58 protein-coding genes, 1 tRNA gene and 1 riboswitch (1 of these 60 running past the window's edge) are annotated in these 54,451 nt (G+C 72.2%); of the genes, 24 read left to right on the top strand and 35 right to left on the bottom strand.

Features of this window, described 5'->3' with window-relative positions; translation table 11 throughout:
* Window positions 1–181 precede the first annotated feature (181 nt).
* Genes cysK (AB3M83_RS11680) through epsC form a run of 3 tightly spaced genes read left to right on the top strand, consistent with a single transcriptional unit; the run spans window position 182 to window position 2,675 of the window.
* Window positions 182–1,117, top strand: coding sequence for a cysteine synthase A (cysK, locus tag AB3M83_RS11680; protein WP_412948263.1), 936 nt, complete (start codon window positions 182–184; stop codon window positions 1,115–1,117).
* Window positions 1,118–1,152: 35 nt separating this feature from the next.
* Complete coding sequence (cysK, locus tag AB3M83_RS11675) at window positions 1,153–2,100, top strand: cysteine synthase A (protein ID WP_412948261.1); 948 nt, start codon at window positions 1,153–1,155, stop codon at window positions 2,098–2,100.
* Complete coding sequence (gene epsC, locus AB3M83_RS11670; RefSeq protein ID WP_412948259.1) at window positions 2,097–2,675, top strand: serine O-acetyltransferase EpsC; 579 nt, start codon at window positions 2,097–2,099, stop codon at window positions 2,673–2,675. Before cysK (AB3M83_RS11675) ends, epsC begins: the two co-directional genes overlap by 4 nt.
* Before the next feature lie 15 nt (window positions 2,676–2,690).
* Here the strand turns inward: epsC and prfA are convergent, their stop codons facing one another.
* From prfA to AB3M83_RS11620, 10 genes are all read right to left on the bottom strand, one after another.
* Complete coding sequence (gene prfA / locus AB3M83_RS11665; protein ID WP_412948257.1) at window positions 2,691–3,767, bottom strand: peptide chain release factor 1; 1,077 nt, start codon at window positions 3,765–3,767, stop codon at window positions 2,691–2,693.
* A gap of 9 nt (window positions 3,768–3,776) precedes the next feature.
* The gene (rho, locus tag AB3M83_RS11660) at window positions 3,777–5,855 is read right to left on the bottom strand and encodes a transcription termination factor Rho (protein ID WP_412948255.1); all 2,079 of its coding nucleotides are present in this window, start codon (window positions 5,853–5,855) and stop codon (window positions 3,777–3,779) included.
* Window positions 5,856–6,019: 164 nt separating this feature from the next.
* Window positions 6,020–6,949, bottom strand: a complete 930-nt coding sequence (thrB, locus tag AB3M83_RS11655) for a homoserine kinase (protein ID WP_412948253.1) — start codon at window positions 6,947–6,949, stop codon at window positions 6,020–6,022.
* Window positions 6,946–8,028, bottom strand: a complete 1,083-nt coding sequence (gene thrC / locus AB3M83_RS11650) for a threonine synthase (RefSeq protein WP_412948251.1) — start codon at window positions 8,026–8,028, stop codon at window positions 6,946–6,948. Before thrC ends, thrB begins: the two co-directional genes overlap by 4 nt.
* Before the next feature lie 20 nt (window positions 8,029–8,048).
* Window positions 8,049–9,386, bottom strand: coding sequence for a homoserine dehydrogenase (locus AB3M83_RS11645; protein ID WP_412948249.1), 1,338 nt, complete (start codon window positions 9,384–9,386; stop codon window positions 8,049–8,051).
* Window positions 9,383–10,801 (bottom strand): diaminopimelate decarboxylase, encoded by a 1,419-nt coding sequence (gene lysA, locus AB3M83_RS11640; protein ID WP_412948247.1) that lies wholly within the window; start codon window positions 10,799–10,801, stop codon window positions 9,383–9,385. Before lysA ends, AB3M83_RS11645 begins: the two co-directional genes overlap by 4 nt.
* 113 nt (window positions 10,802–10,914) lie before the next feature.
* Complete coding sequence (locus AB3M83_RS11635) at window positions 10,915–11,694, bottom strand: LmeA family phospholipid-binding protein (protein ID WP_412948245.1); 780 nt, start codon at window positions 11,692–11,694, stop codon at window positions 10,915–10,917.
* A 1-nt stretch (window position 11,695) separates the two neighbouring features.
* Window positions 11,696–13,363, bottom strand: coding sequence for an arginine--tRNA ligase (gene argS / locus AB3M83_RS11630; protein ID WP_412948244.1), 1,668 nt, complete (start codon window positions 13,361–13,363; stop codon window positions 11,696–11,698).
* Between the two features lie 48 nt (window positions 13,364–13,411).
* Window positions 13,412–14,581: a sensor histidine kinase gene (locus AB3M83_RS11625; protein WP_412948243.1), complete on the bottom strand. Its 1,170-nt coding sequence runs from the start codon at window positions 14,579–14,581 to the stop codon at window positions 13,412–13,414.
* Between the two features lie 61 nt (window positions 14,582–14,642).
* Window positions 14,643–15,467 carry a transglutaminase-like domain-containing protein gene (locus AB3M83_RS11620; RefSeq protein WP_412948241.1) on the bottom strand — a complete coding sequence of 275 codons (825 nt, stop codon included), beginning with the start codon at window positions 15,465–15,467 and terminating at the stop codon, window positions 14,643–14,645.
* A 68-nt stretch (window positions 15,468–15,535) separates the two neighbouring features.
* Between AB3M83_RS11620 and AB3M83_RS11615 the strand changes: the two genes are divergently transcribed.
* Complete coding sequence (locus tag AB3M83_RS11615) at window positions 15,536–16,318, top strand: SGNH/GDSL hydrolase family protein (protein WP_412948239.1); 783 nt, start codon at window positions 15,536–15,538, stop codon at window positions 16,316–16,318.
* Window positions 16,319–16,330: 12 nt separating this feature from the next.
* Here the strand turns inward: AB3M83_RS11615 and AB3M83_RS11610 are convergent, their stop codons facing one another.
* Window positions 16,331–16,975 (bottom strand): NAD(P)H-binding protein, encoded by a 645-nt coding sequence (locus AB3M83_RS11610; protein WP_412948238.1) that lies wholly within the window; start codon window positions 16,973–16,975, stop codon window positions 16,331–16,333.
* A gap of 114 nt (window positions 16,976–17,089) precedes the next feature.
* Here AB3M83_RS11610 and AB3M83_RS11605 point away from each other — a divergent pair, with 114 nt between their 5' ends.
* A complete protein-coding gene (locus tag AB3M83_RS11605; protein WP_412948236.1) occupies window positions 17,090–17,437 on the top strand; it encodes a hypothetical protein in 348 nt (115 codons plus the stop codon).
* Between the two features lie 7 nt (window positions 17,438–17,444).
* Here the strand turns inward: AB3M83_RS11605 and AB3M83_RS11600 are convergent, their stop codons facing one another.
* Window positions 17,445–18,170, bottom strand: coding sequence for an NUDIX hydrolase (locus tag AB3M83_RS11600; RefSeq protein WP_412948234.1), 726 nt, complete (start codon window positions 18,168–18,170; stop codon window positions 17,445–17,447).
* 78 nt (window positions 18,171–18,248) lie between these two features.
* Here AB3M83_RS11600 and AB3M83_RS11595 point away from each other — a divergent pair.
* Window positions 18,249–18,321: transfer RNA gene (locus AB3M83_RS11595), tRNA-Arg, on the top strand.
* A 65-nt stretch (window positions 18,322–18,386) separates the two neighbouring features.
* Here the strand turns inward: AB3M83_RS11595 and AB3M83_RS11590 are convergent.
* Window positions 18,387–18,596, bottom strand: coding sequence for a hypothetical protein (locus AB3M83_RS11590; RefSeq protein ID WP_412948233.1), 210 nt, complete (start codon window positions 18,594–18,596; stop codon window positions 18,387–18,389).
* Between the two features lie 248 nt (window positions 18,597–18,844).
* Between AB3M83_RS11590 and AB3M83_RS11585 the strand changes: the two genes are divergently transcribed.
* A complete protein-coding gene (locus AB3M83_RS11585; protein WP_412948231.1) occupies window positions 18,845–19,462 on the top strand; it encodes a flavodoxin family protein in 618 nt (205 codons plus the stop codon).
* Window positions 19,463–19,475: 13 nt separating this feature from the next.
* Here the strand turns inward: AB3M83_RS11585 and AB3M83_RS11580 are convergent, their stop codons facing one another.
* Complete coding sequence (locus tag AB3M83_RS11580; RefSeq protein ID WP_412948515.1) at window positions 19,476–19,793, bottom strand: DMT family transporter; 318 nt, start codon at window positions 19,791–19,793, stop codon at window positions 19,476–19,478.
* Window positions 19,794–19,804: 11 nt separating this feature from the next.
* A riboswitch (guanidine-III (ykkC-III) riboswitch) is annotated at window positions 19,805–19,868 on the bottom strand.
* Window positions 19,869–19,977: 109 nt separating this feature from the next.
* Here AB3M83_RS11580 and AB3M83_RS11575 point away from each other — a divergent pair.
* Window positions 19,978–20,181, top strand: a complete 204-nt coding sequence (locus tag AB3M83_RS11575; RefSeq protein WP_412948229.1) for a hypothetical protein — start codon at window positions 19,978–19,980, stop codon at window positions 20,179–20,181.
* 46 nt (window positions 20,182–20,227) lie between these two features.
* Here AB3M83_RS11575 and AB3M83_RS11570 read toward each other — a convergent pair whose 3' ends face one another.
* The 5 genes from AB3M83_RS11570 to AB3M83_RS11550 all read right to left on the bottom strand — a co-directional run bounded on the left by AB3M83_RS11570 (window position 20,228) and on the right by AB3M83_RS11550 (window position 23,597).
* Complete coding sequence (locus tag AB3M83_RS11570; protein ID WP_412948228.1) at window positions 20,228–20,710, bottom strand: pyridoxamine 5'-phosphate oxidase family protein; 483 nt, start codon at window positions 20,708–20,710, stop codon at window positions 20,228–20,230.
* 146 nt (window positions 20,711–20,856) lie between these two features.
* The gene (locus AB3M83_RS11565) at window positions 20,857–21,006 is read right to left on the bottom strand and encodes a hypothetical protein (protein WP_412948226.1); all 150 of its coding nucleotides are present in this window, start codon (window positions 21,004–21,006) and stop codon (window positions 20,857–20,859) included.
* A gap of 97 nt (window positions 21,007–21,103) precedes the next feature.
* Window positions 21,104–21,955 carry a CPBP family intramembrane glutamic endopeptidase gene (locus tag AB3M83_RS11560; RefSeq protein WP_412948224.1) on the bottom strand — a complete coding sequence of 284 codons (852 nt, stop codon included), beginning with the start codon at window positions 21,953–21,955 and terminating at the stop codon, window positions 21,104–21,106.
* The gene (gene trmB, locus AB3M83_RS11555; protein ID WP_412948222.1) at window positions 21,955–22,695 is read right to left on the bottom strand and encodes a tRNA (guanosine(46)-N7)-methyltransferase TrmB; all 741 of its coding nucleotides are present in this window, start codon (window positions 22,693–22,695) and stop codon (window positions 21,955–21,957) included. Before trmB ends, AB3M83_RS11560 begins: the two co-directional genes overlap by 1 nt.
* A gap of 68 nt (window positions 22,696–22,763) precedes the next feature.
* Complete coding sequence (locus AB3M83_RS11550; RefSeq protein WP_412948220.1) at window positions 22,764–23,597, bottom strand: DUF3097 domain-containing protein; 834 nt, start codon at window positions 23,595–23,597, stop codon at window positions 22,764–22,766.
* Window positions 23,598–23,742: 145 nt separating this feature from the next.
* Here AB3M83_RS11550 and AB3M83_RS11545 point away from each other — a divergent pair, with 145 nt between their 5' ends.
* The 4 genes from AB3M83_RS11545 to AB3M83_RS11530 all read left to right on the top strand — a co-directional run bounded on the left by AB3M83_RS11545 (window position 23,743) and on the right by AB3M83_RS11530 (window position 27,763).
* Entirely contained in the window at window positions 23,743–25,701 is a 1,959-nt protein-coding gene (locus AB3M83_RS11545; RefSeq protein ID WP_412948219.1) for a TPM domain-containing protein, read from the top strand.
* 68 nt (window positions 25,702–25,769) lie between these two features.
* A complete protein-coding gene (locus AB3M83_RS11540; RefSeq protein WP_412948217.1) occupies window positions 25,770–26,504 on the top strand; it encodes a PspA/IM30 family protein in 735 nt (244 codons plus the stop codon).
* 63 nt (window positions 26,505–26,567) lie between these two features.
* Window positions 26,568–27,380: an arginase family protein gene (locus AB3M83_RS11535; protein ID WP_412948216.1), complete on the top strand. Its 813-nt coding sequence runs from the start codon at window positions 26,568–26,570 to the stop codon at window positions 27,378–27,380.
* Window positions 27,377–27,763, top strand: a complete 387-nt coding sequence (locus AB3M83_RS11530) for a Fe-S oxidoreductase (protein WP_412948214.1) — start codon at window positions 27,377–27,379, stop codon at window positions 27,761–27,763. Before AB3M83_RS11535 ends, AB3M83_RS11530 begins: the two co-directional genes overlap by 4 nt.
* Here the strand turns inward: AB3M83_RS11530 and AB3M83_RS11525 are convergent.
* Window positions 27,748–28,470, bottom strand: coding sequence for a tyrosine-protein phosphatase (locus AB3M83_RS11525; protein WP_412948212.1), 723 nt, complete (start codon window positions 28,468–28,470; stop codon window positions 27,748–27,750). The genes AB3M83_RS11530 and AB3M83_RS11525 overlap by 16 nt on opposite strands.
* A complete protein-coding gene (locus AB3M83_RS11520) occupies window positions 28,467–28,949 on the bottom strand; it encodes a carboxymuconolactone decarboxylase family protein (RefSeq protein ID WP_412948210.1) in 483 nt (160 codons plus the stop codon). The genes AB3M83_RS11525 and AB3M83_RS11520 overlap by 4 nt, the downstream gene beginning before the upstream one ends.
* A 70-nt stretch (window positions 28,950–29,019) precedes the next feature.
* Between AB3M83_RS11520 and AB3M83_RS11515 the strand changes: the two genes are divergently transcribed.
* From AB3M83_RS11515 to AB3M83_RS11480, 8 genes are all read left to right on the top strand, one after another.
* The gene (locus tag AB3M83_RS11515) at window positions 29,020–30,012 is read left to right on the top strand and encodes an alpha/beta hydrolase (protein WP_412948209.1); all 993 of its coding nucleotides are present in this window, start codon (window positions 29,020–29,022) and stop codon (window positions 30,010–30,012) included.
* An 81-nt stretch (window positions 30,013–30,093) separates the two neighbouring features.
* Window positions 30,094–31,602, top strand: a complete 1,509-nt coding sequence (locus AB3M83_RS11510) for an ABC transporter substrate-binding protein (protein ID WP_412948207.1) — start codon at window positions 30,094–30,096, stop codon at window positions 31,600–31,602.
* On the top strand, window positions 31,599–32,549 hold the full coding sequence (locus AB3M83_RS11505; RefSeq protein ID WP_412948205.1) for an ABC transporter permease: 951 nt from the start codon (window positions 31,599–31,601) through the stop codon (window positions 32,547–32,549). The genes AB3M83_RS11510 and AB3M83_RS11505 overlap by 4 nt, the downstream gene beginning before the upstream one ends.
* The gene (locus AB3M83_RS11500; RefSeq protein WP_412948204.1) at window positions 32,549–33,433 is read left to right on the top strand and encodes an ABC transporter permease; all 885 of its coding nucleotides are present in this window, start codon (window positions 32,549–32,551) and stop codon (window positions 33,431–33,433) included. Before AB3M83_RS11505 ends, AB3M83_RS11500 begins: the two co-directional genes overlap by 1 nt.
* Complete coding sequence (locus tag AB3M83_RS11495) at window positions 33,430–34,221, top strand: ATP-binding cassette domain-containing protein (RefSeq protein ID WP_412948203.1); 792 nt, start codon at window positions 33,430–33,432, stop codon at window positions 34,219–34,221. The genes AB3M83_RS11500 and AB3M83_RS11495 overlap by 4 nt, the downstream gene beginning before the upstream one ends.
* Window positions 34,218–35,012 carry an ABC transporter ATP-binding protein gene (locus tag AB3M83_RS11490; RefSeq protein ID WP_412948202.1) on the top strand — a complete coding sequence of 265 codons (795 nt, stop codon included), beginning with the start codon at window positions 34,218–34,220 and terminating at the stop codon, window positions 35,010–35,012. The genes AB3M83_RS11495 and AB3M83_RS11490 overlap by 4 nt, the downstream gene beginning before the upstream one ends.
* A 38-nt stretch (window positions 35,013–35,050) precedes the next feature.
* Window positions 35,051–36,109 carry a M4 family metallopeptidase gene (locus tag AB3M83_RS11485; RefSeq protein WP_412948201.1) on the top strand — a complete coding sequence of 353 codons (1,059 nt, stop codon included), beginning with the start codon at window positions 35,051–35,053 and terminating at the stop codon, window positions 36,107–36,109.
* Window positions 36,093–36,467, top strand: coding sequence for a protealysin inhibitor emfourin (locus AB3M83_RS11480; RefSeq protein WP_412948199.1), 375 nt, complete (start codon window positions 36,093–36,095; stop codon window positions 36,465–36,467). Before AB3M83_RS11485 ends, AB3M83_RS11480 begins: the two co-directional genes overlap by 17 nt.
* A gap of 12 nt (window positions 36,468–36,479) precedes the next feature.
* Here AB3M83_RS11480 and AB3M83_RS11475 read toward each other — a convergent pair whose 3' ends face one another.
* Entirely contained in the window at window positions 36,480–37,103 is a 624-nt protein-coding gene (locus AB3M83_RS11475; protein WP_412948197.1) for a GNAT family N-acetyltransferase, read from the bottom strand.
* A gap of 17 nt (window positions 37,104–37,120) precedes the next feature.
* Window positions 37,121–37,813, bottom strand: a complete 693-nt coding sequence (locus tag AB3M83_RS11470) for a uracil-DNA glycosylase (protein ID WP_412948195.1) — start codon at window positions 37,811–37,813, stop codon at window positions 37,121–37,123.
* Window positions 37,814–37,867: 54 nt separating this feature from the next.
* Between AB3M83_RS11470 and AB3M83_RS11465 the strand changes: the two genes are divergently transcribed.
* Window positions 37,868–39,322: an MFS transporter gene (locus AB3M83_RS11465; RefSeq protein WP_412948193.1), complete on the top strand. Its 1,455-nt coding sequence runs from the start codon at window positions 37,868–37,870 to the stop codon at window positions 39,320–39,322.
* Window positions 39,323–39,334: 12 nt separating this feature from the next.
* Here the strand turns inward: AB3M83_RS11465 and AB3M83_RS11460 are convergent, their stop codons facing one another.
* A complete protein-coding gene (locus tag AB3M83_RS11460) occupies window positions 39,335–40,120 on the bottom strand; it encodes an SDR family oxidoreductase (RefSeq protein WP_412948191.1) in 786 nt (261 codons plus the stop codon).
* A gap of 157 nt (window positions 40,121–40,277) precedes the next feature.
* Between AB3M83_RS11460 and AB3M83_RS11455 the strand changes: the two genes are divergently transcribed.
* Window positions 40,278–41,600, top strand: coding sequence for a bifunctional o-acetylhomoserine/o-acetylserine sulfhydrylase (locus AB3M83_RS11455; RefSeq protein ID WP_412948189.1), 1,323 nt, complete (start codon window positions 40,278–40,280; stop codon window positions 41,598–41,600).
* Between the two features lie 24 nt (window positions 41,601–41,624).
* On the opposite strand, the gene AB3M83_RS11450 is transcribed toward AB3M83_RS11455, so the two are convergent.
* Complete coding sequence (locus AB3M83_RS11450; protein WP_412948187.1) at window positions 41,625–42,650, bottom strand: hypothetical protein; 1,026 nt, start codon at window positions 42,648–42,650, stop codon at window positions 41,625–41,627.
* Window positions 42,651–42,751: 101 nt separating this feature from the next.
* Here AB3M83_RS11450 and metX point away from each other — a divergent pair, with 101 nt between their 5' ends.
* Window positions 42,752–43,954, top strand: coding sequence for a homoserine O-acetyltransferase MetX (metX, locus tag AB3M83_RS11445; RefSeq protein ID WP_412948185.1), 1,203 nt, complete (start codon window positions 42,752–42,754; stop codon window positions 43,952–43,954).
* Window positions 43,955–43,967: 13 nt separating this feature from the next.
* On the opposite strand, the gene AB3M83_RS11440 is transcribed toward metX, so the two are convergent.
* The 8 genes from AB3M83_RS11440 to AB3M83_RS11405 all read right to left on the bottom strand — a co-directional run bounded on the left by AB3M83_RS11440 (window position 43,968) and on the right by AB3M83_RS11405 (window position 51,761).
* Entirely contained in the window at window positions 43,968–44,909 is a 942-nt protein-coding gene (locus tag AB3M83_RS11440) for a carbohydrate ABC transporter permease (protein WP_412948183.1), read from the bottom strand.
* Entirely contained in the window at window positions 44,906–45,853 is a 948-nt protein-coding gene (locus tag AB3M83_RS11435; RefSeq protein WP_412948181.1) for a carbohydrate ABC transporter permease, read from the bottom strand. Before AB3M83_RS11435 ends, AB3M83_RS11440 begins: the two co-directional genes overlap by 4 nt.
* A 1-nt stretch (window position 45,854) precedes the next feature.
* Window positions 45,855–47,237, bottom strand: a complete 1,383-nt coding sequence (locus AB3M83_RS11430; RefSeq protein WP_412948179.1) for an extracellular solute-binding protein — start codon at window positions 47,235–47,237, stop codon at window positions 45,855–45,857.
* A 120-nt stretch (window positions 47,238–47,357) separates the two neighbouring features.
* Window positions 47,358–48,803 (bottom strand): phytoene desaturase family protein, encoded by a 1,446-nt coding sequence (locus AB3M83_RS11425; protein ID WP_412948513.1) that lies wholly within the window; start codon window positions 48,801–48,803, stop codon window positions 47,358–47,360.
* Window positions 48,804–48,805: 2 nt separating this feature from the next.
* Window positions 48,806–49,300: an SRPBCC family protein gene (locus AB3M83_RS11420; RefSeq protein ID WP_412948177.1), complete on the bottom strand. Its 495-nt coding sequence runs from the start codon at window positions 49,298–49,300 to the stop codon at window positions 48,806–48,808.
* Window positions 49,301–49,363: 63 nt separating this feature from the next.
* On the bottom strand, window positions 49,364–49,693 hold the full coding sequence (locus tag AB3M83_RS11415; RefSeq protein ID WP_412948175.1) for a thiamine-binding protein: 330 nt from the start codon (window positions 49,691–49,693) through the stop codon (window positions 49,364–49,366).
* A gap of 18 nt (window positions 49,694–49,711) precedes the next feature.
* Window positions 49,712–50,923, bottom strand: a complete 1,212-nt coding sequence (locus AB3M83_RS11410) for a glycosyltransferase 87 family protein (protein WP_412948173.1) — start codon at window positions 50,921–50,923, stop codon at window positions 49,712–49,714.
* A 25-nt stretch (window positions 50,924–50,948) separates the two neighbouring features.
* Complete coding sequence (locus AB3M83_RS11405; RefSeq protein WP_412948171.1) at window positions 50,949–51,761, bottom strand: ADP-dependent NAD(P)H-hydrate dehydratase; 813 nt, start codon at window positions 51,759–51,761, stop codon at window positions 50,949–50,951.
* A 29-nt stretch (window positions 51,762–51,790) separates the two neighbouring features.
* Here AB3M83_RS11405 and AB3M83_RS11400 point away from each other — a divergent pair, with 29 nt between their 5' ends.
* Window positions 51,791–52,867, top strand: coding sequence for an NADH:flavin oxidoreductase/NADH oxidase (locus tag AB3M83_RS11400; RefSeq protein WP_412948169.1), 1,077 nt, complete (start codon window positions 51,791–51,793; stop codon window positions 52,865–52,867).
* A 26-nt stretch (window positions 52,868–52,893) separates the two neighbouring features.
* On the opposite strand, the gene AB3M83_RS11395 is transcribed toward AB3M83_RS11400, so the two are convergent.
* Both AB3M83_RS11395 and AB3M83_RS11390 read right to left on the bottom strand, forming a co-directional pair.
* On the bottom strand, window positions 52,894–53,946 hold the full coding sequence (locus tag AB3M83_RS11395; protein WP_412948167.1) for a hemolysin family protein: 1,053 nt from the start codon (window positions 53,944–53,946) through the stop codon (window positions 52,894–52,896).
* Window positions 53,943–54,451, bottom strand: partial view of a hemolysin family protein gene (locus tag AB3M83_RS11390; protein ID WP_412948165.1) — the end only. It continues 820 nt past the right edge of the window; the window shows 509 of its 1,329 coding nt (coding positions 821–1,329); its start codon lies off the right edge, out of view — the gene reads right to left on this strand; it ends in the stop codon at window positions 53,943–53,945. The genes AB3M83_RS11395 and AB3M83_RS11390 overlap by 4 nt, the downstream gene beginning before the upstream one ends.

Raw genomic sequence — 54,451 nt, 5'->3', positions numbered from 1 at the left:
ACCGCGGGATGCCGCGGGCCGAGCAGCGTCCCGGTGGCGTCCCGGTGGCGCTCCACCCCGGCGTCCCGCCCCGTGGCGCTCCACCCCGGCGTCCCGTCACACGCGGTCCCCCGTGCCCGCTGACGCGTAGGCTTGTCGGGCGCCTGACCCCGCCTGAACCGACCCGTACGAAAGGCCCCCCATGCCCGGCATCCACTCCGACATCACGAGCGCATTCGGCAACACGCCCCTCGTCCGCCTGAACCGGGTGACCGAAGGCCTCCCCGGCACCGTGCTGGCGAAGCTCGAGTTCTACAACCCCGCCTCGTCCGTCAAGGACCGGATCGGCATCGCCATCGTCGACGCCGCGGAGGCGGCCGGTGCGCTCAAGCCGGGCGGCACGATCGTCGAGGGCACGAGCGGGAACACCGGCATCGCGCTGGCGATGGTCGGCGCGGCGCGCGGCTACAAGGTCGTCCTGACCATGCCGTCGTCGATGTCGACCGAGCGGCGCACGCTCCTCAAGGCCTACGGCGCCGAGCTGGTGCTGACCGAGCCCGCCCAGGGTATGAAGGGCGCGGTCGCGAAGGCCGAGGAGATCGCGGCATCGACGCCCGGCGCGATCCTCGCCAAGCAGTTCGCGAACGAGGCGAACGTGCAGGTCCACCGCGCCACGACCGCCGAGGAGATCCTCCGCGACACCGACGGCGAGATCGGCTACTTCGTCGCGGGCATCGGCACCGGCGGCACCATCACCGGCGTCGGCCAGGTGCTGAAGGAGCGCGTCCCCGAGGCGAAGGTCGTGGCCGTGGAGCCCGCCGACTCGCCCCTCCTGACCACCGGCACCCCCGGTCCGCACAAGATCCAGGGCATCGGACCCAACTTCATCCCCCCGATCCTCGACCAGGGCGTCATCGACGAGGTCCAGGACGTGGCCTTCGACGACGCCATCGCGACCGCCCGCGAGGTCGCGGCGAAGGAGGGCATCCTCATCGGCATCTCCTCCGGTGCCGCCGTCTGGGCAGCCCTCCAGGTCGCCGCGCGGCCCGAGGCCGAGGGCAAGAACATCGTCGTGGTCATCCCGTCGTACGGCGAGCGGTACCTGTCCACGGCGCTGTACGAGCACCTGCGCGACTGACGCCCGTCCCGCGACCGACCGACCGAGAGCGAACCGTGCCCGGCATCCTTCCCGACATCACCCATGCCTTCGGCGACACCCCCCTCGTGCGGCTCAACGCGCTCACGGCGGGACTGCACGCCGAGGTGCTCGCGAAGCTGGACTTCTACAACCCCGGCGCGAGCGTGAAGGACCGGCTCGGCTTCGCCCTCGTCGAGGCGGCTGAGGCCGCGGGCGAGCTCGCGCCCGGCGGCACGATCGTCGAGTCCACGAGCGGCAACACCGGCATCTCGCTCGCCCTCATCGGAGCCGCGCGCGGCTACCGGGTGATCCTCACGATGCCGGCATCCATGTCGAAGGAGCGACGCACGCTGCTGAAGGCGTACGGGGCCGAGCTGATCCTCACCGATCCCCACAAGGGCATGACCGAGGCGGTCGAGACCGCGAAGCGCATCGTCGCCGAGACGCCCGGGGCGATCCTGGCCCGCCAGTTCGAGCATGAGGCGAATCCCGCCATCCACCGCCGCACGACGGCGGCGGAGATCTGGCGCGACACCGAGGGCCAGGTCGACTGGTTCGTCGCCGGGTCGGGCACAGGAGGCACCGTGACCGGTGTCGGCCAGGCGCTGAAGGCGGAGGATGCCGCCGTGCGCGTCGCGCTCGTCGAGCCGAAGGACTCCCTCGTGATCAGCGAGGGGCGCGCCGGCGGCCACCGCATCCAGGGCATCGGCCCGAACTTCGTGCCGCACGTCCTCGACCGCTCCGTGGTCGACGAGATCCTCACCGCCGACGTCGACGACGCGATCCGCGTCGCGCGCGCCCTCGCCACCGACGAGGGGATCCTGGCGGGGATGTCCGCCGGCGCCGCGGTCTGGGCCGCTCTGGAGATCGCGAAGCGGCCGGAGTCCGCCGGCCGGCGCATCGTCGTGATGATCCCGGACGGCGGCGAGCGCTACCTGTCCACGGCGCTCTACGAGCACCTCCGCGAGGAGGAGACGGCGTGAGCGCCGGCGACGTGCTGCGCTCGGTGCGCGAGGACATCGCGGCCGCGAAGCTCCGCGACCCGGCGGCGCGCGGCGGCCTCGAGATCGCCGTGCTCTACCCGGGCCTTCACGCGGTGTGGAGCCACCGCGTCGCGCACGCCCTGTGGACGCGCGGCCTCCGCTTCCCGGCGAGGGCGGTCTCGCAGGTCACCCGCTGGCTCACCGGCATCGAGATCCACCCGGGCGCGACGATCGGCCGCCGGTTCTTCATCGACCACGGCATGGGCATCGTGATCGGCGAGACGGCCGAGGTCGGCGACGACGTCATGCTGTACCACGGCGTCACCCTCGGCGGTCGCACGCGCGATGGCGGCAAACGGCATCCGACCCTTCACGACGGCGTCGCCGTCGGCGCTGGAGCGAAGATCCTCGGCCCCATCGTCATCGGGGCGCACTCGGTCGTCGGCGCCAACGCCGTCGTCACGAAGGACGCGCCGGCCGACTCGGTGCTCGTCGGCGTCCCGGCCCGTGCCCGCCGCCGGACGACCAGCGAGGACACCCGGGCGCTCCTGACCGCGCCGGAGTACCACATCTGACCCGGATCCTCGGGGTCAGTCGCCGCCGAGCGCAGCGAGCCGTGCTTCCTCGTCGGCCGCGATCGCGGAGTCGACGAGCGGCGTCAGCGCGCCGTCCATGACCTGGTCGAGGTTGTACGCCTTGTAGCCGGTGCGGTGATCGGCGATGCGGTTCTCGGGGAAGTTGTACGTGCGGATCCGCTCGGAGCGATCCATACCGCGGATCTGCGAGCGGCGGGCATCGGATGCCGCGGCATCCCGCTCCTCCTGCTGCTTCGCGAGCAGCCGCGCGCGCAGCACGCGCATGCCGGCCTCGCGGTTCTGCAGCTGGCTCTTCTCGTTCTGCATCGACACGACGATGCCCGAGGGCAGGTGGGTGATCCGGACGGCCGAGTCGGTCGTGTTGACCGACTGCCCGCCGGGACCCGAGGACCGGAACACGTCGATCTTGAGGTCGTTGGCGTCGATTTGGACCTCTTCGGGCTCGTCCACCTCGGGGAACACCAGCACGCCGGTGGTCGAGGTGTGGATCCGTCCCTGCGACTCGGTGGCCGGCACCCGCTGGACCCGGTGCACGCCGCCCTCGTACTTGAGGTGCGCCCAGACTCCCTGCGCGGGATCCGTCGACGTCCCCTTGATGGCGACCTGGACATCCTTGTACCCGCCGAGGTCCGACTCGTTGCGCTCGAGCAGCTCGGTCTTCCAGCCCTTCGACGCGGCGTACTGCAGGTACATCCGCAGCAGGTCGGCCGCGAACAGCGCCGACTCGGCGCCGCCCTCCCCCGCCTTGATCTCCATGATCACGTCGCGGGCGTCGTCGGGGTCGCGCGGGATCAGGAGGCGCCGAAGGCGCTCCTGCGCCGTCGCCAGGCCCTCCTCGAGAGCGGGAATCTCATCGGCGAAGGCCGAGTCCTCCCGAGCCAGCTCGCGGGCGGCCTCGAGGTCGTCGGATGCCGCGACCCAGGACTCGTGCGCCGCGACGATGCGCGAGAGCTCGGCGTAGCGCCGGTTCACGCGCCTGGCGCGCGCCGCATCGGCGTGCACCGCGGGGTCGGAGAGTTCCTCCTGCACCGCGCGGTGCTCGTCGATGAGCGTCTGGACGGACTCGAACACGAACGGGGCTCAGCGGATGCTGTTGTCGTGCCCGCTGCTGTGACCGCCGGCGCCGGGAGCCGGGATCGACTTCTGCATCTGGACGAGGAACTCGACGTTCGAGCCCGTCTCCTTGAGCTTGCCGAGCACGACTTCGAGCGCCTGCTGCGGGTCGAGGCCGGCGAGGGCGCGGCGCAGCTTCCACGTGATCTTGACCTCGTCGGCGGACAGCAGCATCTCCTCGCGGCGGGTGGACGACGCGTTCACGTCGACGGCCGGGAAGATGCGCTTGTCGGCCAGCTGACGCGACAGGCGCAGCTCGCTGTTGCCGGTTCCCTTGAACTCCTCGAAGATGACGTCGTCCATCTTCGAGCCGGTCTCCACGAGAGCCGTGGCGAGGATGGTCAGGGAGCCGCCGTTCTCGATGTTGCGCGCCGCGCCGAAGAAGCGCTTGGGCGGGTACAGCGCCGAGGCGTCGACACCACCGGTGAGCACACGACCCGAGGTCGGCGCGGAGATGTTGTACGCACGGCCGAGACGGGTGATCGAGTCGAGCAGCACGACGACGTCGCGACCCAGCTCGACGAGACGCTTGGCGCGCTCGATCGCGAGCTCCGCGACCGTCGTGTGGTCCTCGGCGGGACGGTCGAAGGTCGAGGCGATGACCTCGCCCTTCACCGTGCGCTGCATGTCGGTGACCTCTTCGGGACGCTCGTCGACGAGGATGACCATGAGGTGGACCTCGGGGTTGTTCGTCGCGATGGCGTTGGCGATCTGCTGCAGCACGATCGTCTTGCCCGCCTTCGGGGGCGCGACGATGAGACCGCGCTGGCCCTTGCCGATGGGTGCGACCAGGTCGATGATGCGCTGCGTGAGCTTCTCGGGCGCGGTCTCGAGGCGCAGTCGCTCCTGCGGGTACAGCGGCGTCAGCTTGGAGAACTCGACGCGCGTCGCGGCATCCTCGACGGAGAGGCCGTTGATGGCGTCGACCTTGACCAGCGCGTTGTACTTCTGCCGGCTGGACTGCTCGCCCTCACGGGGCTGCTTGATCGCGCCGACGACCGCGTCGCCCTTGCGCAGGTTGTACTTCTTCACCTGGCCGAGCGAGACATAGACGTCGCTCTGGCCGGGGAGGTAGCCGGTGGTGCGCACGAATGCGTAGTTGTCGAGCACGTCCAGGATGCCGGCGATGGGGATGAGGACGTCGTCGTCGCCGATCTCGGTGTCGAACTCGTCCGTCTGACCCTGCGAGCGGCGCTTGTTGCGCTGCCGGCCGCGTCCCGAGCCCTGGCCCTGGTCGTCGTCCTGCTTCTCCTCGACCGCGGGCTTCTCGGGGGCGCTGCCGCCGCGGCCGTTGCCGCTCTTCTCGCTGCCGGCCTTGTCGGCCTGCGCATCGCCGTTGGCGGCGTTCTCGCCCTTGTTCCGGTTGCGGCTGCGGCTGCGCGAACGGCTGCGGCTCCGGCCGTTGCCCTCGCCCTCGCCGGACCTGTCGCCCTCGGCGCCGCCCTCGGCATCGGCGGGCGCGTCGTTCTCGGCAGCCTGGCCGCCGTCGGCGGGAGCCTCGGTCTCGGCGGCGGCGGGCTTCTTCGACCGGCCGGCACGGCCACCCGTGGACCGCGCGGCCGCGGCATCGGTCGGCTCGGCGTCGGCGCCGGACCGCTCGTCGGCTGCCGGAGCATCCTGCACGGCGGGCGCCTCGACGGCGTCCGCAGCGGGAGCGGCGTCGGCGGCGGGAGCAGCGTCCGGAGCGGGAGCGGCGTCGGCGGCGGGAGCAGCGTCCGCAGCGGGAGCGGCATCCGCGGCGGAAGCAGCGTCCGCGGCGGGAACGTCGGTGCTCTTCGCACGCCGCGGGGCGCGCTTGCGCGGCGCCTTGGCGGGCTTCTCGGGCGCGGCTTCCGTCTCGGCGGGTGCAGCCTCGGGCTCCGCCGCGGCGGGCTCGGCCGGCGTCTCGACGACGGCGGCCGGATCGGTGGCGTCGGTGGCCCCGTCCGTGGTCTCGGCGGCGGTCTCGGCGCCGGCGTCGGACGTCGCCTCACCGGCGGTGTTCTCGGCGACGACCTCGTCGGTGGCGACGTCGTCGCCGGTCTGGATCTCGGAGATGGACTCCACGAGTTCTCCCTTTCAGATGTGGAAAGTCATAACCGCAGATGGTCCCGTCCACGACGGGGACCGATCCTCAGAAGGTGTTCGCGCGAACACGGGTAGCGCGCGGGCCCGGATGAGAGGGGTCGTGCGGTGCTTCGCAGATTGCGATGGAGGGCAGATTCACGTGATTACGTGGCATCCTCCGCGTTGTCCCTCACTGTACCACCCTTGACATCGACGGCCAGGAGAAGCGGAAGCCATCGCGTGTCGGTCACCGTCGCGGCATGCTCGACGGCCTCCAGCCGGCGGCCGGGACCGTCGGCCAGGACGAGGACGCTCGGCCCCGCGCCCGAGACGACGGCGGCGAAACCGGCGGCGCGCAGACCTCGCACGAGCCGATCCGTCTCCGGCATCGCCTGAGCACGGTAGGACTGGTGCAGCTTGTCCTGGGTCGCCGCCATGAGCAGCTCCGGGCTCTGGGTCAGGGCTGCGATGAGCAGCGCGGACCGGGACACGTTGAACACGGCGTCCTCGCGCGGGACCTGGAGCGGAGCGAGTCCGCGCGCCACGGACGTCGACATCGTGAACTCCGGCACGAAGACGAGCGGCGAGACGCCCCGGTGCACCGCGAGCTTCTTGTGCTGCGGGCCGTCGTCGTCCATCCACGCGATCGTCAGGCCGCCGAAGAGCGCCGGCGCGACGTTGTCCGGGTGTCCTTCGAGCTCGGTGGCCAGGCGCAGCAGCGTCTCGGCGCCGAGTTCGACGTCGCCCGCGAGCAGCCCCTTCGCCGCGAGCAGACCCGCGACGACCGCGGCGCCCGACGAGCCCATGCCGCGGCCGTGGGGGATCGCGTTGCGGGCGGTGAGACGGATGCCGGGCATCGCCCGTCCGCACGCTTCGAACGCGTACGCCATCGAGCGGACGACCAGGTGCGACGCGTCGGTGGGGACGTCGGAGGCCCCCTCCCCCGTGACGTCGATCTCGAGTCCGGGATGCGGGAGCGCCGACACCACGAGCTCGTCGTGCACGCTCAGCGCGAGGCCGAGCGTGTCGAAGCCGGGGCCGAGATTCGCGCTGGTCGCCGGTACACGGACGGCGACGCTGCGACCGGGGGTCATCCCCGGACGGGCGTCAGGTCGAGCGCCGAGGCGACCTCGCTGGTCGTCGCGTCGACCACGAGCGGCTCGACCGAGGAGCCGTCGGGGTTGCGGAGCGCCCACTGCGGGTCCTTCAGACCGTGACCGGTGACGGTGAGCACGACCTTCGCCCCGGCGGGGATGACGCCCGCTTCGGCGCGATCGAGCAGACCGGCGACGCTGATGGCCGAGGCGGGCTCGACGAAGACGCCGACGGTGCCGGCGAGGAGCTTCTGGGCTGCCAGGATCCGCTCGTCGTCGATCGCGCCGAACCAGCCGTCGGTCGCGGCCTTCGCCTCGAGCGCGAGGTCCCACGACGCCGGGTTGCCGATGCGGATCGCCGACGCGATCGTCTCGGGGTTCTTGACGACCTCACCGCGGACGAGCGGCGCGGAGCCCTCCGCCTGGAAGCCGAACATGCGCGGGACGCGGGTCGCGACGCCGCGCTCGGCCTCTTCGCGGTAGCCGCGCGAGTACGCCGTGTAGTTGCCGGCGTTGCCGACGGGGATGAAGTGGAAGTCGGGCGCGTCGCCGAGCTGGCTGACGACCTCGTAGGCGGCCGTCTTCTGGCCCTCGATGCGGTCCGGGTTCACCGAGTTCACGAGGTGCACCCGGTATCCGGTGGCGAGCTCGCGGGCGATCTCGAGACAGTCATCGAAGTTGCCGCGGATCTGGATGAGCGTGCCGTTGTGCGCGACGGCCTGGCTCAGCTTGCCCATCGCGATCTTGCCCTCGGGGACGAGGACGGCGGCGGTGATGCCGGCGTGGGCGGCGTAGGCCGCGGCGGAGGCCGACGTGTTGCCGGTGGAGGCGCAGATGACGGCCTCGGCGCCGTGCTCGACGGCGCGCGAGAGGGCGACGGTCATGCCGCGGTCCTTGAAGGAGCCGGTCGGGTTCATGCCCTCGAACTTGACGTACACGTCCGCGCCGGTGATGCGCGAGAGCGATGCCGCGGGGATGAGCGGGGTGCCGCCCTCGCCCAGCGTGACGACGGTGGAGGTGTCGGTGACGCCGAGCCGGTCGGCGAATTCGCGGAGGACTCCGCCCCAGACATGGACCATTTCGCTTCTCTCCGCCATTTTCAGTCTCCTTCTACGCGCAGGACCGACACCACTCGCCGCACCGCGGGGTCCGCGGCCAGGCGTTCGACCGTGTCGGCGAGGTCCTGCTCCCGTGCCGTGTGGGTTCCGATGACGAGGTGCGCGACCGCGCCCTCGGTGCCCTCGCCGACAGCGCCGGCCGAGGTGGTCTGTTCGACGGTCGCGATCGACACGTTCCCGTCGCTGAGGATGCCGGCGACACCCGCGAGCACGCCCGGCAGGTCGTCGACGTCGAGCGTGATCTGGCAGCTCGTGGAGATGCGGCCGAGGGGGACGATCGGCAGGTTCGCCAGGGTCGACTCGCCGACGCCGGGACCGCCGGCGATGTGGCGGCGGGCGGCCGAGACGACGTCGCCCAGGACGGCGGATGCCGTCTCGACGCCGCCGGCTCCGGCCCCGTAGAACATCAGCGCGCCGGCGGCCTCGGCTTCGACGAACACGGCGTTGTTCGCGCCGTGCACGGATGCCAGGGGGTGCTCGCGCGGGACGAGTGCCGGATACACCCGCACCGAGATGGCCTCGCCGCTCGGACCGGCGTCGGGCTGGTCGACGAGCCGTTCGCACACGGCGAGGAGCTTCACGACGTATCCCGCCTTGCGGGCGGCGTCGATGATGCCGGCGTCGATCGAGGTGATCCCCTCGCGGTGGACGGCGTCGAGGGGCACGGACGTGTGGAAGGCGAGGCTCGCGAGGATCGCGGCCTTCTGCGCGGCGTCGTACGCCTCGACGTCGGCGGTCGGGTCGGCCTCGGCGTACCCGAGGCGCTGCGCCTCGGCCAGCACCTCGTCGAAACCGAGACCCTCGCGGTCCATGCGGTCGAGGATGTAGTTCGTCGTGCCGTTGACGATGCCCATGATCCGCCGCACGCGGTCGCCGGCGAGGGAATCGCGCAGCGGCCGGATGATCGGGATGGCGCCGGCGACGGCCGCCTCGTACGCGACGGTCGCGCCGACCTGGTCGGCCGCCTCGAAGATCTCGGTGCCGTGCGTGGCGATCAGCGCCTTGTTGGCGGTGACCACGTCGGCGCCGGAGGTGAGCGCGGCGAGGATGCGGGTGCGGGCGGGCTCGATGCCGCCGGTCACCTCGATGACGATGTCGGCACCGGCGATGAGGGTGTCGGCATCCGTCGTGAACAGCTCACGCGGCAGGTCGGGGCCACGCGGCGCGTCGACGTCGCGCACGGCGATGCCGACGAGGTCCAGCGGGGCCCCGGCGCGATCCGCGAGCTCATCGGCGTGCGTGAGCAGCAGGCGCGCGACCTGGGACCCGACGGCGCCCGCCCCAAGCAGGGCGACGCGAAGACGGCGGGGTTCGATCATGCGGACTCCTCCGGGACGGCGGGCGCCGCGAGGACGTCCCGCGCGAGCAGGTCGTCGACGGTCTCCCCGCGCACGATGACGCGGGCGGAACCGCCCGAGACGGCCACGACGGGCGGCCGCGGGACGTAGTTGTAGTTGCTGGCCAGCGAGTAGCAGTAGGCACCGGTGGCGGGCACGGCGAGCAGGTCACCGGGGACGACGTCACCGGGCAGGTACTCGGCGTCGACGACGATGTCGCCGGACTCGCAGTGCCGGCCGACCACGCGCGCCAGCGCGGGCGCGGCCGTGCTCGTCCGGGCGGCCAGCCGCGCCGAGTAGTGCGCGCCGTACAGAGCGGGTCGGGCGTTGTCGCTCATCCCGCCGTCGACGCTCACGTAGAGCCGGTCGAGATCACCCGACAGGCGCACCGCCTTGACGGTGCCGACCTCGTACAGGGTCACACCGGCCTGGCCGACGATCGCCCGCCCCGGCTCGAAGGCGAGCTCGGGAACCGGGATGCTCCGGGCCGCGCACTCGCGGGCGACGGCGGCGACGATGCCCTCGGCGAGCTGCTCGATCGGGGTGGGGTCGTCGGCGGTCGTGTAGGCGATCCCGAAGCCGCCGCCGAGGTTGAGCAGCGGCACGTCGCCGCCGGGGAGCAGCCGTGCGTGCAGCTCGACGACGCGGGCGGCGGACTCCTCGAAGCCGGCGGTGCCGAAGATCTGCGAGCCGATGTGGCAGTGCAGGCCGATGAACCGCAGGGAGGGCAGCTCGCGGATCCTGGCGACGGCGGCCTCGGCATCCGTCAGCGTGAAGCCGAACTTCTGATCCTCGTGCGCGGTCGCGAGGAAGTCGTGCGTCTCGGCGTGGACGCCGCTGTTCACCCGGACGAGCACGCTCTGCACGACGCCGCGTTCGGCGGCCGCGGCGGCGACCCGCTCGATCTCGATCCGGCTGTCGACGATGATCGACCCGATCCCGACCTCGACGGCGCGAGCGATCTCGGGCAGCAGCTTGTTGTTGCCGTGCAGGCCGAGACGCTGCGGGTCGGCACCCGCGGCCAGGGCGACGGCGAGCTCTCCCCCGGTCGCGACGTCGACGCCGAGCCCCTCGGCGGTGACCCAGCGGACGACCTCGGTGCTCAGGAACGCCTTGCCGGCGTAGTAGACGCGCGCGGTCGTGCCGGCGCGGGATGCCGCTTCGGCGAACGCGGCTCGCACCCGACGGGCGCGGGCGCGCACGAGGTCCTCGTCGAGGACGTACAGCGGAGTGCCGAAGCGGGCGGCGAGGTCCGTGGCCGCGACGCCGCCGAGCCGGAGGACGCCGTCATCGCCGCGACCGGCCGCGTCGGGCCAGACGGCGGGTGCGAGGGCATTCGCATCGTCCGGTGCCTCGAGCCAGTCGGGCACGGACGCACGTGAGGGGGTGGCGGACACGGAGGGGCACCAATCGGGCGAGGAACGGGTACTGCGGGCGGTCGGAGCCACACCCGGACAGTGCCCACAGTCTAGGGCACGGGGCACGGCGGCCCCGTCGTGATGACGGCGGGCTACGCGTCGTCGCAGGAACCGCGCTGTCGTGCGGCTCCGTCGCGGAGGATCGCGCTGTCGATCTCGAAGTCGGCGACGACGCCGCGGTCCTCGATGGCGACGTCGACGAGCGTCATCGCGGCGGGGAGGTACTGCGCGAGGCAGATCGGCCACCGCTCCGCGAAGGAGCCGATGAGGGGCCCGACCTGCTGCCGGAGCGCGTCGGCCGAGACCTCGGTGCCGCCGAGCAGGAACCGGGTCGGGGCGAGGACGAGATCGCCGTCCTCGGCCCCCGCGGAGAGGCGGACCCCGAGCGGGATGGCGGCGCCGAACACGGTGAGCTCGGTGTCGAGGGCGACCTCGGGTGCGTCGAGCCGGAACGCGTCGGCCGGGAAGCCGTCGACCTGGGACAGCAGCGCACGCGTCTGCTCCTCGTCGAGGACGACGCGCGCCCGACCTGCGTTCCAGTCCGCGCCGCCGCGGATGGGCACGTCCTGCAGCTGGACCCGGATGTCACCCGAGAGCCCCTCGACCTCGACGTCGTCAGCCGCCAGCGTGACGCTCCGCACGGTCCCGCCCACGAGCTGCGGCAGCAGCAGGCCGGGGATGTCGACGTCGATCTCCTGGTCCTCGGCGAGCCCGAGGCTCGACACGAGTTCATCGCGGACGATCTTCGGCGCCAGCGCCCGCGCCGTCAGCTCGGCGGCCACGACGAGCACGATCAGGACGACGACGACCACGGCGAGGGCGATCCACCCCCGCTGACGGCGCCGCGGTGCGGTCGCGGGGGCGGCGGTCATGTCACATCCGCTCGGGTGCGCTGACCCCGAGCAGGTCGAGGCCGTTGCGCAGGACCTGGCCGGTCGCGTCGTTCAGCCACAGGCGGGTCCGGTGCAGGTCGGTCACGGGATCGTCGCCCAGGGGGGTGACGCGGCACACGTCGTACCAGCGGTGGTAGAGACTCGCCAGCTCCTCGAGGTAGCGGGCGACGCGGTGAGGCTCGCGCAGCTCGGCGGCGAAGGCGACCAGTCGCGGGAACTCCTGCAGCGCGCCGAGCAGCGCCGACTCGGTCTCGTGATCGAGCAGCTCCGGTGCGAACGCCTCGCGCGTGACGCCGGAATCGGCGGCGTTGCGGCCGACGTTGTGCGTGCGGGCGTGGGCGTACTGCACGTAGAACACGGGGTTGTCGTTCGTGCGCTTCTGCAGGATCTCGGGATCGAGCGTCAGCGGCGAGTCGGCGGGGTAGCGGGCGAGCGAATAGCGCAGCGCGTCGGTGCCGAGCCAGTCCCGCAGGTCGTCGAGCTCGATGATGTTGCCGGCGCGCTTGGACAGCCGAGCGCCGTTGACCGACACGAGCTGGCCGATCAGGACCTCGATGTCCTTGTCGGGATCGTCGCCGGCCGCGCCGGCGAGCGCCTTGAGGCGGTGGACGTATCCGTGGTGGTCGGCGCCGAGCAGGTAGATCTTGTGGGCGAAGCCGCGGTCGCCCTTGTTCAGGTAGTAGGCGGCGTCCGCGGCGAAGTAGGTGTACTCCCCGTTGGAGCGACGGATGACGCGGTCCTTGTCGTCGCCGAAGTCGGTCGTGCGGACCCACACGGCGCCCTGGTCGTCGAAGACATGCCCCTGCTCGCGCAGGCGATCGACGGCCTGGTCGACGAGACTCGGGCCGCCGTCGGCGCCGGCGGCGTGCAGCGTCCGCTCGCTGAAGAAGACGTCGAAGTGGACGTTGAACTTCTCGAGCGAAGCCTGCAGCTCGCCGAGCTGGAGGGCGTACGCCCGGTCGCGGGCGAGCGCGACCTGGTCGTCGTCGGGCAGGTCCGCGATGTTCGGCTCGGCATCCTTCACCCGCGCCGCGAGCTCGTCGATGTACGCCCCCGGGTAGCCGTCCTCGGGGGTCGGCTCCCCCTTGATGGCGGCGAGCACCGAGCGCCCGAAGCGGTCCATCTGGGCGCCGGCGTCGTTGACGTAGAACTCGCGCACGAGGGTGGCCCCGCTGGCGAGGAGGAGGCGGGCGATCGCGTCGCCGAGTGCCGCCCAGCGGGTGTGGCCGATGTGCATGGGCCCCGTCGGGTTCGCGCTGACGAACTCGAGGTTGATCGAGTTCCCCTCCTGGGACGAGTTCGTGCCGAAGGCGGCGCCGGCGTCGACGATCGTCTTCGCGAGCGCACCGGCGGCGGCGGCGTCGAGACGGATGTTGATGAAGCCGGGCCCCGCGACGTCGACCGAGGCGATGCCGTCGGTCGCGGCCAGCGCCGTGGCCACCTCGGCCGCGAACTCGCGCGGGTTCACGCCGATCTGCTTGCTGAGTTTGAGCGCGGCGTTCGACGCCCAGTCGCCGTGATCCCGGTTCTTGGGCCGCTCGACCGGGAAGTCCGCGGCGCTGAGCCCGTCGCCGGCGCCGGGACGTCGCGCCTCCACGAGCGGAGCGAGGACGGCGAGCAGGGCGGCGGAGAGGGCATCGGGGTTCATAGCCCTCCAAGTCTACGTTCGGGGCGCGAGCGCCCCGTCCCCTCGGTGTCAGCCGGGGAAGACCGCCCACAGCCGCGCGCCCCCGAGCGGCGAATCCTCGATCCCGATGCGGCCGCCGTGGGCGTCGACGACTCGTCGGCAGGTCGCGAGGCCGATCCCGAAACCCGGGGCATCCGTGTTGCTGCCGCGTTCGAGCGGTTCGAAGACCGCGTCGCGTTCGTCCGGGAGGATGCCGGGTCCGTTGTCGTCCACGGTGAGGCGGACCCCGCCGGTCACCGGCTCGACGCGCACCTCGATGCGCGGGGCGGTGCCGTGCGCACCCGCGAACTTCGCCGCGTTGCCGACGAGGTTCTGCACCAGGACGCCGAGCAGCGTCGTGTCGCCGAGCACGGCGGTCCCGGCGGCGACCTCGATGCGGGCGCCGTGCAGCTCTCCCGCCGTGCGGAGATCGTCGACGGCGGCGGCGACGAGCGGGGCGATGTCGACGGGTCTCCGCCGGGCGGGAATGCCGCCCACGCGCGCGAAGTCCAGCAGCCGGGCGATCATGCCCGACATGCGATCGGCGACGGAGTCGGCACGGGCGAGGGCGCGCGCCGCCGCCGGCAGCTCGGCGACCTGCGGCACCTCCGCGGCGAGCTCGATGTAGCCGGTGAGAGCGGTGAGCGGGTTCCGCAGATCGTGCGCCACCTGCGCCGCGAAGCTCTCCAGCTGCTCGTTCGACTCGCCCAGCTCGCGGGTCATGCGGCGCAGCTCGAGGACGTCGACGATCTGGTGCGCGAGGAGCGCGAGCGCCCGGCTCTCGTCGTCGGCGAGCTCGCGCGGCGTCTCGTCGAAGACGCAGATGGTGCCGATGGGCACGCCGACCGGGGTGATGAGGGGACTCGACGCGTAGAAGCGCACACGCGCGATCTCGCCGGTGACGAACGGATTGCCGATGAAGCGGTCGTCGAGGGCGACGTCAGGGATGACCGTGTGCCCGGGTTCACGGAAGACGACGGCGCACATCGAGTCGTCACGGCTGCAGACGGCCGGCTCCATGCCGATGGCGGCGATCTGGTGCTGGAACCGGTCGTCGATGAGGTTGATCACCGCCGTCGGGACGTCGCAGAGCGTCGCCGCCAGCTGCACGAGACCCTGCAGGTCCGGCTCGGGTGCCTCGCCGAGGACCCGGTAGTCCTCGATGATGGCTCGGCGGATGGCGTCGTCAGCCGTCTTCACATGTGCTCCCGGAAAGTGCGCTGGTCGCCTCCCACCCTACGGTCCCGGCTGTGCACGGCTGTCAGGACAGGGTCACCAGGGCCGCGCGCTCGTCCCGGCTCGGGTCGGATGCCGCGGCGACATCGTCCACGTCCCCGACGGCGGTCGCGTCCACGAACATGCGGTCGAGGATGAGGTTCGCCCCGTAGTAGCTGAGGAATGCGCAGTCCGCCGCGTCGCGGCCGGTGGCGATCCGGAGCAGGCCGGACCGGTTCGACAGACGGGTCGCGTCGAGCACGTGCCACTGCCCGTCGACGTAGGCTTCGGCGACGGCGTGGAAGTCCATCGGCACGAGGCCGGGGGCGTAGCAGGCGACGTAGCGCGCGGGCACGTCCATGGCCCGCAGCAGCGCGATCACGAGGTGCGCGTAGTCGCGGCACACGCCCTGGCCGGTGGCGAGCGTCGTGACCGCCGAGTCCGTCCCCTGCGAGAGACCGGGCGAATAGGTGACGGCGGTGGCGACGAACTCCTCGACCGCGGCCAGCAGCGGGGCGCCGCGGAGGCTTCCGAACTGCCGCCGCGCCTGCGCGAAGACCGCATCCGAGGGCGCATACCGGCTGGGGCGCAGATAGACGGCGCAGTCGAGCTCGGGAGTGTCGGGCAGCGTGGCACGCTGTTCGACGACCGCCTCGTACCGCACCTGGACCGGGCCGGGCTGCACGCGCAGGCGATGGAGGCGGGTGCCGACCTGATCGATCAGCTCGGTCGGCGTCAGCTCGATCCCGTGCTGCGCGATCGTGAGGACCTCCTCCGCCGGAGTGACGACCGCGGCGAGCGTGACCGCGAGGATCAGGTCGAGCTCTCCCCCGATGTCGAGGTCGAGCTCTGCTCGGACGAGGCGCTGCACCGGGCAATCCTCGCATGCCGGCAGAACCCGTCGCCCATCCTTCACCCGTCATCGCTTACCCTCGTCGCATGACCTCTGACCGGCGCGCGCGCACGTGGGGCCTCGGCGCGCTGGCGGCGGGCGTCGCCGCGGTCGTCGCGCTGTCGGCCTGGCAGCCGTGGAGCCGCACGCCGGCGGTCGAGACGGCCGCATCCGGCGCCTCCGGGATCGGCGCCCAGCCGCTGTCCATCCCGGCATCCGCCGACGTCCTGGTCTTCGGCGACTCCTGGACCTACGGGTCGGCCGCGACCCGGCCGACGGACGGCTACGCCTACCAGCTCGGCGAGATCACCGACTGGGACGTGACCGTCGACGGCGTGCGCGGATCGGGCTACATGAAGCCCGGCCGGGACGGACCCGATTTCGGCGGCCGTGCCCGCGTGCTGGACCCGGCCGCCGACTACGACCTCGTCATCATCCAGGGGTCCATCAACGACCGGCTGCAGGGTGAGCGCGGCTACCGCGAGCGCGTCGACGCGACGTGGGACCGCTTCGAGCGGACGTACCCGCGGGCGCAGTTCGTGATCTTCGGTCCGACGCCGCACGACCTCCCCGTGCACGAGGGCACCGCGCGCATCGACCACGATCTCGCAGCCGAGGCCGGCGAGCGCGGCTGGTGGTACATCTCCCCCCTCGCCGAGGGCTGGATCACCCCCGAGAACTACCTCGCGATGATCGACACCGGCGTCGGAGCGAAGCATCCCTCCGACGCCGGCCACACCTACCTCGCCGAGAAGCTCGCGCAGGCGCTGCGCGACCGCAGCGCGACCACGGACGCCGTCGAGGCTCCCCTCGAGCCGGCTCTTCCCTGACGAGCGGGGCCGTCAGGCCCGGAGCGCCTCGGCGATCGGCACGTCGCCCGTGTTGAAGCGGATCGTGCGCCGGATGGTCAGCGGCTCGTCGACGGATGCCGCCAGCGCGGCGGCGACGTCGGCGCGCGAGACCGTCGCGGCCTCCGTCGCCTCGGTGTCGATGCGCCCGGTGGGTGCGTCCAGGGTCAGGCCCGAGGGCGCGAGGATCGTCCAGTCGAGCGTGCTCTCGCGCAGGTGCGCGTCGGCGGCAGCCTTCGCCTCGGCGTAGGCGAAGAAGGCGTCCGCGGGATCCACGCCGTGGTCGGGCCCGGCGCCGAAGTACGACACCATCAGGTATCGCGGCACGCCGGCGGCGACAGCGGCGTCGATGGATCGGACAGCGGCATCCCGGTCGACCGCCCAGGTGCGTTCCGGGCTGCCGCCGCCGGCGCCGGCCGTCCAGACGACGACGTCGTTCCCCGAGACGAGGTTGGTGAACTGCTCGGTGTCGAAGGTCTCGATGTCGGCGACCACGGCGTTCGCGCCGGTCGCGGTGACGTCGGCCTCGTGGTCGGGGTTGCGGAAGACGGCGGTCACGGAGTGCCCGGCATCCACGAGAAGAGGCTCGAGGAGCTGGGCGACCTTGCCGTGTCCGCCGATGATGAGAATGCGTGCCATGGGGTTCCCTTCCGTTTCTTCGAGCGTAGGGCGGATGCCGTTCGGGGCCACCGGGCCTTGCGCTTGTACTGTCGACATGAGATGACGCGTGGAGCGCGTCGGGACGGGGGGACGATGTCCGAGCAGATCCCGGTGGGCCGGCACCCCGACCCGCAGGCGGACACCCGGCTGCACGCGTTCCCGGTGACCCGGCCGGCGGGCTTCGCGACCGGTGCCCTCGTGCTGGGGATCGGCGCCTTCCTCGTCGCCGGCGTCCCCGCGCTGGGCCTCCTCCTCGCGGTCCCGGCGCTGGGCGTCGGCGTCGCCGCCCTCGTGCGACGCGAGTCGAAGCCGATCGCCCTCACGGGCATCGTGCTCGCGGCGGCGGCAGTCGTGCGGGGGCTGGGAAGAGTCGTCTTCGTGGCGAGCTCGTCCTCCGCGGACGTCCCGGCGGCCCTGGCGCGCGCCCTCGGCGTGGGCTGAGCCGCCCTCAGCGCGGCGGGACGGCGAGCGGGATCTCGCGGGTGGCATCCCACGGCTCGGTCCAGCCGAGGCGGGCGAACAGCCCGTCGAGGATCATCGCCGTGAAGCCCCAGACGAGCCGCTCGCCGCGCACGGTCGGGACGAGGAACGCGGGACCGCGGAACTCGTCGCCGTCCCGTCGCAGCACGGTGACGCCGCGGTGCGCGGGGTCGAGCAGGTCCGCGACCGGCACGCGGAACACGTCGGCGGACTCCGCCTCGTCGACGACGCGGATCGGCGAGGGTCGCCGCCACCAGCCGAGGACCGGCGTGACGAGATGCTTCGAATGCTCGAGCGGGATCGGCTCCAGGGCGCCGAGGATCTCGACGCCGGCCGGGTCGAGCCCGGTCTCCTCCCGCGCTTCGCGGAGGGCGGCGGCGATGTCGTCCGCGTCATCCGCATCGACGCGTCCGCCGGGGAAGGCCACCTGACCCGGATGAGCGCGAAGGGTCTCGGCGCGGGACAGCAGCAGGACGTCGAGGTCGCGCGAGACCGCAGCGGCCTGGGCGTCACGGTCGCTGGGCGATCCGTCCAGCACGCCGAAGAGGATGAGGACCGCCGCCGACCGGGCGTCGAAGTCGCTCGGCAGATCCCGGAGGAAGTCGAACTCGGAGGCCGCCTCGCCCGCCGCGACCGCGTCGGCGAGGGCAGCGAGCTCAGCCCGCGCTCCGGCGGTCGGGTCGGACGGCGTCATCCGTCCAGGCTATCGAGAGCGGCAGTCCGGGGCTCCTGCACGATGGGGCCGCGCCGCGATGGTAATCTCGATCGGTACGCCTCCGTAGCTCAGGGGATAGAGCGCTGGTTTCCGGTACCAAAGGTCGGGGGTTCGAATCCCTCCGGGGGCACGGCGTACGCGAAGGGGAGCCGAGGAATCGGCTCCCCTTCGTGCGTACCGGGACGACGGCGGCGTTCAGCCCGCGGCTTCGTCCTCCTCGGGCTCGAAGGTGGACTTCGTGCCGGTGTGCCCGGCCGCGAGCCCGTCCGGGTCGTCGGGGATCGTGCCGTCCTCGCCGAGACCGCCCCCGTCACCGCTCGCGGTCGCCGTGTCGGAGGTCGACGTCTCGACGTCCGGGCCTTCGTAAGCGTTCTCGTCCGTGCTCTGCTGATCGTTCTCGGACATGTCGGAACTCCCTCGCGTGGTCGATGATGCCGGCGTATCGGGAAGTGCCCCGCGCCGACGGCTCCGACGTTAGCCCCGACCGCGCCCCGCCGCGCCGGGGTTGACACGCACGCGGCACGCGAGCGCGGCATCCACTGCTCCGCCCCGACGCCGCCGCCGTGTGCCGTGGCGACGCGCGTCGCGTCAAGGGGGTGGGCGCATCGCCGAGCGCCGAGGCACGCTCGAAGACCATCGAAACGGAGGAACCCATGACCGTGACCGCTCCCCTGACCGCCCTCGCCCTCAACTGCACCCTCAAGCCCTCGCCGACGGAATCCAGCACCTCGCTGCTGGTGCGGCAGGTGCTCGATGCGCTCGGCGAGCACGGTGTCGAGAGCACCGAGGTGCGGATCGCGGATCACGTCGTCTCCCCCGGCGTGGAGATCGACATGGGTGATGGCGACGAGTGGCCGTCGATCCGCGAGAAGGTGCTCGCCGCCGACATCCTGGTGCTCGCCGCCCCGATCTGGGTCGGACACGCGTCGAGCCTCGCCCAGCGGGTGCTGGAGCGCCTCGACGCCGAGCTCTCCGAGACCGACGAGCTCGGTCGCCCGATCCTGTTCGATCGCGTCGCCGTGGTCGCCATCGTCGGCAACGAGGACGGCGCCCACAAAGCGACCGCGGACCTCTTCCAGGCGCTGAACGACGTCGGGTTCACGATTCCGGCACAGGGCGGGACGTACTGGAACGGCGAGGCGATGCACACCGGGGACTATAAGGACCTCGACGAGACGCCCGAGGCGGTGGCATCGACGACGGCGACGCTCGCACGCAACGCCGCGCACCTCGCCCGTGCACTGCGAGCCAGCGCCTACCCGGCCGAGTGACCGCCCGCCCGGTTCACTCCGAGACGAGCTTGAGGCCGACGATGCAGGCGACCAGGCCGAGCAGCAGCACGACCTTGACGAGCGACACCGACTCGGTGCCGGTCGCCATGCCGTAGGCGACCGTCAACGCGGCGCCGATCCCGACCCAGACGGCGTAGCCGGTACCCGTCGAGATCTCGCGAAGCGCGAACGCGAGCCCGCCCATGCTGGCCACGAGCGCGACGCCGAAGATGACCGTGGGCCACAGCCTCGTGAAGCCCTCGGACTTGCCGAGGGCCGTCGCCCAGACGGCTTCGAGCATGCCCGACACGATGAGAACGATCCACGACAGCATGGCTACCTCCTGGCCAGTCTTGTCGCATACCGGGTACTGAACCCTCGTCCGGGGGTCCGGTCGGGACCCGGCACCGACCCTAGCAAGCGGCCGCCTCCCGGGGGAGGATCATCCTCGAGGATGACGCTCCTCCACCGGGAGGCCGACGCGACCGGCGGCATCCGATCCGTAGCGTCGGATCATGGCCACCGCGACCCTGCACCTCCGTCCGCACCGCTCCGTCCGACCGGCTCCGACGACCACCGGCAGGACGTCGACCACGGCCGCGACCGTGCTGTCGGTGCTCGGGAGCGTCGCCGCGATCGGGATCGCCGCGATCGGTCTTCTCGTCGTCCCCGTGGCGGCCCTCATCGTCTTCGGGCCGGCGCTGTTCGCGGCGTTCTGACCCGCCGGGCGGCGACGGCCCGGCGACGCTCACGTGCGCGGCGGGGTCAGAGCTCGACGGACTCGTTGCGCCCGTCGTACGTCTCGCCCGTCAGCCTCGACTTCACGTAGCCGACCAGCGACGCCACGATCCCGCCGGGGCTGCTCCAGTACTCCCCCGACACCGAGTTCACCTTGAGCAGCGTGACGTTCGGGTCGGTCGGTCCGTCGGGGAACCAGGCATCCAGTGCCGGCGACCAGTACTCGCGGAGCCGGCCCCGGTCGTCCACGACCTCACCGGTGCCGGCGAGCGACACCCAGGCGTCGTTCGAGCTCAGCGACACGCCGACCGCGGGGTTCCGGCCGACCTCGGTGACGACGGACGAGTCGCGGCCGACCACGAACCACAGGTCGCCGTCGAACTCGTGCTCCTGGACGGTCAGCGGTCGCGAGGTCAGCTTGCCCTCGTCGCCGATCGTCGTCACCATCGCGAATCGGAACTTCTTCAGCAGGTCGGCCAGGGTCTTGCGGGCCTCAGTCGGCGTGGACATCCATACTCCTTCGATCGGTGCTCCACCTTCCCACCGGTCGCGCGCGGGCAGCTGCCCCTTGACACGGGCAGCCGCCCCTTGGCAGGGACGGCGCCGACGGCGAAGCCCCCGCGAACGAACGGCGCGGGGGCTTCGACACGGCGGTATCAGCCGCCGGACGGGTTGTCGACGGGCGTGCCGTCCTCATCCGTCGTCACATCGGGCTCCTCGGGCGAGCCGCCCGACGCCGTGTCGGCGTCGAGGTCGTCGTCGGGGACTCCCTGCGTGTTGTGCTGAGGGTCGTTCGAATCACTCATGCGGTGTCCTTCCCATCAGGTGGTGCGGAGCATCGACGCTACGGGCCCCGCAGCCGCCCTCCGAGGGTCTTGACGGATGCCGGGCGGCATGCCCCGCTCAGGGGGACGGGACCAGGAAGAGGACGTCCACGAGTCCGGGGTTGTGCGCGTGCACCAGCACCCCGAAGACGACCGCGTCGAAGAGCAGGTGCACCGTCACCACGTACGCCAGCGAGCGGGTGCGCAGGAAGATGGCTGCCTGCAGCAGCGCGAACGGGATGGTGAGGACCGGGCCCCACGCGCGGTAGCCCAGCTCCCACAGGAACGACACGAAGACGATCGCCTGCAGGACGTTCGCGGTGCCGTCCGCGAAGTGCCGCCGCAGCAGGGCGAAGCAGGTGCAGATGAAGAACAGCTCATCCCAGATGCCCACGGCGCCGACACCGACGAAGAGGCGGGCGATGAGGTCGGGCGTGTCCACCAGCGGCCAGTTCGCGTACACGCCGGACGTGATGAAGTAGAACGGCAGGATCAGCCAGCCGAGCACGAGCACGGCGCCGAGCCACACCCACTGCCACGTCTTCCACCGGCCGCCGCCGCGCCACGGGAACCGCACCGCGTGATCGCGGTACACGAACCGCGAGATCAGGTAGGGCACGGCGACCGCGCCGCCGAGTGCGAGCGTGAACCGCACCATCGCGCCGTTGTCGAGCTCCGCCTTCAGCGGGATGACGCTCACGATGAGCATCCCGACGGCGATCAGCGACAGGTCGCGCGTGAGCGACGGGGCGGATGCGGCGACCTTCCGCCGTTCGAGGGCGAACGCCGCCGCGACCCCGAGTGCCAGCAGCGCCCACCCGAGCGGCGCGAGTTCGAGGACGAAGAACGCCGGGGCCGCGAGGCACACGAGGAGCGCGGGGACGATGCCCGCGCCGGCCACGGCGCGCCGGTCGAGGGCGCCGCGCGCCATCACGCGTCCCGCGCGGCGCGCCGGTACGCGAGGTCGCGGATGTCGCGTCCCTTCGCGATGCCCTTCCGCTCGAACGCCGTCATGATGCGGCCGTCGAACCGTTCCGCCCAGTCCCCGTCGAAGTCGGGAGCGAACTCGCCCGCCTCCGCCATGACGTCGCGCATCTGCAGCGCGTAGTCCTCCCAGTCGGTCGCAAGGCGAAGCACGCCGCCGTCACGCAGCGCACGGGCCGCGACCCTGGGGAACTCGGGCGCGACGAGACGCCGCTTGGTGTGCTTCTTCTTGTGCCACGGGTCGGGGAAGAAGATCCAGATCTCGTCGACCGAGGCCTCGGGCAGGAGGTGCTGCAGCACCTCGGGAGCGTTCGCCTCGACGAGGCGCAGGTTGCGCACGCCGGCGCGATCGGCGTCGAGCATCGTCCGGGCGAGACCGGCACGGAACACCTCGACGGCGATGAAGTCGGTGCCCGGCAGGCTGCTCGCGGCGTGCACGATCGCATGACCCTGCCCCGAGCCGATCTCGACGACGAGCGGCGCCCTCCGGCCGAATTCGGCGACCGGATCGATCTCGGTCCCCGGACGGATGCTGGTGGCCGCGGCATCCCGCTCGACAGCCAGGACGAAGGTCGCCGAGAGGTCCTCCCAGGCGCGCTCCTGCCCGTCGCTCATGCGCCCGCTGCGGCGGACGAAGGAGACCGGCTTGTCACGGAAGCGCGGCGAGGCGCCGGCGGTGTCGGGCATGTCCCCAGAGTATCCGGCGGCCCCTTCCGGCCGATCCTGCCCGCGAGCGGGACCCCGCCTGCGCCCGGTCATGCCGTCACGAAATCGATGAGCTCCTCGACGCGACCCAGCAGCGCCGGGTCGAGGTCGCGGTACGAGCGTACGGAACCGAGGATGCGCTGCCAGTTGCGGGCGATGTCGACGTGATCGGAGGCGGGCCATCCGAGCGACCGGCTGACCCCCGTCTTCCAGTCGGTGCCCCGCGGCACGACCGGCCACGCCGCGATGCCGAGGGTCCGCGGCAGCACGCACTCCCAGACGTCGACATGGGGATGGCCCACGATCTTCAGGTGCGCCCCGTGCGGCCCGCGGCGGATCTGCTCGGCGATGCGGGTCTCCTTCGACCCGGCGACGAGGTGATCGACGAGGACGCCGTATCGGCGCTCTGCGGTCGGCGGCTCGGCGCGCAGGAGGTCCTCCAGCAGGTCGAGCCCCTGCAGGAACTCGACGACGACGCCTTCGGCGCGGAGGTCGTCTCCCCACACCTTCTCGACCAGCTCCGCGTCGTGCTTGCCCTCGACGAGGATGCGGGAGGCGCGGGCCACGCGGGCCCGGGACTCGGGCGCGGCGAACGATCCCGACGCGGTGCGGCGGGGGCGGGCGGCCGTCCTCGGAGCGGGCGGGACGAGCGTCACCGCCGAGCCGTCGACGAGGAACCCTCCCCCGAGCGGGAACACGCGCGTCCTGCCGTGCCGGTCCTCGAGCTCGACGTGACCCGACGCGATGCCCGTCACGGCGCCGACGAATCCGTCGCCCGCGACCTCGACGACGAGGTCGCGGTCGGCGGCCACCTGGGGCACGACGGCACGTCCCGCATCACGCCACCCGGCAGCGAGGACATCCGTCCCGTAGCGATCGTCCATGACTTCCTCCCGACCGCGGAAGCCTAGGGCAGGAACGCAGAGGGAACGCTCAGGCGTGCCGGGCGCGTGCGGCTATCGGGTCATACGCGCAGCGGCATAGACTCGCGGCAGGCGTCGTTTTCCCGCCGCAGAGGAGGCTCGACCGATGCGAACCCGATGGGCTCCCCTGCTCCTGGCGGCGCTCTTCGTCACGTCGGCGCCGCTGGTCGGCGCCGGCGTCGCCGTGGCGGCCGAGCCGCCCTCGCTCGACGCGGACCGCGTGCTGGACCAGGCCGGTGTCCTCTCCCCCGCCGAGGAGTCGGGACTCGACGAGCGCCTCGACGCGCTGTCGGGCGACGCCGACGTCGACCTGTGGGTCGTCTACGTCGACGAGTTCACCTCCCCGGCCTCAGCCGAGGAGTGGGCCAACGACACCGCCCGGATCAACAACCTCGGCCCGGCGCAGTACCTCCTCGCCGTCGCCACCGAGGGCCGCGGCTACTATCTGTCGGCCGATTCGGCCGGACCGCTCTCGGAGAGCCAGATCACCTCGATCGAGCAGGACGCCATCGCCCCGCGGCTGGAGGCGGACGACTGGGCGGGCGCCGGCATCGCGGCCGCCGACGGCATGGAGGAGGCGCGCTCGGGGAACGGCTCCGGGCTCTGGGTCATCCTGCTGGTCGTCGTCGTGATCGCCGGCGGACTGATCTGGGCGTTCGTCCGCCGCCGCCGGAAAGGCGGCGCCGCGGGCGGGGCCGCACCGGAGGTGCCGGTGGAGGACCTGGCACGCCAGGCGGGGTCCGCCCTCGTGCAGACCGACGACGCCCTCAAGACGAGTGCGCAGGAGCTCGGGTTCGCGAAAGCCGAGTTCGGCGACGCCGCGACGGCGGAGTTCGCGCAGGCGATCGTCGAGGCGCGGGCGTCCTTGGACCGTGCCTTCGCCCTGCAGCAGCAGATGGACGACGAGGTCCCCGACACCGTCGAGCAGCAGCGCGCCTGGTACGGCGAGATCCTCGATCTGTGCGCCGCCGCCGACCGATCGCTCGACGAGAAGGCCGACGCGTTCGACGAGCTGCGCGCACTGTCGCAGAACGCCGCCGCCGCGCGGGAGCGCGTGCACGCGCGGCATGCGGAGGTGGCGGCGGAGGTCACGGCGGCGGCCTCGTCGCTCGCGTCGCTGAGCGCGACCTACTCCGCCGACGCCCTGGCCACGATCGCCGACAACCCCGACCAGGCCCGGTCGCGGCTCGCCTTCGCGGCCGAGCGGCTCGCCGAGGCGCAGCGGGCCGTGGATGCCGGCGACGGTGCCGCCGCTGCCGTGGCGATCCGCGCGGCCGAGCAGGCGGTCGACCAGGCCGACTCGCTCGAGGACGCGATCGTCACCCTCGGCCGCGACCTGGTCGTGGCCGACCGCAGCGCGGCGGCCCTGCTGGCCGACCTCGACAAGGACCTCGCGGCAGCCGGCGCCACCGCCGACACCGACGGTCGCCTGGCTCCCGTCGTCGCGGCGACGCGGCAGCAGGTCGCCGCGGCCCGCGCGAGCCTCGCCGGCCCGGCGCGCAACCCGCTGACCGCGGTCGCCGTCCTCGAACAGGCCGATCGCGACATCGATGCCGCCCTGGGCGACATCCGGGACGCCCAGGAGCGGGCCGCCCGCGCCCGGGGCCTGCTCGCGCAGACCCTCCTCCAGGCGAAGGCCCAGCTCTCGACGGCCGAGGACTTCATCACGTCGCGCCGGGGCGCCGTCGGGGCGACGGCGCGAACCCGCCTCGCCGAGGCCGGCGCACTGCTCGTCCGCGCCGACCAGTACCAGCGGAGCGACCCCGAGCAGGCCCTCGCGCTGGCGCAACGGGCGAGCACACTGGCATCCGAAGCCACCCGGTACGCCCAGCAGGACGTCGGCTCGTTCTCTGCGGGCGGAATGGGTGGCGGCGGAACCGACTTCGGCGGCATGCTGGGCGGCATCATCATCGGCTCGCTGCTCAGCGGCGGGGGCGGCAGACGCGGCGGCGGAAGCTTCGGCGGAGGAGGTTTCGGGGCCGGCTTCGGCGGTTCCCGCTCCCGCTCGAGCGGCGGCTTCAGCGGCGGCGGCTCGCGCTCGCGTCGAGGAGGCGGTCGCTTCTGATCTTCCGACGCCGTTCCGCAGCCCCTTCGACCTCGACCTCACGACCTCCCGCTAGGAAAGGAACACCGATGGCAAAGCAGTCCATCTTCGGCCGCATCTCCACTCTGATGAAGGCGAACATCAACGCCCTCCTCGACTCCGCCGAGGATCCCCAGAAGATGCTCGACCAGCTCGTCCGCGACTACACCAACAACATCGCCGACGCCGAGACCGCCATCGCCGAGACCATCGGCAACCTGCGTCTGCTCGAGCGCGACCACGATGAGGACGTCAAGTCGGCCGCCGAATGGGGCAACAAGGCCATCGCGGCGAGCCGCAAGGCCGACGAGCTGCGTGGCAGCGGCAACACGGCGGATGCCGACAAGTTCGACAACCTCGCGAAGATCGCCCTGCAGCGCCAGATCAGCGAGGAGAACGAGGCGCGCGCGATCGCGCCGTCGATCGCCGCGCAGACCGAGGTCGTCGACAAGCTCAAGGACGGCCTCAACGGCATGAAGCAGAAGCTCGACCAGCTGCGCTCGAAGCGCTCCGAGCTGCTCGCCCGCGCCAAGACCGCCGAGGCCCAGAACAAGGTGCACGACGCCGTCAAGTCCATCGACGTCCTCGACCCCACGAGCGAGCTCGGCCGCTTCGAGGACAAGGTCCGCCGTCAGGAGGCCCTCGCCACCGGCAAGGCCGAGATCGCGGCGTCCTCCATCGACGCGCAGTTCAACCAGCTCGAGGACATCGGCGAGCTCACCGAGGTCGAGGCGCGGCTGGCCGCGCTGAAGACCGGCGGTGCCGCCGGCGCCATCGAGCAGTAGGACACTCGCCGTCGGCGCCGGACCGGCCAGGTCCGGCGCCGACGCGCTTCCCGGAAGGACCCCATGACGCGCTTCGTGATCGCTCCGCAGTGGCAGGGCTCGCCGTCGTCGCGCGCGATGCGCCTCATCGACGGGGCCGAGGCGATCGCGGGAGACCTGCCGCGCGCCGCCGTCACCCGCGTGGACGTGCCCACCGAGGCGGGCGAACCGCTCGGCACCGGCATCCGGCGCTTCAGCACGCTCGCCCGGGTGCGCGACGCGATCACCGCGGTGCTGGCCGAACACACCGAGCCCGTCATCGTCATCGGCGGCGACTGCTCCGTGGCCGTCCCCGCCATCGCCCGCGCCGCGCTCGCCCACCCGTCGCTCGCCGTCGTGTGGTTCGACGCGCACGGCGACTCCCACACCGTGGACTCGTCCCCCTCGGGGGCGCTCGCCGGCATGGCGCTGCGCGCCGTCACCACCCCGGGCCCGTTCTCCCACGCGCAGGTGGTGCCGCACGACCGCGTCGTCCTCGCCGGCGCCCGCTCGTTCGACGACGCGGAGGCGGATCACCTCGCCGCGACCGGTACGACACTCGTCGGCGCGGCCGCCCTCGCCGATCCCGATGCCCTCGCGACGGCTGTCGCGGACACGGGCGCCGATGCGGTGTTCGTGCACATCGACCTGGATGTCCTCGATCCCGGCGTGATCTCCGGCGTTCTCGACCCGGTGCCCTTCGGCGTTCAGACCGCGGTGCTCACCACGGCGATCGCTCGACTGCGAGAGCGGATGCCGCTCGCCGGCGCGTCACTGGCGGGCTTCGCTCCCGCGAGCCCCGACGCCGCCGTCGACGACCTCGGCACGATCCTGCGCGTCATCGGGTCGCTCGCGTGACCCGCGTCGACCGCGGGATCCCGGCCGTCCTCCTCGACTCCCCGATCAGCCTGCTCGGATACGCGCTCGGCACGGCGTTCGGCTGGACGTGGGGCATGCTCTGGTCGACCGGCCGCGTCGAGCGACGCGGCGGCCTGCTGGTCTTCCGCGGCATGCCGAACTGGACGTTCGGCCGCGGCGGCGTATGCGTGGGCGGCTGCTTCCTGACCGGCACCGGGCCCGTGGACGACCGGCTGCTGCGGCACGAGGCCGTGCACAAGCGGCAGTGGCGCCGCTACGGCATCCTGATGCCCGTCGTGTACCTGCTGGCGGGCCGTACGCCGCACACCAACCGCTTCGAAGTGGAGGCGGGCCTCGCCGACGGGCGTTACGTCCCGCGCTGAATCAGCGTGCGACGGAGGCCCTCGAGCTCGTCGTCGGAGAGCCCGTAGGCACGGAGATACTCGACCGGCCCGCCGTAGCGGACGCGCAGATCGTCGAAGACGGCCGCCATCGCCCGCGCCGGGGACCGGGTCGCGAGGTCCTCGAGGTGACGCGCCGACGGGTAGCGCCGCCGCAGGTAGGCGAGCACACGCTCGTTGCGATCGCGCGGCAGCTCCTCCTCGGTGCGGGCGTAGTCCGCGAGGATCGCCTCCTCGTCGACACCGGCGGCCGCGAGGATGAGCGCGACGCTGAGCCCGGTCCGGTCTTTGCCGACCGTGCAGTGGACGAGCACGGGCTGATCGGCTGCCACGGTCTGCGCCACCCGCACGAGGCTCGTCGACGAGCCGTCGATGAGTGCGCGGTACAGGTCGTCGAGCGACAGGTCGTCGTCGAAGAACGAGTCGATCGAGCCCGCGAACATCGGGACGTGCAGCGTCTCGAGGTCCAGACCCTCGACCTGCGAGGGCTCGAAGCGCCGTTCATCGTCGTCCCGCAAGTCGACGATGCGGCGGATGCCGCGCTCGCGCAGGCCGGCGCGACCGGCATCGCTCAGCCGGGCGAGGTTGCCCGAGCGGAACAGCACCCCCGAGCGGGTCGTCCCGGATCCGGCGGGGAGCCCGCCGACGTCTCGGAAGTTCAGGGCGCCGGCGACCGCGGCGACGCTCACGCGGGGCTCGCGGGCCGCGCGCGGCGCGGCACCGGGTACTTGCCCGCGATCGTGACGCGGTTGAACGCATTGATCGACACCAGCAGCCAGCTCAGCGCCACGTACTCCTGCTCCGAGAGGATGCCGCCGACGCGGTCGTACACCTCGTCGGGAATCCCGTCCTCCGCGATGAAGACGTAGCACTCCGCGAGCTCCAGGGCGGCCCGCTCGCGATCCGTGAAGATCCCGGAGTCGCGCCACACCGCGATCTGGCCGACGTCGTCGACGGTCAGCCCCGCCCGGACGCCACGGTCGGTGTGGACGCGGACGCAGTAGGCGCAGCCGTTGAGCTGCGACGCGTGGATCATCGCGATCTCCTTGAGGCGGTCGTCGATGCCCGCCTCGGCGGCGAGCGCCCCCACCGTCTTCGAGAACGCGTCCAGCGCGTCGTACGCGGGACGCGCGGCGCGGGAGAGATGGATGCGGTGTTCAGCCGTCATCCCGCCACCCTACCGACGTCATCCGGCGCCGCACTGCGGTCAGTCCCGCGCGATCGGGGAGAATGGGACGGTGACCGACGACGCCGTCTTCGACGAGTTCTCCTTCCTCCCCGCGCAGGCCGCGTCCGCGGGCGTGGCCGCGCCGCCGGTCCGCCGCCTCACGATGCCCCTCGACGACGGACGCGTGGTCAGCGCGCTGCAGTACGGCGCGCCGGGTGCCACCGGGTTCGAGCCACCGGTCGTCACCTTCCTGCACGGCGCGGGTCTCAACGCGCACACCTGGGACACGACGGTCCTGGCCCTCGGCCTGCCCGCCCTCCTCCTGGACCTGCCCGGTCACGGGGATTCGTCCTGGCGGACCGACGCCGCCTATTCCGGCCGGACGCTGGCAGCCGATGTCGCCCCGGCCGTCGAGGCGTGGACCGACCGGCCGCAGGTGCTCGTCGGCCACTCCCTCGGCGGGCTGACGGCAGCGGCCGTCGCCGCGACACGGCCCGAGCTGGTCGCCGCGCTGGTCGTCGTCGACATCTCGCCCGGGATCGACCCGAACGGCGGCGCGTCGCAGATCCGCGCGTTCTTCGCCGGCCCGACGGACTGGGCCTCCCGTGACGAGCTCGTCGAGCGTGCGCTGTCGTTCGGGCTGGGCGGCGACCGGGACGCCGCTGCCCGGGGCGTCTTCCTGAACTCCCGCGTCCGTCCCGACGGCCGCGTCGAGTGGAAGCACCACTACGCGCACCTCGCCAACCGGCTCGCCGCGGACCCCGGCACCGCCGCCGCCCTCGACGCGCAGAACGAGGCGGCCGCGGTGGTCCGCTCCGCCGACGGGTGGCAGGACCTCGCCGCCGTCGGCGCACCGATCACGCTCGTGCGCGGCATCCGCGGCTTCGTCACCGACGACGACCGCGACGCGTACGCCGATCGGGTGCCGACCGCCCGCATCGTCGATGTCGACAGCGGGCACAACGTGCACGAGGAGCGACCGGGAGAACTCGGCCGGCTCATCGCCGGCGTGGCCTCGACCGTTCGCAGTGCCGGTGACCGAGACACGCGCGCGGGACTCTAGGCTGTAACGCGCAACCCGAGCACCCGCGACGGGGCACCGCCACCGCGACGCCTCCTCCTCGCGAAAGGACCCCCCACCTTCATGTTCCGCCGCACCGCCTTGGCCGCCACGGCATTCCTCGCCGCCGGCGCCCTCCTCCTCACCGGCTGCACGAACGGCTCCCCCGGCCCGTCGGCACCGGCGGGGGATCCCGACCCCGCCGCATCCGTCGCCATCCGGCTGGTCCTCGAGCCGGGCAACCTCGACATCCGCGAGACGGCAGGCGCCGCGCTCGACCAGATCCTGATCGACAACGTCTACCAGGGTCTCGTCTCGCGCACTCCCGACCAGGAGATCGTGCCGTCGCTCGCGAGCGACTACGACGTCTCCCCCGACGGGCTGACCTACAGCTTCACGCTGCGCGAGGGGATCACCTTCCACGACGGCCAGGAGCTCACCCCCGAGGATGTCGTGTGGTCGCTGAGCCAGGTCAAGTCGAACGAGTCGTACCGCGACTCGGCCCGCCTCGCCAAGGTTTCGGACATCGCCGCCGAAGGCCAGACCATCACGCTGACCCTCGATGAGCCGGACTCGACCCTGCTGTGGAACCTGACCGGCCGGGCCGGCCTCGTGCTGAAGAAGGGCGACGACGTCGACCGGCAGACGGATGCCAACGGCACCGGTCCGTTCGCCCTCGGCTCCTGGAAGCAGGGCGACAGCATCACCCTCGAGCGCAGCGAGCAGTACTGGGGCGACCCGGCGCAGGTCGCCGAAGTCGTCTTCGCCTACATCGGAGACAACCAGGCCGCGCTCAGCGGCGCGCTCGCGGGAGAGCTGGACGTGCTCACCGGGTTCGACGCGAACCTGGCGGACCAGATCGAGGCGAACGGCGATTTCGCCCTCGAGGTCGGCGAGTCCACCGACAAGGGCACCCTCGCGTTCAACGCGACCGAGGGCCCCCTCGCCGATGTCCGCGTGCGTCAGGCGCTGCGCCAGGCGATCGACAAGGAGTCGATCGTCGCAGCGCTCGGCGCCGGCACGACCCAGTACGGCCCGATCCCCTCGCTGGACCCGGGGTACGAGGATCTCTCCGAGGTCGCTCCGTATGATCCGGGTGCCGCGACCGCCCTTCTCGCCGACGCCGGCGTGGAGGACCTCGAGCTCACGCTGACCATCCCGTCCGCGTACGGCACCACCGTCTCGCAGATCCTCGTGTCCAACCTCCGCGACGTCGGCGTGACGCTCCAGGTCAACCCGGTCGAGTTCCCCGCCTGGCTCAACGACGTCTATGTGAACAAGGACTACGAGCTGAGCTTCGTGCTCCACACCGAGGCGCGCGACATCGAGAACTGGGCGAACCCCGACTACTACTTCACCTACGACAACCCCGACGTGCAGCGGCTGTACGCCGAGTCCGTGGCCGCGACGGACGAGGCCGAGGCCGCCGCCCTCCTCGCCGAGGCGGCGCGTCTGGTGTCCGAGGACCACGCTGCCGACTGGCTGTACAACGGCGCCTCCGTGGTCGCGGTGTCCACCGCCGTGACCGAGATGCCGTCGACGAACGTCAACGAGCGCATGAACCTCGCTGAGCTGGCCAAGAGCGGAGAGTGATCCGCTACGCGCTGACGCGACTGGCCCTGCTCCTGCTGGGCCTGTTCGTCGCCAGCGCGCTCATCTTCGCGACGCTCCGCATCCTGCCCGGAGATGTCGCGCAGCTGATCGCGGGCGTGAACTCGAGCCCGGAGCAGGTCGCGGCGATCCGCGACCGGCTCGGGCTCGACCGGCCCCTCCCGCTCCAGTACGGCGAGTGGATCTCCGGCGTCCTGACCGGCGACCTCGGCACCTCCCAGCTGACCGGCACGCCCGTCGCCGCCGAGCTCGCCGAGAAGGCGCAGGTCACCATCCCGCTCGGCATCCTGTCCCTCGTGATCGCCCTGCTCGTCGCCGCGCCGTTCGGCGTCCTGTCCGCCGTCCGCCGGCGCCGCGTCGACGGCACGATGCTCTCCGTCGGCGCCCAGGCTCTCGCCGCCGTTCCCGTCGTCTGGGCGGGGATGATGCTCGTCGTGGTGTTCGCGGTCTGGCTGGGGTGGCTCCCGGCGCAGGGGTTCCCGCGCAGCGGATGGGCGGATCCCGGGATGGCCCTGCGCGCCCTGATCCTGCCCGCCCTGACGATCGGGGTCGTCGAGGGCGCCGTCCTGCTGCGGTTCGTCCGCTCGGCGACGCTGCAGGCCGTCGGCCAGGACTTCGTCCGCACCGCGGCCGCCAAGGGGCTCACCCGCACCCAGGCGCTCCTGCGGCACGGCATCCCGAGCGTCGGGCTCTCGGTCATCACCGTGCTGGGTCTGCAGGTGGCGGGGATCATCGTCGGAGCGGTCGTCATCGAGCAGCTGTTCAGCCTGCCCGGCATCGGCCGCATGCTCGTGGACGACACCGGCAACCGGGACCTCGTGAAGGTGCAGGGCGAACTGCTCGTCCTGACCGGCTTCGTGCTCGTCGTCGGCTTCCTCGTCGACCTGCTGCACCGCGCCATCGACCCCCGGCAGCGGGAGGCGGGATGATGCGCAGGTTCGAATGGGCAGGGCGGCTGTGGGCGTCGGGGACGGGACGTTTCGGCGTCATCGTCGTCGCCGTCATCGTCCTCACCGCCGTCGTGTCGCTGTTCTGGACGCCGCTCGACCCGCTCCGCGTCGACATCGCGAACCGGTGGTCCGACCCGACCGGCGAGCACCTGCTGGGCACCGACGGCTCCGGCCGCGACATCCTGAGCCTGATCATGGCGGGAGCCCGCACGACGGTCCTCGTCGCGGTCGGCGCCGGAGCCATCGCCACCCTCGGCGGGCTCGCGCTGGCGGCGCTCGGCGCGCTCACGCCGCGTCCGGTGCGCGAGACCGTCGCCGTCCTCGTCGACATCCTCATCGCCTTCCCCGTCCTCCTCATCGCGATGATGATCTCGGCGGTCTGGGGCGGCTCGCTGCTCGTGGTGATCGTGTCCGTCGGCATCGGCTTCGGCGTCAACATCGCGCGAGTGACCCGGCCCGAGCTCCGCCGCGTGCTGCACAGCGACTTCGTGCTGGCCGGGCGGGCGAGCGGGCTGACACCCTGGCAGAACCTGTGGCGCCACCTGCTCCCCAACGTCGCCCCGGTCTTCATCGTGCAGCTCTCCTGGGGCATGGCGGTCGCCGTCCTCGCCGAGGCCGGCCTGTCGTACCTCGGCTTCGGCGCGCCGGTCACGGAGCCGTCCTGGGGGCTGCTCCTGTCCGACCTGCAGCGGTTCATCAGCGTGCATCCCGGCTCGGTGATCTGGCCGGGCCTCGCGATCACCCTCACCGTGCTGGGGTTCAACCTCCTCGGCGACGGGCTGCGCGACGCCACCGATCCGACGCTCGCGCGCCGGACATCGCGCACCGCCGTGACCGACCCCCCGCCGGCGGTGGTCGCATGAGCCTCTCCGTCCGGGACCTCGCGATCGGCATCGGCGGCCGCCGCGTCGTCGACGGCGTCTCGTTCGACGTGGCCGACGGCACGCGGCTGGGCCTGATCGGCGAATCCGGCTCGGGCAAGTCGCTGACCTCACTCGCGCTGCTGGGTCTCCTGCCGGAGGACGCCGAGGTCTCCGGCAGCGTCCAGTGGGACGGCCGTGAGCTGCGCGGCCTCCGCGACAAGGACCTCGCGACGGTCCGCGGCGACGAGATCGGCATGGTGTTCCAGGAGCCGCAGACGGCTCTCAACCCGATCCGGACGGTCGGCCGGCAGATCGCCGAGTCGATCCTCATCCATGAGCGCGGAGTCGGCCGGCGGGAGGCCGCGGCCCGGGCGGTCGAGGAGGCCCGGCGCGTCCGGCTGCCCGACCCGGAGCAGATCGTGCGACGCTACCCGCACCAGCTGTCGGGCGGTCAGCGCCAGCGCGTCGCCATCGCGATGGCCCTCGCCTGCCGCCCGCGTCTGCTGATCGCGGACGAGCCCACGACCGCGCTCGACGTCACGATCCAGGCGGAGATCCTCGACCTGCTCCACACCCTCGTCGCCGAGGACGGCATGTCGCTGCTGTTCATCACGCACGACCTCGCCGTGCTGTCGCAGATCGCGACGGATGCCGTGGTCCTCGACCGCGGCCGCGTCGTGGAGTCCGGCGCCCTCACCGACCTGCTCACCGCGCCGTCGTCGCCGGTGACGCAGGGACTGCTGCGCGATGCGACGGCGACGGTCTGGAAGCCGGGAGGGACCGCATGACCGACCTTCTCCGCGCTCGCGGCCTCACCCGGCGCCATCGTCTCCCCCGCACCGGCCTGTTCTCGCCGCCCCGGATCACGACGGCCCTCGAGGACGTCGACGTCGACGTCGCCGAGGGATCCGCTCTCGGGATCATCGGGGAGTCCGGCTCGGGCAAGTCGACGCTCGTGCGCCTCCTGCTCGGCCTCGACCGGCCGAGCGCGGGAACCGTCGAGTTCGACGGCCGCACGGTCGACGCGGCGGCCTCCGCCGCCTCACTGCACTGGCTCCGGCGGCAGACCGGGATCGTGTTCCAGGATCCGTACGCGTCGCTCGACCCGCGGATGAGCGTGGGCCGCATCGTGGGCGAGCCGCTGTGGGCGCTCGGCGTCGACGGCGACCGCCGTGCCCGCGTCCGCCAGGTGCTGGCCGAGGTGGGCCTGCCCGAGGACGCCGCCGGCCGCTTCCCGCACGAGTTCTCGGGCGGCCAGCGTCAGCGGATCGCCCTGGCCCGCGCCATCGTGCACCGCCCGCGGCTGCTGATCGGCGACGAGCCGCTGTCGGCCCTCGACGTCACCGTGCGCGCACAGGTGCTCGAACTCATCCGCGATCTCCGCGCCCGCACCGGCCTCACGCTCGTGATGGTCTCGCACGACATCGGCGTCGTGCAGAACCTGTGCGACCAGGTCGTCGTGATGAAGGACGGCCGGATCGTCGAGGAGGGCCCCACCGAGAAGGTGCTGCTGCAGCCGCAGGTCGCCTACACCCGGCGCCTGCTCGCCTCGATCCCCGTCATCGATCCGCGACGCTGACCGGGACGGATGTCGGCCGCGCGGACTACCGTGGCCGCATGCACACCATCGTTCCGCCGTACCTGCTCGCCCGACTCGCGGCCGCGCCGGCCGAACGGTTCCCGAAGGCCGTCGCCGCCGCGCGATCGACGCTCGCCGTCCCCCGGGCGTACGCGCCGCTCCCGGGCCACATGGACCTCTCCGTCGAGGGCGATTCCCTGGTCGTCTCCGCCCGGCCCGATCCGGACCGTCTCGTGTCGGACGCCGAGCAGCGCGAGGAGCTGCCCGGTCGAGACGCGCGGCGCGAGGGCGACGCGGCGACGGGCGACGCGGCCGTCGACGAGGCGTACGACGGCCTGGGCGACGTGTTCGCGTTCTTCTGGGACGCGTTCGACCGGGTGTCGCTGGACGGGCGGGGCGGCACGCTGCGGGCGACCGTCCACTACGGACGCGACTACGACAACGCCTTCTGGGACGGCCAGCGGATGGTCTTCGGCGACGGCGACGGCGAGGTGTTCACCGGGTTCACGCGGTCGCTGAGCGTCATCGGCCACGAGCTCTCGCACGGCGTCATCGAGACGTCGGGATCCCTCGACTACTCGGGACAGTCCGGCGCGCTCAACGAGTCGATCGCCGACGTGTTCGGCGCCCTCGCCGAGCAGCACAGCCGGAATCAGACGGCGGACGCCGCGACGTGGCTGATCGGCGCCGGGATCTTCACCGAGGCGGTCTCCGGCGTCGCGCTGCGCTCCCTCGCGGCTCCCGGCACGGCCTACGACGACGACGTCCTCGGCCGCGACCCGCAGCCCGCCCACATGCGCGACTACGTCGAGACCTCCGGCGACAACGGCGGCGTACACATCAACTCCGGCATCCCGAACAAGGCCTTCCACCTCGTGGCCACGGCTCTCGGCGGGCACGCCTGGGAGCGCGCGGGCCTCATCTGGTACCGGGCGCTGACCAGCGGCACGCTGTCGCCGACCGCCACCTTCGCCGAGTTCGCGGCGGCCACCGCCGAGACCGCCATCCAGGAGTACGGTGAGGAATCGGAGGAGGCCGGCGCCGTCCGCACCGCGTGGTCGAGCGTCGGGGTGACCGGAGATGTCGCATTCAGCTGAACCCGTCACGATCCTGGTCGTCCGCAGCGGCGGCTTCGCAGGGCTCCGCCGCGCGTGGCGCGTGCTGGCGGACGGCGCCGACACGGCGGGCTGGATCGCCCTCGTCGAGGCCTGCCCGTGGCACGAGCCGGCATCCCGTGCGCCGGGAGCGGAGACGGGCGCGGACCGCTTCGCCTGGGAGGTGACCGCCGCTCGCGGCGCCGCCGGGCGGCAGACCTCGGATCGGCCCGAGGCGGCCCCGGATCGGCCCGAAGAACACCGGGCGCTCCTCGCCGAGGCCGATGTCGCGGGCCCGTGGCGTGAGCTCATCGACGCCGTCCGCGACCGCGGCGAGCCGTGCTCGGCCGACGTCCCCTGACGGCGGCCGTCCTCAGCGGCTGAGCACCTTCGACAGCAGCGAGGGCTTCTTCTTGGGCGTCAGGTGCTTCTGCAGGTAGACCGTGCCGAGCGACCGGCCGAACTTGAAGCCGACCTTGCCCATCCGGCCGACCTCGACGAAGCCCAGCTTCTCGTGCAGCGCGATCGAGGCCTCGGCCCCCTTGTCGCTGATGACGGCGACCATCTCGCGGATGCCGCGGTCCTCGCACTCCGCGATGAGCGCTTCGAGCAGCGCCCGGCCCAGGCCTTTGCCGGTTGCCGCCTGCCCCAGATAGATGCTGTTCTCGACGGTGTACCGGAACCCGCTCTTGCCGGTCCAGGGTGAGACGAGACCGTAGCCGAGCACATGCCCGGACGGGGAGACGGCGACGAGGAACGGAAGACCCAGCTTGGTGAGGTGGTCGTACTTCTCGATCCACTGCCGGTGCGTCCAGCGCTTCTCGTCGAACGTGACGACCGAGTTCGTGACGTAGTGGTTGTAGATCTCGCGGACATCGGCCATGTCGGCGCGGGTCGCGGGACGCAGCTCGAACGAGAACGCCGCCGGAAGGGCCGGACGGCGACGGAGGTGCCGGGGAAGACGACGGCGGTCGCGCTCGTACTCGTCTTCCAGCATGCCGCCCAGCATACGACTCAGACGGACACCCGCCAGTCGACGGGATCGGCGCCCTGCTCTCGCAGCAGGTCGTTCGCGCGCGAGAAGGGGCGCGACCCGAAGAATCCGCGGCGCGCCGACAGCGGCGACGGATGCGGCGAGACGACGACGGGCGTGGCGCCGAGGAGGGGCTGGAGGTTCGCGGCATCCTTCCCCCACAGGATCCCCACGAGCGGCGCATCCCGGGCGACGAGGACGCGGATGGCGTGCTCGGTCACGGTCTCCCAGCCCCAGCCGCGGTGCGATGCGGGCCGACCGGGCGCGACCGTGAGGACGCGGTTCAGCAGCATGACGCCCTGATCGCTCCACGCCGACAGGTCGCCGTGCTCGGCCCGCGGCAGGCCGAGGTCCTCGGTCAGCTCGGTGTAGATGTTGGCGAGGCTCCGAGGCAGCGGACGGACGTGACGCTCGACGGCGAACGACAGGCCGATGGGATGCCCGGGGGTGGGATACGGGTCCTGGCCGACGATCAGGACGCGGACCGCCGACAGCGGGCGCGCGAAGGCCCGCAGCACCGCGTCGCCCGCCGGCAGGTAGCCGCGACCGGATGCGACCTCGCCGCGCAGCCGCTCCCCCAGCGCGGCGATGTCGCCCGCCACCGGGCCGAGGGCGGCCGCCCATTCCGGGTCGATCAGTCCCGCGACCGCGAGCTCGTCCAGGTCCACGCGCATCCTCTCGTCCGTGCCGTCCCAGACTAGGACGCGCGCGCCGATAGGCTCGCGCTCGTGACCAGCACTCTGCGCCGAAGCGCCCTCGGCATCACCGCCAGCCTCATCGGCTGGTTCATCGTCGTCGAGATCGTGAGCGGCATCCTGCAGGGGTACTACATCCCGCTGTTCAGCGACATCGTGATCGCGCTCGACATCACCGACGCCGACGTGAACTGGTTCGAAGCAGGCCAGCTGCTGCTGTCGGCGATCGTGGTCCCCATCCTCGCCAAGCTCGGCGACATGTTCGGCCACAAGAGGATCCTGCTGCTGGCGGCGGTCCTCACCGCCCTCGCCTCGTGGGGGCTGGTCTTCGCCGACTCCTTCTGGACCTTCCTGCTGTTCTGGGCGCTGCAGGGCTTCTACGTCGTCTGGCTGCCGCTGGAGATCGCGCTCATCTTCGAGCGCGGGCGCGAGCAGAACCGCGGCGTCTCGCTCACCCGCCGGGCGGCGGGCCTGCTGGTCGTCGGGCTCGAGGCGGGAGCCATCGTCGGCGCTCTCGCCGCCGGGCGCATCTTCGCGGCGACCGGTGATCTCGCCCTCACCCTCACCGTCCCGGCGGTCGCGGTGTCGCTCGTCGCCGTCGTGATCTGGCGGTTCGTGCCGGAGTCCACGCCGTCGGGTGTCCGCACCCTCGACACGTGGGGCACCGTGATCCTCGCCTGGGGACTGCTGCTGGTGACCGGGGCCCTGGCGTGGATGCGGCTGATCGGCGCCCTCGAGCTGGGCGCCGCCTCCTGGTGGGGCGTCGCCGGCCTGCTCCTTCTCGGCGTCCTGGTCCTCGTCTGGTTCGTCCGCTTCGAGCTGCGCCAGTCCAATCCGATCATCGACATGCGGGTCCTGGCCCGGCCGGAGATGTGGCCGGTCCAGGCGACGGCCTTCCTCATCGGGATCAGTCTGCTCGGGGCGCAGGGGCCCCTCTCGACCTACGCCGGAACCGACCCGAGCCTGGGCTACGGCCTGGGCCTCGACTCCGCCGAGCGCTCGTACGTCATCGGGCTGTACCTCGTCTCGCTCATCGTCGGCGCGAGCCTGTTCGCGGCCACCTCCCGGCGCATCAGTCCCCGGCTGATGCTGATCGGCGCCGCGGTCCTCGTCGGCATCGGCTACGCCCTTTTCCTGCCGTTCCACGTCGAGCTGTGGCAGGTGCTGGTGAACCTCTCCATCGCCGGCCTCGGCTGCGGCGCGCTCGTCGGCGCGATGCCCGCCGCCGCTGCCGCCGCCGCCCCGCTCGGCCAGACCGGCGAGGCGTCGGGTCTGACCAACACCACCAAGACGATCGGCGGGGCCTTCTCGTCCGGCGTGTTCGGCGTCGTGCTCGCCGTCGGCGCGGGCGCCGCGGTGGGCCAGACCGCGAGCTCCCTGGGCGGCTACCTCACGGTGTGGTCGATCTGCGCGGCGGGCGGATTCCTCGCCGCCCTGCTGCTGCTGATCGTCCCGAAGGTCGCCTTCGCCGACGCCCCGCCCGCCTGAGCCGCGGGGCGGTCAGTCCTCCACGTGCCGCGGGTGAAGAGTGCCGCGGGCGAGCAGGTGCTGCGCGGACTGCGCGACGGGGCGCATCGTCACCAGGTCCAGGTTGACGTGGCCGGGAGCGTTCAGGGCGTAGGCGATGACGTCGGCGACATCGGATGCCGTCAGCGGGTTGCGGACGCCGTCGTAGACCTTCTCGGCCGCGGCGCGGTCGCCGGCGAGGCGGTTGAGGGTGAACTCCTCGGTCTGCACCATTCCGGGGGCGATCTCGGCGACCCGGATCGGCTCGCCGTTCAGCTCGAGCCGCAGCGCGCGGGCGATCATCGACTCGCCCGCCTTGGCGGCGTTGTACCCGGCCCCGCCGGGGTACGCGGTCTGCGCGGCGGTGGAGGTGACGAACAGCGTGTCCGCGTGACCGTCGTCGTGGGCAGCCGCGCGCAGCAGGGGCAGCAGCGCAGCCGTGATCAGCTGCGCCGACAGCACATTCGCCTCGAACATCCAGCGCCAGTCGGCGGGGTCGCCGTCCTCGACCCGGTCGGCGCCCCGGGCGCCACCGGCGACGTGCACGAGAGCGTGGACGGGTCCAGTGTCGGACAGGTGTGCGGCGAGGGCCTCGACGTCCGTCTCGCTCGTGAGGTCCGCGGCGAACGAGACCGAACCGACCTCCGCGTCGAGGGCCTCGAGGCGCGCCGCGCGCCGTGCGACCCCCACGACGTCCCAGCCGGTGGCGCGCAGTGCACGGACGGCGGCCTCCCCGATCCCCGAACTCGCCCCGGTCACGACTGCACGCCTGTTTCCCATGCCGTCCACGCTATCGACTCCGGTGGCTGACGCTGCGCACCCCGAAGGTTACGTCCCGAGTCCGGCGGCATTGTCCTGCCTGTGCGCACCTCGATAGCGTCGATGTCGGCCACGGCATCCGTCGCTGCCCACCCGACTTTCCATGAGGGAGATCGTCATGTCCGCACCCGAGAACTGGCGCTTCGAGACCAAGCAGATCCACTCCGGCGCCGCTCCGGACCCGGTCACGAAGGCTCGGGCCACGCCGATCTACCAGACCACGTCGTACGTGTTCGACAATGCCGACCATGCCGCGAACCTGTTCGCCCTGGCCGAGTTCGGCAACATCTACACGCGCATCCAGAACCCGACGCAGGACGTGCTCGAGCAGCGGCTGGCCTCGCTCGAGGGCGGCACCGGCGCGCTCGTGCTCGCGAGCGGTCAGGCGGCGTCGACGTTCGCGATCCTCAACATCGCGCAGGCGGGCGATCACATCGTGTCGTCCAGCTCCATCTACGGCGGCACGTACAACCTGTTCAAGTACACGCTCGCCAAGCTCGGCATCGAGACGACGTTCGTCGAGGACCAGGACGACGCCGAGGAATGGCGCCGCGCCGTCCGGCCGAACACGAAGCTCTTCTTCGCCGAGACGATCGGCAACCCGCAGATCAACGTCCTCGACATCCGCACCGTCGCCGACGTCGCGCACGACGCCGGCGTGCCCCTCATCGTCGACAACACGATCGCGACGCCGTACCTCATCCGCCCCTTCGAGCACGGCGCCGACATCGTCGTCCACTCGGTCACGAAGTTCCTCGGCGGCCACGGCACCACCATCGGCGGCGCCATCGTCGACGGCGGCACGTTCGCGTGGACCGAGAACTCCGAGCGCTTCCCGGGCCTGACGACGCCCGACCCGTCGTACCACGGCGCCGTCTACACGGATGCCGTGGGCGACAGCCTCGCGTACATCATCAAGGCGCGCGTGCAGCTGCTCCGCGACCTCGGCTCGGCCATCTCGCCGCAGAGCGCGTGGAATCTGATCCAGGGCATCGAGACGCTGTCGCTGCGCATCGAACGACACGTGCAGAATGCGCAGGAGATCGCGGAGTGGCTCGAGAACCACCCGGATGTCGCCTCCGTCAACTACTCGGGCCTGCCCACCTCGCCCTGGTACGCCGCGGCCAACCGCTACGCCCCGAAGGGCGTCGGCGCGGTGCTGTCGTTCGAGCTCAAGGGCGGTGTCGAGACGGGCCGCGAGTTCGTCAACTCGCTGAGCCTGTTCAGCCACCTCGCCAACATCGGCGACGTCCGCTCCCTCGTCATCCACCCGGCCTCGACCACGCACTCGCAGCTGACGCCGGAGCAGCAGCTCACGAGCGGTGTCACCCCGGGCCTGGTGCGGCTGTCGGTGGGCCTCGAGAACATCGACGACCTCAAGGCCGACCTCGACCAGGCGCTGGCTGCCGCCCGCCGCTTCGCGGAGGCGGCGCGGGCCTGACACCCCGTCGATGCCCCGCCCCGCTCACCGGGGCGGGGCATCGTCGTGTCCGGCTCCACCGCCGGCATCGTCGACGGCCGGGACGGCTGCCGGAGGCGGGGCCGACCCTGCGGCGGCCCGATCCCACCACCGGAGCACGCGGAGCGCGGACAGCGTCACCCACCGGCTCGGGTGGCCCTCCCCCTCCCCGTCCAGCGACCGCAGCGTCGGCCCCTCGTGCGCGTTCTCGAGATTCCACATCCCGTTCGCGAGCCGCTTCCCGCGCAGCCACTCCACCGGCTCCTGCAGACGGGCGTCGCGCCGGTCGGCGCGCCGGAAGTACTCCAGCGCCCGCAGCGCGTCGTAGTACCAGCGCACCGGGTAGGACGCCATCGCGAATCGCGGATCGACGAGCTCGCCCGTCGTCCGCCGGTACAGCAGCCGGCGTTCCAGCAGGTACTCCTCGCCGCGCACCAGCGCGTCGTCGAGGCGGCCGTCGCCGTCCGCGTGGGAGCGCTGGTCGCGGAGACCCTCGAGCGCACAGATCGTGGAGTGGAACGACGACACCCCGGCCCCCTCGTAGCAGTTCCATCCGCCGTCCGGCAGCTGGCCGTCGAGGATCGTCCGGACGATGCTGCCGCCGTCGACGCCGAAGTAGACGGCCGCGCTCAGCGCGACGCCGTTGATGCACGGTTCCGTCTCGCCGTCGAAGTAGGCCTCGTCGTCATGCTCCCAGCGGACGTGCTGCCGCACGCGGTCGATCGCCGCCGCCACCGCCGGGTCCTCCGGATCGACGCCGAACTCGCGGAGCTGCTGTAGCGCGAAGTGGGTCGCCGTCCAGGCGTCGAAGAACGGCCGCCGCGGATCGGCCCACCCCGGCCGGTACGTGCCGCCGTCCCAGCGGCCGTCCTCGGCCTGCTCCGCCAGCAGCGCCGCGCCCCACCCTTCGCGCGCGACGCGGGCGCGTTCGCGCGCCACGTCTCCCGGGTCGGCGTCGGTCAGATCCCGCAGCACCTGCCACCGGACGGCGGGGTCGCCCGCCAGCAGGTACCCGATCACATCAGCGTCCATGCCCGGACGCTACTCCCGGCCCGCGACACCCGCGACCGTAACATCGCGGCCCGTCCTCGGGCGCCGCGTTAGCGTGGGAGGATCCTCGACGGAAGCGGCTCATGGACTGGCAGACCTCGGAAGACACGGTGCCCTCGGCACCCGTGACCGAGGCCGACGCGCGCCTGCTGCTCGGGCGGCCGCCGGCCACGGGAGCCTGGCGGGACGGCGACCCGGTCGGCGAGCGCCGCTTCGCGCGGTTCGGCGCGTTCACGACCGAGGGCGGCGCCGCGCTCCCCGGCATCCGTCTCGCCTACGAGACCTGGGGCGAGCTGTCGCCCGCGCGCGACAACGCCGTGCTCGTCCTCCACGCCCTCACCGGTGACAGCCACGTCCGCGGCGATGCCGGGCCCGGGCATCCCACCGACGGCTGGTGGGGCGATGTCGTCGGTCCCGGTGCCGCCATCGACACCGACCGCTGGTTCGTCGTCGCCCCGAACATGCTGGGCGGATGCCAGGGGTCGACCGGTCCGTCGAGCATCGCCCCCGACGGCTACGAGTGGGCCTCGCGGTTCCCGTTCCTCACGATCCGCGACCAGGTGGCGGCGCAGGTCATGCTCGCCGACGCCCTCGGCGTCGACGCCTGGGCGGCCGTCGTCGGCGGCTCGATGGGCGGGATGCACGCCCTCGAGTGGGCCGTCGGTCACCCCGAGCGCGTCGAACGGCTCGCGGTGCTGTGCTCGCCGCCCACGACGACCGCCGATCAGGTCGCGCTGAACTCCGTGCAGCTCGAGGCGATCTCGATCGACCCGCGTTTCGCGGGCGGCTCGTACTACGACGCCGGCGACGGCAACGGCCCGCACCGCGGGCTCGCCCTCGCCCGCCGGATGGCGCTGCTCAACTACCGCACCCCCACCGAGCTCAACGCCCGGTTCCAGCGGTCGTGGCAGTCCGGCAAGAGCCCGCTCGGCCACGGCGGCCGCTACGCCGTCGAGAGCTACCTCGACTTCCACGGGAACCGCTTCACCCGCCGATTCGACGCGAACTCCTACATCACCCTCGTCGAGGCGATGAACTCGCACGACGTGGGCCGCAGCCGGGGCGGCGTCGACGACGCGCTCGCCCGCGTCACCGCCCGCACCCTCGTCCTCGGCGTGGACAGCGACCGCCTGTTCCCGGTGGAGGGGCAGCATCGCATCGCGCGCGGCATCCGGACGACGATCGACGAGGAGACCGTCGTGCTCGCCAGCGATTTCGGACACGACGGCTTCCTCATCGAGACGGCCGCGGTCGGGGCGCACCTGCGCCGGCTGCTCGACACCTGAGCGCGGCGCCGGCTCAGCCCTTCAGCCCGGATGTGCTGATGCCGCGGATGATGTGCTTCTGAGCCAGGAAGAACACGATGATCATCGGCACCGTGGCGATGACGGATGCCGTGACGATGATCTCCCAGTGCCACTCGCCGCCGAACCCGAACGCGTCCACGAGCGACTTGAGCCCCCGCGGGATGGTGAAGGTCGACGAGTCGCGCAGGTAGATGAGTCCCCGCATGAGGTCCGTCCAGGCGGCCTGCACCTCGAACACGAGCACGACCGCCAGCGTCGGCCGCAGCAGCGGCACCGCGATGCGCCAGAACACGGCCCACTGGCTGGCGCCGTCGACGCGTGCCGCCTCGAACAGCTCGCGCGGGAGGCCGAGGATGAACTGCCGCAGCAGGAAGACGTAGAAGGCGCTCGCGAAGAGGTTCTGCGCCCACAGCGGCACGAGGGTCCCCACGAAACCGAGGGAGTTCCAGATGAGGAAGGTCGGGATCATCGTGACGGCACCGGGGAGCATCATCGAGGCGAGCACCAGGCCGAACAGCACGTTGCGTCCCCGGAATCGGAAGTACGCGAAGCCCCACGCGACCATCGCGCTCGACAGCGTGACGGTCGTCGCGGCGAGCGCGGTGACCACGAGCGTGTTCAGCAGCCAGAGCGCGAGCGGCGCCTCCTGCCAGACCTGCGCGTAGTTGTCGAGAGTGAACGTCTCGGGGATCAGCCGGTTGTCGAAGACCTCGCCGCGCGGCTTGAACGACGCGCTGACCAGCCAGACGAACGGGTAGGCGAAGGCGACGGTGACGAGGACCAGGAGCACGACCGTGACGATGCGGGCGCCGCGGTTCTGCCGGCGCCTGCGCGGGGCGCCGTCTCCCGGGGGAACGATCGGAGGGGCGGATGCCGGTCGGGGCGCGTCCGCGGCCGCCGCGGCACCGGCGGAGCCGGACACGAGGCCGGTCATCGCCCCGCCTCGCCCTCGTAGTAGACGAGGCGTCGTGACACGATCAGCTGCACCGCGGTGACGGCCATGATCAGCACGAACAGCAGCCAGGCCATGGCGGAGGCGTACCCCATGTGGAGGAACTGGAACGCCTGCTGGAAGAGGTAGATGACGTAGAACAGCGCCGCGTCATTGCTGTACGTGCTGTTGCCCGCGCCGAAGAAGGCCGTGTAGGCCTCGTCGAAGGTCTGCAGGCCGGCGATCGTGTTCACCACGACGATGAAGAACAGCGCCGGGCTGATCAGCGGAAGACTGACGTGCCAGAACCGGTGCCAGCGCCCGGCACCGTCGATCCGCGCGGATTCGTACAGCTCCTCGGGCACCGCCTGCAGGGCGGCGAGCAGGATGATGACGGACGAGCCGACGGTCCACAGGCTCATCAGCACGAGCCCCGGCTTCACCCAGGCGGGGTCGGTCGTCCAGGCGGGACCGTCGATGCCGACGGTCTCGAGTCCCGAGTTGATGAGCCCGTTCTGGCCGTTGAACAGCAGCAGGAAGAGGATGCCGACGGCCACCGGCGGCGTCATCTTCGGCAGGAAGACCATGGTCCGGAAGAACCCCGAGGATCGTCCCGCGCCGTTCAGCAGCACGGCCAGCAGGAGCGAGACGACGACGTATGCCGGCACCTGGATGACCATGAACGTGAACGTGTTCGACAGCGCCAGCCCGATCTTGGGGTCCTCGAACAGCTCGACGTAGTTGTCGAAGCCGACGAAGGAGGGGTCGTTGATGACGTCGTAGTCCGTGAGTGACAGGTAGGCGCTGTAGATCAGCGGCCAGGCCGTGAAGACGGCGAACCCGATGATCCACGGCGACAGGAACAGCAGCGCCGAGCCGGTGTTCCGTCGCGCCGCCCGTCGCCGCGCCTTCTCCCGGGACGGCGCGGCGACGGTGGCCGTCGCCATCTCAGTCGCCCTCGAGCTTCGTCCAGGCTTCGTCGAGCGCGTCCTGAGCGACCTGCTGCGCGTCGGCGAGCGCGTCCTCCGGGGCCGCCTGACCGTTGAGCACCTTGTTCACGGCATCCTGCATCGCCGTCGTGAACTCGGCGTCCGCCGGGTTCGCGGGGAGCGAGAACGAGGCCTCGTTCGCCTCGTACATCGCGGCGACGGCGCTGTCCCACGGCTCGCCGCCCTCGGTGACCATTCCCTGGATCATGTCGTCCGCCTCGGCGTTGCCGGTGAGGATGCCGGTGAACGGCTTGCCGTCCGCCTCGCGCAGCTCGAGGCGGGCGGTCGCCGCGGCCTCCCAGGCGTCCGTGGAGGTCATGGCCCGCGCCCACCGGCACGCCGCCTCGGGGTTGGGGCTGCCGGACGGGATCGCCCACGCCGAGCCCGAGGCGTACGCGACCGCGTCTCCCCCGGGCGCCCGCACCGTGTCGAAGGCGAGCGGTGCGTCCGGCGAGACGTCGTTGAGCACGTTGACGTACCACTGCTCCATCGGCATGGCACCGAGCACGCCGCTGGCGAACTGGTTGCCGGCGCCGAAGAAGTCGGCGGAGTCGCGGTAGGCCTTGACCTCGCTGAAGCCGCCCTGGGCGTCGTAGATCCCGACGGCCCACGTCAGGGCGTCGACCACGGCCGGGTCGTCGAGCTGCGCGGTGCGCCCGTCGGCGGAGATCAGGTCGACGCCGTTGGCCTTCGCCCACAGCGGCAGGAACTCGGGCAGCTTGCTGTCGACGCCGATGACCTCGACCTTGCCGCCGTCGGTGCGCATGAGCGCCTCGTTGGCCGCGGTCATGGCGTCCCAGTCGGAGCCGTTCACGTCGTCGATCGTGAGGCCGGCCTCCTCCAGCAGGTCCGCGTTGGCCATCGTCAGCTGGATGGAGTTGAACTCGGGGATGCCGTACACCGACCCGTCGAAGGTGACCTGCTCGATCGCCGCCGGGACGTACATCCCGGTGTCGATGCCCTCGCCGTCGATGCACTCGTCCAGCGGGACGATCGCATCGCGCGCGGCGAGCGAGCCGATCTGGTGACGGTTCGCGTAGACGACGGCGGGCGGCTTGCCCGACGCGACGGCCGACAGGAACTGCTGCAGGTCCAGCTCGCCCTCGATGAGCGACACGTCGACCTCGCCGAGCTGCTCCTCCGCGAGGTCCATCCGGGACGTGGCCACCTCGTCGACCCCTCCGAAGCCCATCACCTGGAGGGTGCCGGACAGCTCGGCATCCGCGTCGTACTGTGCGCCGCCGTCCCCCTGACCGCCGGTGCCGACGGCGCAGCCGGTGAGGGCGAGTGCGACGAGCGCCGAGGCGGCCGCGGTGCGCCGCCGTGGATTCCGAGTGACCATGGTTCCGACCTCCCGAGAAGCGGGCACGCCGCCGTGACGCGCGCTGCCTGAAGGATAGGACTCGGCCCGGCGGTCGGGGAGGGTATTGATTCGCGCGGAGAAGTGGCGTAGACCACGCCGTCAGCGCGGCGAGAGATCCGGCGAGATGCTCGTGCCGAACGTGTGGCGCAGCGCGCTGCGAGCCGCATGCCACCCGGCGAGCCCGTGCACGCCCGGGCCGGGGCTCGTCGAGGCCGAGCACAGGTACACGCCCGGAAGCGGGGTCCGCCACGGTTCGGAGGACACGACGGGCCGCTTGAGCAGCTGCCAGAGGGCGGGAGACCCGGCGGCGATGTCGCCGCCCGGATAGTTCGGGTTCTCCGCCGCCACCTCGACCGCGGAGCGCGAGTTGGTGGCGATGATGAGATCCCGGAACCCGGGGGCGAAGCGCTCGATCTGGGCGATCACGGCCTCGGCGCGGTCGGCGGTGCTCCCCGCCGGCACGTGCGTGTACGCCCAGAGGACGTGGCGTCCCGCCGGGGCCCGCGAGTCGTCGAACGACGACGGCTGCGAGACGAGCACGTACGGCCGCTCCGGCAGGCCGCCGCGCGAGATGTGGTTCTCGGATGCCGCCACCTCGGCGCGCGTGCCGCCCACGTGGACGGTGCCCGCCTGCGCGACCGCCGGGTCGCGCCAGGGCACGGGACCCGACAGGGCGAAGTCGACCTTCGCGACGGCTCCGCCGTACCGGAATCGTTCCAGTGCGGCGCGGTACGACGACGGCAGCGCTCCGCCGCCGATGCGCAGGAAGGCGCTCGGGACGACATCCAGGATCGTCGCCCGGGCAGGCGGCAGATCGGCGAGGGAGGTGATCTCCGACTCCAGGACGATCTCGCCGCCGTGCGCGCGCAGGTCGTCCGCCATCGCATCGACGATGCTCTGGCTGCCGCCGACGGGGATCGGCCACCCGAGCGCATGCCCGTACGTCGCCAGGGCCAGGCCCGCCCCCGCCGCGGCGAGACTCGGCAGCGGCAGGATCGTGTGGGCGGCGACCCCCGTGATGAGGGCGGGTGCGGCATCCTCCGCGAACCGGGCGTTCCAGAGCGCGCTCCCCTGCTCCGCCGCACGCGCCGCGAACCAGGCGGCCGCGAACGGATGCCGGGGCAGGCGCAGCAGCGGATGGCCGGTGAAGTCCGCCACGTCCGAGTGACGATCGACGAGCGGTCGCATGAGCCGCCGGTAGGCGTCGCCGTCGCGCCCGAGCGTCTGGGCGGTCCGGTCGAGGTCCCGGTAGGCGATCGCGGCGTGCGGGCCGTCGAGCGGGTGCGCGTAGGAGGCCTCGGGCACGACGAACTCGACGCGCCGGGCGAGGCCGAACTCGCGGAAGAAGCGCGACTCGAACGCGAGCGGATGGACGGCGGAGCAGATGTCGTGGCGGAAGCCGGGGAGCGTCAGCTCGCCGGTGCTCGCCCCGCCGCCGATGTGGTCGGCGCGCTCGTGGACGCGGACCGAGAGGCCCGCCCGGGCGAGCGTCACGGCGGCGGCGAGACCGTTGGGGCCCGCGCCGACGACGACCGCGTCCAGCATGCTCACGCCGTGGCGCCCACGTCGGGGTCTTCTTCCTCGGCCGTCGTCTCCTCCGTCGGCCGGGCCGCGATCCCCTCGGCGAGGTACGCGAGCCGGTGCAGCGTCTCGGCGTTCCGCAGCTGCAGCGGCGCGTCGAGGAGCGGCTGCGGGATCAGGCGCCCGGGACCGGCGATGGCCTCCTCCTGGATGCGCACCAGCGCACCCTCCGGATGGGGCTTCACCTGGATCTCGACGCGCGCCTCGCCGATGGGCCATCCCCGCGCCTTCAAGACGATCCGCCGCGGCGGGTCGTAGTCGAGCACCTCGGTGGCATCGTCGATGAGGAAGGGCCACACCCCGAACGAGTGGTGCAGCTTCGTGCCGACCTGCGGCCAGTCGTCCGCGACGTCGCGCATGCGCGACGCGCCGACGACCCACGAGGGGAACAGCCAGCCGTCGGCCAGCACGGTGAAGACATCCTCGGGGGTGCAGGCGAACCGTCGTGAGTTCCGTGACATGGCTGCGACGCTACCGGGCGCGTCCGGTACCGCGCACGGGGTTGCGCACCCCGCGGCGGCGTGTCAGTCCGACGACGCCGACTCTGACCGCCGCGCATCCAGAGCCGTCTCGAGGCGCTCGATCTTGCCGTCCAGCTCGCCGGTGTATCCCGGGCGGATGTCGGCCTTCAGGACGAGGGAGACGCGGGAGCCGAAGGGCTGGACGGCGTCGACGGCATCCTTCACGACGGTCATCACCTCGCCCCACTCCCCCTCGATCTCGGTGAACATCGAGGTGGTGCGGTGCGGCAGACCCGAGGCGCGGACGACGGCGACGGCGGCCGCGACGGCGTCGTGGACGGAGCCGTCGGAGCGACCGGTGCCGCTCGGAGCGACGGAGAAGGCGACGAGCATGGCGGACCTCCGGGTTTTTCAGACCGCGCGGACGCGGGCGGGGACGGGCACCGGCAGGCGTACGAGGCGGACAGCCATCCACGCGAGCAGGGCGATCAGCACGAGGTTACGCGCTGTGAGGACCAGGGCGGGGCCGGACTCGGCGACGAGCACGCCGCCGTACAGGACGGGATAGACCAGCTGGGTGAGCGCGGCGGCCCCGAGGACGAGGATGCCGGGGCCCGCCCAGCGGCGCCGGTCGATGACGAGGCCGAACGCGACGACGGGGAAGAGCCAGGTGTGGAACTGGGGCGAGCCGACCTTGTTGCAGACGATCAGGGCCACCACCAGGGCGAGGCCCAGCACGGGGAACAGCCGCACGAAGCGGACGCCGCGCCACGCCTTCCACGCGCCGACGCCGGCGATCGCGACGGCGGCGAGCGCCATGAGCGGGGTCATCGCCGCGATCACCGTGTCGACCTGCGTCCCGGTGACCTGGAAGGTCAGGAGCTCGACGTCGTAGTACACCGAGAACCCGTCGATCCCTGCGACGGCGCCCCAGAGGTACGGCGCGCTCACCGGCGCCTCCACCTGCAGGCCGCGCGCCGTCTGCCCGGCCACGAACCCGAGGGCATGCGGGGCACCGCCCGCCGAGATCACCGCGCCGAGGACACCGGCGCTGACGACGACCGCGCCGAGGGCGACCGCGCCGCGCCGGCGGACGGCGATGAACGCCGCCGCCAGGAGCGCCGCCGGCCATACCTTGATCCAGGTCGCCGCCGCCAGCAGCATGGACGCGAGCCAGGGCCGGCCGATCAGCCAGAGCAGCGCGAGGATCGCGAGCGGCACCGTCACGGCGTCGAGCCGGTACATCCCGACCGGTCCGAGGCAGGCCATCGCCGCGAGCCAGAACCAGGCCGCGACCGTCCGCCCGCGGGAACGTCCCCGGCCGATCAGGATCGCGAACGCGACGGCATCGAGCACGGTGACGAGGACCGCCCACCCGATCGTGTAGCTGCCGAGGAGCGTCCCGGGCGCGTGCGCGAGCAGCATCGGCAGCAGCGCCAGCGGCGGGTAGACCCACTCCTCGGTGACGCCGACGACGGCGTAGCCCTGCCAGGCCGCCACCGACCACGGCTCGTAGACGCGGTAGACGTCGCCCATGGGCTCGTTCGGCATCAGGAAGCCGAGCGCCGCCACGCCGATGTGGACGAACGCGAACGCGATCCACAGCACGCCCCGGTTCGTCACTCCCTCATCCTAGGAGCGCCCGGTGTCAGGACCCGAGCGCCTCGGCCACCGCGAACGGCACATGCGCGGCGACGTCGAGGGCCACGATCGGACCGCCGTCGTGCGCGGCGACGGCGTGCTCGGCGGCGCGGCCGTGCAGCCAGACCGCGGATGCGGCGACGCGCTGCAGGGTGTCGAGGTCGGACGCACCCGCCCCCGCGGCGAGACCGCCGAGGATGCCCGCCAGCACGTCCCCCGTGCCCGCCGTGGCGAGCCACGAGGTCGGGGCGTCGAGCTCGATCGGGTCGTGGTCCGGCGCGGCGACGACGGTGCGCGAGCCCTTGCGCACGAGGATGCCGCGGAGCGCCGCGGCCGTCTCGCACTCCGCGTTTGCGGCATCCGGGTCGAGACCGAGCGACTCGCGCAGCCGCGCATGCTCGCGGGCGTGCGGCGTCGCGATCACGGGTGCGCCGGCGTCCGCCACGAGGTCCAGCGCGCCGGCGTCCACGACGACCGGCACCTGGCCGGCGAGGACCTCGCGCAGCGCGCGGGTCTCGGCGTCGTTGCGCGCGTCGGCGGAAGTGCCGGAGCCGATCAGCCACGCCTGCACGCGGCCGTCGGCGGTGACCGTCTCGGGACGCCGGGCGAGGACGAGATCGGCCGCCCGGTCCGGCCCGAGGTAGCGGACCATGCCGACACCCGTGCGCCACGCCGCCTCCACGCCGAGCACGGCGGCGCCGGGGAAGCGATCCGAGCCGGTTCGCACGCCGACCACGCCGCGGGAATACTTGTCGTCGGATGCGGTTGGGCCGGAGAGCACGGCGGCCACATCCGCCCTGGTCCATGTGCGCCCTGCCATGGCGACACCCTACTGCGACGGAGTTCCGGATGACCCAGTTGTTCACGCCCATCGACCTCGACGGCCTGACCGTGCGCAACCGCCTGTGGGTGTCGCCCATGTGCCAGTACTCGTCGCAGGACGGGCTGCCGAACGACTGGCACCACGTGCACCTCGCGCAGTTCGCATCGGGCGGCTCCGGCCTCGTGATCGCCGAGGCGACCGCTGTCGTCCCCGAGGGACGGATCACCCCGGGCGACACGGGCCTCTGGAACGACGCGCAGCGCGACGCATGGCGCCCCATCGTGGCGGCGATCCACGCCCGCGGCGCGGCCGCCGGCATCCAGCTCGCGCATGCCGGCCGCAAGGCGTCGACGTGGCGGCCCTTCGACGAGGAGCGCGGCTCCGTCCCCGAGGACCGCGGCGGCTGGCAGACCGTGGCACCGTCCGCGATCGCCTTCGACGGCTTCGCCGAGCCGGTGGCGCTGGACGCTGCGGGCATCGACGCCCTCGTCGACGCGTTCGCCGCGGCCGCCGCGCGCGCGGATGCCGCCGGGTTCGACCTCCTCGAGGTCCACGCGGCGCACGGCTACCTGCTGCACCAGTTCCTCTCCCCGCTGTCGAACGAGCGCACGGACGAGTACGGCGGATCGCTCGAGAACCGGGCCCGTCTGCTGCTCCGCGTCGTCGAGGCGGTCCGCGAGGCCGCTCCCGGCCGGGTGCTCGCGGTGCGATTCTCGGCGACCGACTGGGCCGACGGCGGCTGGAACGTGGACGAGACCGCGACCGTCGCCGGCTGGGTCGGCGACCGCGGCGCGCGGCTGATCGACATCTCCACGGGCGGCCTCGTCGCGCACCAGCGCATCACGACGGGTCCGAACTACCAGGTGCCCTTCGCCGCGACCGTGCGCGAGCGCACCGGCCTGCGGGTGACCGCCGTCGGTGAGATCGTCGACGGTCCGCAGGCCGAGGCGATCCTCGCCGACGGCCTGGCGGACGCCGTGATGGTCGGCCGGGAGTGGCTCCGCGACCCGCACTTCGCCCTGCGCGCCGCACACGAGCTGGGCGACCCCGCCGTCGCGGCCCTCACGCCGCCGCAGTACGAGCGCGCCCGCCGCCACGGCTGAGCGGGACGGCGGGCGCGCGACCCGGCTCAGATGCGCCGGGTCGCGTCGTTCACCTCGCCGACGAGCTCCTCGATGATGTCCTCGAGGAACAGCACCGCGGTCGTCTCGCCTGCCGCGTCGCGCACCTGCGCGAGGTGGCGGCTCGAGCGGCGCATCAGTGCGAGAGCGTCCTCGAGGTCGGTCGACTCGGTGATCGGCAGCATGTGGTGGATGCGCTTCGGCTTGATCGGCCGCGCGACGTTCGCCTCCCCGTCGGAGTCCTCGGCGGAGCGCAGCACGTCCTTCAGGTGGACGTAGCCGAGCGGCATCCCCTCGTCGTCGACGATCACGTAGCGCGAGAACCCGTGCCGCGCGACGGCCCGCTCGATCTCGTCCGGCGTGGTCGTCTCGGGGAGGGTGACGAGTTCGGACAGCGGCACCGCGACGTCCTTCGCCTTCTTGTCGGTGAACTCCACCGCGGCGGCGACCGCTCCCGACGCGTCGTCGAGGACGCCCTCCATGCGCGACTGGTTCACGATGGTCGCGACCTCGTCGAGGGTGAACGTCGAGGCGGCCTCGTCCTTCGGCTCCACCCGGAACAGCCGGACCACGTGGTTCGCGATCCAGTTCAGCGCGACGATGACCGGGTGGAACACCCGCGACACCCACACGAGCGGCGGCGCGAGCATCAGCACGGCGCGGTCCGGCAGCGAGAACGCGAGGTTCTTCGGGACCATCTCGCCGAACACGACGTGCAGGTACGAGACCAGCAGCAGCGCGATGACGAAGCCGGCGACGTCCACGATGGCGTACGGGATGCCGAGGGCCTCGAGCGGCACGGCCAGCAGGTGGTGGATCGCCGGCTCCGAGACGTTCAGGATCAGCAGCGAGCAGATGGTGATGCCGAGCTGGCACGTCGCCAGCATCAGCGTGGCGTGTTCCATGGCCCACAGCGCGGTCTTCGCGGAACGGGACCCCTTCTCGGCCAGCGGCTCGATCTGCGAGCGGCGCGCCGAGATGACGGCGAACTCCGCGCCGACGAAGAAGGCGTTCGCGATGAGCAGCACCACGAGCCACGCGATTCCGGCCCAGTCGTTCATCGGCGCTCACCTCCGTCGGCGGTCGCCGCGGCCGGCACCGGCGCGGGGACGAACTTGACGCGGTCGACGCGACGGCCGTCCATGCGCTGCACGGTGATGGTGCCGTCCTCGATCTCGATCTCGTCGCCCACGGCGGGGATCCGCTCGAGGGTGGCCATGATGAAGCCGCCCACGGTGTCGTAGACGTCGCCTTCGGGGACGCGGATGCCGGTGCGGTCGCGCACCTCGTCGGGACGCAGGTCACCGGGGAAGATGATCGACCCGGCCGCGCGGACCACCCCGGCGCGACTGCGGTCGTGCTCGTCGAGCACTTCGCCGACGATCTCCTCGACGAGGTCCTCGAGCGTCACGACGCCCGCCGTGCCGCCGTACTCATCGACGACGACGGCCATCTGGTAGCCGCGGGCACGGAGCTCGGCCATGAGTCCGTCGAGGTGCACCGCCTCGGGCACCCGCAGCGGCTCTTCCGCGATCGCCGCCGCCGGCACCTCGGCGCGGCGCTCCC

The sequence above is a fragment of the Microbacterium pasadenense genome, from assembly GCF_047246565.1.
Classification (GTDB): Bacteria; Actinomycetota; Actinomycetes; order Actinomycetales; family Microbacteriaceae; genus Microbacterium.
Note: the sequence above shows the minus strand (reverse complement) of the source record. Positions and strands in the feature narration are given on the sequence as shown.

Excerpts from the sequence above, each read along its gene's own strand:
- cysK (WP_412948263.1), top strand. The coding sequence starts at position 182 with ATGCCCGGCATCCACTCCGACATCACGAGCGCATTCGGCAACACGCCC.
- thrB (WP_412948253.1), bottom strand. The coding sequence starts at position 6,949 with ATGACCCCCGGTCGCAGCGTCGCCGTCCGTGTACCGGCGACCAGCGCG.
- thrC (WP_412948251.1), bottom strand. The coding sequence starts at position 8,028 with ATGGTCCATGTCTGGGGCGGAGTCCTCCGCGAATTCGCCGACCGGCTC.
- AB3M83_RS11645 (WP_412948249.1), bottom strand. The coding sequence starts at position 9,386 with ATGATCGAACCCCGCCGTCTTCGCGTCGCCCTGCTTGGGGCGGGCGCC.
- AB3M83_RS11635 (WP_412948245.1), bottom strand. The coding sequence starts at position 11,694 with ATGACCGCCGCCCCCGCGACCGCACCGCGGCGCCGTCAGCGGGGGTGG.
- argS (WP_412948244.1), bottom strand. The coding sequence starts at position 13,363 with ATGAACCCCGATGCCCTCTCCGCCGCCCTGCTCGCCGTCCTCGCTCCG.
- AB3M83_RS11615 (WP_412948239.1), top strand. The coding sequence starts at position 15,536 with ATGACCTCTGACCGGCGCGCGCGCACGTGGGGCCTCGGCGCGCTGGCG.
- AB3M83_RS11610 (WP_412948238.1), bottom strand. The coding sequence starts at position 16,975 with ATGGCACGCATTCTCATCATCGGCGGACACGGCAAGGTCGCCCAGCTC.
- AB3M83_RS11605 (WP_412948236.1), top strand. The coding sequence starts at position 17,090 with ATGTCCGAGCAGATCCCGGTGGGCCGGCACCCCGACCCGCAGGCGGAC.
- AB3M83_RS11600 (WP_412948234.1), bottom strand. The coding sequence starts at position 18,170 with ATGACGCCGTCCGACCCGACCGCCGGAGCGCGGGCTGAGCTCGCTGCC.
- AB3M83_RS11590 (WP_412948233.1), bottom strand. The coding sequence starts at position 18,596 with ATGTCCGAGAACGATCAGCAGAGCACGGACGAGAACGCTTACGAAGGC.
- AB3M83_RS11585 (WP_412948231.1), top strand. The coding sequence starts at position 18,845 with ATGACCGTGACCGCTCCCCTGACCGCCCTCGCCCTCAACTGCACCCTC.
- AB3M83_RS11575 (WP_412948229.1), top strand. The coding sequence starts at position 19,978 with ATGGCCACCGCGACCCTGCACCTCCGTCCGCACCGCTCCGTCCGACCG.
- AB3M83_RS11570 (WP_412948228.1), bottom strand. The coding sequence starts at position 20,710 with ATGTCCACGCCGACTGAGGCCCGCAAGACCCTGGCCGACCTGCTGAAG.
- AB3M83_RS11565 (WP_412948226.1), bottom strand. The coding sequence starts at position 21,006 with ATGAGTGATTCGAACGACCCTCAGCACAACACGCAGGGAGTCCCCGAC.
- AB3M83_RS11560 (WP_412948224.1), bottom strand. The coding sequence starts at position 21,955 with ATGGCGCGCGGCGCCCTCGACCGGCGCGCCGTGGCCGGCGCGGGCATC.
- trmB (WP_412948222.1), bottom strand. The coding sequence starts at position 22,695 with ATGCCCGACACCGCCGGCGCCTCGCCGCGCTTCCGTGACAAGCCGGTC.
- AB3M83_RS11550 (WP_412948220.1), bottom strand. The coding sequence starts at position 23,597 with ATGGACGATCGCTACGGGACGGATGTCCTCGCTGCCGGGTGGCGTGAT.
- AB3M83_RS11545 (WP_412948219.1), top strand. The coding sequence starts at position 23,743 with ATGCGAACCCGATGGGCTCCCCTGCTCCTGGCGGCGCTCTTCGTCACG.
- AB3M83_RS11540 (WP_412948217.1), top strand. The coding sequence starts at position 25,770 with ATGGCAAAGCAGTCCATCTTCGGCCGCATCTCCACTCTGATGAAGGCG.
- AB3M83_RS11535 (WP_412948216.1), top strand. The coding sequence starts at position 26,568 with ATGACGCGCTTCGTGATCGCTCCGCAGTGGCAGGGCTCGCCGTCGTCG.
- AB3M83_RS11520 (WP_412948210.1), bottom strand. The coding sequence starts at position 28,949 with ATGACGGCTGAACACCGCATCCATCTCTCCCGCGCCGCGCGTCCCGCG.
- AB3M83_RS11510 (WP_412948207.1), top strand. The coding sequence starts at position 30,094 with ATGTTCCGCCGCACCGCCTTGGCCGCCACGGCATTCCTCGCCGCCGGC.
- AB3M83_RS11500 (WP_412948204.1), top strand. The coding sequence starts at position 32,549 with ATGCGCAGGTTCGAATGGGCAGGGCGGCTGTGGGCGTCGGGGACGGGA.
- AB3M83_RS11495 (WP_412948203.1), top strand. The coding sequence starts at position 33,430 with ATGAGCCTCTCCGTCCGGGACCTCGCGATCGGCATCGGCGGCCGCCGC.
- AB3M83_RS11490 (WP_412948202.1), top strand. The coding sequence starts at position 34,218 with ATGACCGACCTTCTCCGCGCTCGCGGCCTCACCCGGCGCCATCGTCTC.
- AB3M83_RS11485 (WP_412948201.1), top strand. The coding sequence starts at position 35,051 with ATGCACACCATCGTTCCGCCGTACCTGCTCGCCCGACTCGCGGCCGCG.
- AB3M83_RS11480 (WP_412948199.1), top strand. The coding sequence starts at position 36,093 with ATGTCGCATTCAGCTGAACCCGTCACGATCCTGGTCGTCCGCAGCGGC.
- AB3M83_RS11475 (WP_412948197.1), bottom strand. The coding sequence starts at position 37,103 with ATGCTGGAAGACGAGTACGAGCGCGACCGCCGTCGTCTTCCCCGGCAC.
- AB3M83_RS11470 (WP_412948195.1), bottom strand. The coding sequence starts at position 37,813 with ATGCGCGTGGACCTGGACGAGCTCGCGGTCGCGGGACTGATCGACCCG.
- AB3M83_RS11460 (WP_412948191.1), bottom strand. The coding sequence starts at position 40,120 with ATGGGAAACAGGCGTGCAGTCGTGACCGGGGCGAGTTCGGGGATCGGG.
- AB3M83_RS11455 (WP_412948189.1), top strand. The coding sequence starts at position 40,278 with ATGTCCGCACCCGAGAACTGGCGCTTCGAGACCAAGCAGATCCACTCC.
- AB3M83_RS11450 (WP_412948187.1), bottom strand. The coding sequence starts at position 42,650 with ATGGACGCTGATGTGATCGGGTACCTGCTGGCGGGCGACCCCGCCGTC.
- metX (WP_412948185.1), top strand. The coding sequence starts at position 42,752 with ATGGACTGGCAGACCTCGGAAGACACGGTGCCCTCGGCACCCGTGACC.
- AB3M83_RS11440 (WP_412948183.1), bottom strand. The coding sequence starts at position 44,909 with ATGACCGGCCTCGTGTCCGGCTCCGCCGGTGCCGCGGCGGCCGCGGAC.
- AB3M83_RS11435 (WP_412948181.1), bottom strand. The coding sequence starts at position 45,853 with ATGGCGACGGCCACCGTCGCCGCGCCGTCCCGGGAGAAGGCGCGGCGA.
- AB3M83_RS11430 (WP_412948179.1), bottom strand. The coding sequence starts at position 47,237 with ATGGTCACTCGGAATCCACGGCGGCGCACCGCGGCCGCCTCGGCGCTC.
- AB3M83_RS11425 (WP_412948513.1), bottom strand. The coding sequence starts at position 48,803 with ATGCTGGACGCGGTCGTCGTCGGCGCGGGCCCCAACGGTCTCGCCGCC.
- AB3M83_RS11420 (WP_412948177.1), bottom strand. The coding sequence starts at position 49,300 with ATGTCACGGAACTCACGACGGTTCGCCTGCACCCCCGAGGATGTCTTC.
- AB3M83_RS11415 (WP_412948175.1), bottom strand. The coding sequence starts at position 49,693 with ATGCTCGTCGCCTTCTCCGTCGCTCCGAGCGGCACCGGTCGCTCCGAC.
- AB3M83_RS11405 (WP_412948171.1), bottom strand. The coding sequence starts at position 51,761 with ATGGCAGGGCGCACATGGACCAGGGCGGATGTGGCCGCCGTGCTCTCC.
- AB3M83_RS11400 (WP_412948169.1), top strand. The coding sequence starts at position 51,791 with ATGACCCAGTTGTTCACGCCCATCGACCTCGACGGCCTGACCGTGCGC.
- AB3M83_RS11395 (WP_412948167.1), bottom strand. The coding sequence starts at position 53,946 with ATGAACGACTGGGCCGGAATCGCGTGGCTCGTGGTGCTGCTCATCGCG.